Annotated in this window: 44 protein-coding genes and 1 pseudogene (1 of these 45 running past the window's edge); 29 read left to right on the top strand and 16 right to left on the bottom strand. The window is 41.4% G+C overall.

Translation table 11 applies throughout. The features are described 5' to 3' along the window. Both cofG and DLD82_RS00215 read left to right on the top strand, forming a co-directional pair. Nucleotides 1-873, top strand: partial view of a 7,8-didemethyl-8-hydroxy-5-deazariboflavin synthase CofG gene (cofG, locus tag DLD82_RS19645; RefSeq protein WP_394339578.1) — the 3' portion only. Its footprint begins 825 nt before the window's first position; the window shows 873 of its 1698 coding nt (coding positions 826-1698); its start codon lies off the left edge, out of view; the stop codon is at nt 871-873. A gap of 122 nt (nt 874-995) precedes the next feature. Next, nucleotides 996-1277, top strand: a complete 282-nt coding sequence (locus DLD82_RS00215; RefSeq protein WP_109939090.1) for a ferredoxin-thioredoxin reductase catalytic domain-containing protein — start codon at nt 996-998, stop codon at nt 1275-1277. Between the two features lie 241 nt (nt 1278-1518). Here the strand turns inward: DLD82_RS00215 and DLD82_RS00210 are convergent, their stop codons facing one another. After that, nucleotides 1519-1761, bottom strand: coding sequence for a nucleotidyltransferase family protein (locus tag DLD82_RS00210; protein ID WP_245920320.1), 243 nt, complete (start codon nt 1759-1761; stop codon nt 1519-1521). A 595-nt stretch (nt 1762-2356) separates the two neighbouring features. Between DLD82_RS00210 and DLD82_RS00205 the strand changes: the two genes are divergently transcribed. Further along, a complete protein-coding gene (locus tag DLD82_RS00205) occupies nt 2357-3049 on the top strand; it encodes a DUF4013 domain-containing protein (protein WP_109939089.1) in 693 nt (230 codons plus the stop codon). An 18-nt stretch (nt 3050-3067) separates the two neighbouring features. Here DLD82_RS00205 and DLD82_RS00200 read toward each other — a convergent pair whose 3' ends face one another. From DLD82_RS00200 to DLD82_RS00190, 3 genes are all read right to left on the bottom strand, one after another. After that, nucleotides 3068-3529 carry a universal stress protein gene (locus tag DLD82_RS00200; RefSeq protein ID WP_181391159.1) on the bottom strand — a complete coding sequence of 154 codons (462 nt, stop codon included), beginning with the start codon at nt 3527-3529 and terminating at the stop codon, nt 3068-3070. Between the two features lie 63 nt (nt 3530-3592). Further along, nucleotides 3593-3895 carry a YunC family protein gene (locus tag DLD82_RS00195; protein WP_109939087.1) on the bottom strand — a complete coding sequence of 101 codons (303 nt, stop codon included), beginning with the start codon at nt 3893-3895 and terminating at the stop codon, nt 3593-3595. 54 nt (nt 3896-3949) lie between these two features. Then, a complete protein-coding gene (locus DLD82_RS00190; RefSeq protein WP_109939086.1) occupies nt 3950-5074 on the bottom strand; it encodes a glycosyltransferase family 4 protein in 1125 nt (374 codons plus the stop codon). A 51-nt stretch (nt 5075-5125) separates the two neighbouring features. Between DLD82_RS00190 and DLD82_RS00185 the strand changes: the two genes are divergently transcribed. Further along, nucleotides 5126-6355: a TM1812 family CRISPR-associated protein gene (locus DLD82_RS00185; protein WP_109939085.1), complete on the top strand. Its 1230-nt coding sequence runs from the start codon at nt 5126-5128 to the stop codon at nt 6353-6355. On the opposite strand, the gene ilvC is transcribed toward DLD82_RS00185, so the two are convergent. Continuing rightward, nucleotides 6356-7354: a ketol-acid reductoisomerase gene (gene ilvC, locus DLD82_RS00180; protein ID WP_109939169.1), complete on the bottom strand. Its 999-nt coding sequence runs from the start codon at nt 7352-7354 to the stop codon at nt 6356-6358. Nucleotides 7355-7556: 202 nt separating this feature from the next. Here ilvC and DLD82_RS00175 point away from each other — a divergent pair, with 202 nt between their 5' ends. From DLD82_RS00175 to ilvN, 4 genes are all read left to right on the top strand, one after another. Next, nucleotides 7557-8252, top strand: coding sequence for a TIGR00266 family protein (locus DLD82_RS00175; protein ID WP_109939084.1), 696 nt, complete (start codon nt 7557-7559; stop codon nt 8250-8252). A 156-nt stretch (nt 8253-8408) separates the two neighbouring features. After that, on the top strand, nt 8409-9923 hold the full coding sequence (locus tag DLD82_RS00170) for a 2-isopropylmalate synthase (RefSeq protein WP_181391158.1): 1515 nt from the start codon (nt 8409-8411) through the stop codon (nt 9921-9923). Beyond that, nucleotides 9895-11586 (top strand): biosynthetic-type acetolactate synthase large subunit, encoded by a 1692-nt coding sequence (gene ilvB, locus DLD82_RS00165; RefSeq protein ID WP_109939082.1) that lies wholly within the window; start codon nt 9895-9897, stop codon nt 11584-11586. Before DLD82_RS00170 ends, ilvB begins: the two co-directional genes overlap by 29 nt. 1 nt (nt 11587) lies before the next feature. Then, complete coding sequence (ilvN, locus tag DLD82_RS00160) at nt 11588-12091, top strand: acetolactate synthase small subunit (protein WP_109939081.1); 504 nt, start codon at nt 11588-11590, stop codon at nt 12089-12091. A 39-nt stretch (nt 12092-12130) separates the two neighbouring features. On the opposite strand, the gene DLD82_RS00155 is transcribed toward ilvN, so the two are convergent. Continuing rightward, nucleotides 12131-12703 carry a hypothetical protein gene (locus DLD82_RS00155; protein WP_109939080.1) on the bottom strand — a complete coding sequence of 191 codons (573 nt, stop codon included), beginning with the start codon at nt 12701-12703 and terminating at the stop codon, nt 12131-12133. After that, nucleotides 12693-14684: a PKD domain-containing protein gene (locus DLD82_RS00150; protein ID WP_181391157.1), complete on the bottom strand. Its 1992-nt coding sequence runs from the start codon at nt 14682-14684 to the stop codon at nt 12693-12695. Before DLD82_RS00150 ends, DLD82_RS00155 begins: the two co-directional genes overlap by 11 nt. A gap of 545 nt (nt 14685-15229) precedes the next feature. Between DLD82_RS00150 and DLD82_RS00145 the strand changes: the two genes are divergently transcribed. Together DLD82_RS00145 and DLD82_RS00140 are read left to right on the top strand one after the other, a co-directional pair. Then, complete coding sequence (locus tag DLD82_RS00145; protein WP_109939078.1) at nt 15230-15862, top strand: hypothetical protein; 633 nt, start codon at nt 15230-15232, stop codon at nt 15860-15862. Between the two features lie 58 nt (nt 15863-15920). Continuing rightward, the gene (locus DLD82_RS00140; RefSeq protein ID WP_109939077.1) at nt 15921-17108 is read left to right on the top strand and encodes a M28 family metallopeptidase; all 1188 of its coding nucleotides are present in this window, start codon (nt 15921-15923) and stop codon (nt 17106-17108) included. Between the two features lie 86 nt (nt 17109-17194). On the opposite strand, the gene DLD82_RS00135 is transcribed toward DLD82_RS00140, so the two are convergent. From DLD82_RS00135 to DLD82_RS00125, 3 genes are all read right to left on the bottom strand, one after another. Further along, the gene (locus tag DLD82_RS00135) at nt 17195-17707 is read right to left on the bottom strand and encodes an archaellin/type IV pilin N-terminal domain-containing protein (protein WP_109939076.1); all 513 of its coding nucleotides are present in this window, start codon (nt 17705-17707) and stop codon (nt 17195-17197) included. Nucleotides 17708-17850: 143 nt separating this feature from the next. After that, nucleotides 17851-18636: an MBL fold metallo-hydrolase gene (locus DLD82_RS00130; RefSeq protein ID WP_219968270.1), complete on the bottom strand. Its 786-nt coding sequence runs from the start codon at nt 18634-18636 to the stop codon at nt 17851-17853. Between the two features lie 107 nt (nt 18637-18743). Next, nucleotides 18744-20402 carry a sensor histidine kinase gene (locus DLD82_RS00125; protein WP_109939074.1) on the bottom strand — a complete coding sequence of 553 codons (1659 nt, stop codon included), beginning with the start codon at nt 20400-20402 and terminating at the stop codon, nt 18744-18746. Nucleotides 20403-20464: 62 nt separating this feature from the next. On the opposite strand from DLD82_RS00125, the gene DLD82_RS00120 reads away from it, so the two are divergent. Then, nucleotides 20465-21067, top strand: coding sequence for a phospholipid-translocating P-type ATPase (locus DLD82_RS00120; RefSeq protein WP_109939073.1), 603 nt, complete (start codon nt 20465-20467; stop codon nt 21065-21067). A gap of 13 nt (nt 21068-21080) precedes the next feature. Continuing rightward, nucleotides 21081-21983 carry a PHP domain-containing protein gene (locus DLD82_RS00115; protein WP_109939072.1) on the top strand — a complete coding sequence of 301 codons (903 nt, stop codon included), beginning with the start codon at nt 21081-21083 and terminating at the stop codon, nt 21981-21983. Here DLD82_RS00115 and cls read toward each other — a convergent pair. Beyond that, complete coding sequence (gene cls, locus DLD82_RS00110) at nt 21980-23452, bottom strand: cardiolipin synthase (protein ID WP_109939071.1); 1473 nt, start codon at nt 23450-23452, stop codon at nt 21980-21982. The genes DLD82_RS00115 and cls overlap by 4 nt on opposite strands. 252 nt (nt 23453-23704) lie before the next feature. Between cls and DLD82_RS00105 the strand changes: the two genes are divergently transcribed. Further along, on the top strand, nt 23705-24550 hold the full coding sequence (locus DLD82_RS00105) for a GNAT family N-acetyltransferase (RefSeq protein ID WP_109939070.1): 846 nt from the start codon (nt 23705-23707) through the stop codon (nt 24548-24550). Nucleotides 24551-24710: 160 nt separating this feature from the next. Here the strand turns inward: DLD82_RS00105 and DLD82_RS00100 are convergent, their stop codons facing one another. Next, on the bottom strand, nt 24711-25109 hold the full coding sequence (locus DLD82_RS00100) for a type II toxin-antitoxin system VapC family toxin (protein ID WP_109939069.1): 399 nt from the start codon (nt 25107-25109) through the stop codon (nt 24711-24713). Continuing rightward, the gene (locus DLD82_RS00095; RefSeq protein ID WP_109939068.1) at nt 25094-25318 is read right to left on the bottom strand and encodes a hypothetical protein; all 225 of its coding nucleotides are present in this window, start codon (nt 25316-25318) and stop codon (nt 25094-25096) included. The genes DLD82_RS00100 and DLD82_RS00095 overlap by 16 nt, the downstream gene beginning before the upstream one ends. Nucleotides 25319-25605: 287 nt before the next feature. Between DLD82_RS00095 and DLD82_RS00090 the strand changes: the two genes are divergently transcribed. The 6 genes and pseudogenes from DLD82_RS00090 to DLD82_RS00065 all read left to right on the top strand — a co-directional run bounded on the left by DLD82_RS00090 (nt 25606) and on the right by DLD82_RS00065 (nt 30050). Further along, the gene (locus DLD82_RS00090; protein ID WP_181391156.1) at nt 25606-26049 is read left to right on the top strand and encodes a nucleotidyltransferase domain-containing protein; all 444 of its coding nucleotides are present in this window, start codon (nt 25606-25608) and stop codon (nt 26047-26049) included. Continuing rightward, nucleotides 26046-26354 (top strand): DUF86 domain-containing protein, encoded by a 309-nt coding sequence (locus DLD82_RS00085; protein WP_109939066.1) that lies wholly within the window; start codon nt 26046-26048, stop codon nt 26352-26354. Before DLD82_RS00090 ends, DLD82_RS00085 begins: the two co-directional genes overlap by 4 nt. Nucleotides 26355-26560: 206 nt before the next feature. Continuing rightward, nucleotides 26561-27988, top strand: a pseudogene (locus DLD82_RS00080) (IS1634 family transposase). Nucleotides 27989-28092: 104 nt separating this feature from the next. After that, entirely contained in the window at nt 28093-28398 is a 306-nt protein-coding gene (locus DLD82_RS00075; protein ID WP_181391155.1) for a DUF4143 domain-containing protein, read from the top strand. A gap of 96 nt (nt 28399-28494) precedes the next feature. Further along, complete coding sequence (locus DLD82_RS00070; RefSeq protein WP_146199634.1) at nt 28495-29661, top strand: hypothetical protein; 1167 nt, start codon at nt 28495-28497, stop codon at nt 29659-29661. 134 nt (nt 29662-29795) lie between these two features. Continuing rightward, nucleotides 29796-30050 (top strand): hypothetical protein, encoded by a 255-nt coding sequence (locus tag DLD82_RS00065; protein ID WP_109939063.1) that lies wholly within the window; start codon nt 29796-29798, stop codon nt 30048-30050. A 185-nt stretch (nt 30051-30235) separates the two neighbouring features. On the opposite strand, the gene DLD82_RS00060 is transcribed toward DLD82_RS00065, so the two are convergent. Then, on the bottom strand, nt 30236-30607 hold the full coding sequence (locus DLD82_RS00060; protein ID WP_109939062.1) for a nucleotidyltransferase domain-containing protein: 372 nt from the start codon (nt 30605-30607) through the stop codon (nt 30236-30238). Nucleotides 30608-31195: 588 nt separating this feature from the next. Between DLD82_RS00060 and DLD82_RS00055 the strand changes: the two genes are divergently transcribed. The 10 genes from DLD82_RS00055 (at nt 31196) to DLD82_RS00010 (ending at nt 56141) form a co-directional block, all read left to right on the top strand. Beyond that, a complete protein-coding gene (locus tag DLD82_RS00055) occupies nt 31196-31423 on the top strand; it encodes an antitoxin VapB family protein (RefSeq protein WP_109939061.1) in 228 nt (75 codons plus the stop codon). Nucleotides 31424-32003: 580 nt separating this feature from the next. Further along, nucleotides 32004-34001: a PKD domain-containing protein gene (locus DLD82_RS18315; RefSeq protein ID WP_181391154.1), complete on the top strand. Its 1998-nt coding sequence runs from the start codon at nt 32004-32006 to the stop codon at nt 33999-34001. 120 nt (nt 34002-34121) lie between these two features. Next, the gene (locus DLD82_RS19085) at nt 34122-37286 is read left to right on the top strand and encodes an IPT/TIG domain-containing protein (RefSeq protein WP_181391153.1); all 3165 of its coding nucleotides are present in this window, start codon (nt 34122-34124) and stop codon (nt 37284-37286) included. A 111-nt stretch (nt 37287-37397) separates the two neighbouring features. After that, nucleotides 37398-39659 (top strand): 6-bladed beta-propeller, encoded by a 2262-nt coding sequence (locus DLD82_RS00040; protein WP_109939059.1) that lies wholly within the window; start codon nt 37398-37400, stop codon nt 39657-39659. Between the two features lie 292 nt (nt 39660-39951). Further along, the gene (locus DLD82_RS00035; protein WP_109939058.1) at nt 39952-43479 is read left to right on the top strand and encodes a PKD domain-containing protein; all 3528 of its coding nucleotides are present in this window, start codon (nt 39952-39954) and stop codon (nt 43477-43479) included. A gap of 274 nt (nt 43480-43753) precedes the next feature. After that, nucleotides 43754-47515, top strand: coding sequence for a DUF3821 domain-containing protein (locus DLD82_RS00030; RefSeq protein ID WP_109939057.1), 3762 nt, complete (start codon nt 43754-43756; stop codon nt 47513-47515). A 1-nt stretch (nt 47516) separates the two neighbouring features. After that, complete coding sequence (locus DLD82_RS00025; RefSeq protein ID WP_109939056.1) at nt 47517-51185, top strand: DUF3821 domain-containing protein; 3669 nt, start codon at nt 47517-47519, stop codon at nt 51183-51185. A 6-nt stretch (nt 51186-51191) separates the two neighbouring features. Further along, nucleotides 51192-53624 carry a PKD domain-containing protein gene (locus tag DLD82_RS00020; protein ID WP_109939055.1) on the top strand — a complete coding sequence of 811 codons (2433 nt, stop codon included), beginning with the start codon at nt 51192-51194 and terminating at the stop codon, nt 53622-53624. Nucleotides 53625-53662: 38 nt separating this feature from the next. Then, complete coding sequence (locus DLD82_RS00015) at nt 53663-54202, top strand: hypothetical protein (protein WP_146199633.1); 540 nt, start codon at nt 53663-53665, stop codon at nt 54200-54202. A gap of 679 nt (nt 54203-54881) precedes the next feature. Continuing rightward, complete coding sequence (locus DLD82_RS00010) at nt 54882-56141, top strand: ATP-binding protein (RefSeq protein ID WP_219968269.1); 1260 nt, start codon at nt 54882-54884, stop codon at nt 56139-56141. A 479-nt stretch (nt 56142-56620) separates the two neighbouring features. On the opposite strand, the gene DLD82_RS00005 is transcribed toward DLD82_RS00010, so the two are convergent. Further along, nucleotides 56621-57076, bottom strand: a complete 456-nt coding sequence (locus DLD82_RS00005; RefSeq protein ID WP_181391152.1) for a PIN domain-containing protein — start codon at nt 57074-57076, stop codon at nt 56621-56623. Further along, on the bottom strand, nt 57073-57237 hold the full coding sequence (locus DLD82_RS18310; protein ID WP_181391151.1) for a hypothetical protein: 165 nt from the start codon (nt 57235-57237) through the stop codon (nt 57073-57075). Before DLD82_RS18310 ends, DLD82_RS00005 begins: the two co-directional genes overlap by 4 nt. Between the last annotated feature and the right edge of the window lie 434 nt (nt 57238-57671).

The raw sequence follows: 57671 nt of genomic DNA, 5'->3' as shown, positions 1-57671 counted from the left end.
CCTGCTTTTGATGAACTGGTAACGTTAACCGCCGGATATACACTGCGTGAACGTCTGTGTATCTATCCTCAGTATATCCGGAAAGGATGGTTTCATGAAAGACTTGGGGATCGTATCATCTGTCTTGAGAACAAAATACATACGAGAGGTACATTCGTGATACCGGCAGAACCCCTGTACAAGGGGAAAGCAAAATCAGTGTTTGCAAGCGAAAACCCTGATGAATTGATTGTCGTCTTCAGAAATGACATGACTGCATTCAATGGAGTCAAGCACGACCAGTTTACTGATAAGGGAAAACTGAACGCTACCGCATCCGAGTTTTTTATGAAGATGCTTGAGTCGGAGGGTATCCCTACTCATTATATCCGGATGAACTCCCCCGATACCATGATTGTCCGGCGTCTTACGATGATTCCTCTTGAGGTTATCGTCCGGAATGTTGCTGCCGGTTCAATGACAAAGAAATATCCGGTAACTGAAGGGACCGTTCTTGACTGGCCTATAGTGACCACAGATTACAAGGATGATGAACGGGGAGACCCGATGATCAATGATGATCTAATCCAGGTGCTTCATATTCTAAATGCTGATGAACTCAAACAGGTGAAGGAGATGGCACTTCGGGTAAATACTGTGTTATCCCGGTTTTTTGATGAGTGTGGAATCCGTCTTGTAGACTTTAAGCTTGAGTTTGGAAAAGCAGGGGGAAAGATTTTCCTTGGTGATGAGGTAAGCATGGACTCCATGCGGCTCTGGGATAAGAAGACCGGTGAATCATTTGACAAGGATGTGTACCGGTTTGACAAAGGAGATGTTATCACTGCATACCGGAATGTGCTTAACCGAATCATTCCGGGAGCCGGGGTATAACTACGGTATAGGGTGGAGTATCATTCACTCCCGAAAGGTATTCACCAAAATTTTGAATTTTTCTCATCTGCGATCCATTATATTGAAGTGAGTGCGGGTTTAAGAGATAGAAGGGAGATCCTGTGGCAGAAACTGAAGAAGAAATTAAAAACTGGGCTCTCGAGTATTCCCGGTCGAAGGGATGGGTCCTGAATCCTGATGCAAAACAACGAAATGCAGTGATAAAAGGTCTTTCCCGTATGTCAGAAAAGTATGGGGAACGGTACTGCCCGTGTCGTATTCGATCCGGAGATAAAGAAAAAGACAAGGTTCTTGTCTGCCCATGTGCATTTCATGTGCATGAGCTTGAACAGGCCGGACATTGTACGTGTAATTTCTTTTTCGATCCGGAATATATTAAATAATATTTTTGATCCGGAAATATATTGATCGGTAGTAATCTTATATTATTACACAGCCTGGTTGTAGATCCAATCTTTATGTGTCCTTTCTCTTTTTGGGGATTTATGATGAAAACTTGCTCATGAGGATTTTGATATTATTTTTCAGAACAGGAATGTCATGTACCACCATTTCCCAGAGATGTATACTTCTCTATTGCTTCGATTGCATCGAAAATGTCCTGAAGTAGGTCTTTATCATCCCTCATAAAGGAATTGCCTCTTTTAAAACCCGTTCCAGAACCCGTTTTTTAAGACCCTGTTCCATGAGAACATCCACTTTGCATCCGAGAAGATCCTGAAGATCCATGAGAAAAGCACCAAGTGATAATAGGCTTCTTCCCTGCTCCATTTCTACAAGAAGATCAATATCACTCAAAGCAGTATCTTCTCCTCTTGCCACAGAGCCACATACCCTGATATTATATACTCCATATTTTTTTTGCAAGAACCATAATAGCATCCCGTTTTTGCTTTAATAGTAAACAACGGTTTACTGGTATGGTGCCTCCGGGTTGAGATAGAATTCCAAATCCCATATGGTTCACTGTTTCTTATCATCTTTACTTTAAGTGAATATTTTTTTTACTTGAAAAATTGATACGTCCTCATGTACCAGGTAATTCATTGAATACTGAGGTTCTTTCTACTTTCTTCCTTCCATTTCTATACCTCCAGCTGATCTCATGGCATAGCCATTTCATGTGAAGAACATCTGGAAATCGCATTCCCTTCCCTCATCAAAGTCAGGAGGGGCAGGGCATACCACTGAAGAATCTGATTCAATCCCTGGTGGTTTGTCTAGACATCACGGAGAGGAACTTTGTAATGCCAAATTTTTTGATAGAGGATGGAATACAGTAATTTTTTATTACACCCCTTCAATTTATTGGACAAATAATCAATTTCCATTCCTTGACGGGTTCGAGGCATACCCGGAATACCATAGATATAACTTCGCACATGTTTATCCTCAATGATTGAGCATATTTTAAAATTAACCGGATGAATAGCCTTATACTCTCTGAAAATATACTTTTATCATGGCATCGTATTCCCTTATTTTATCAAATGCATCCGATTACGTAAAAACCGGATTGATTGATCACTGGAAACGATGGATTGTCCTGATTGTAATTTCGATAATCCAGCTCATAACCTTAAACCTCGTCCCACTTGCAAGTGGGTACCTGGTAAGAGTATATGGAACTCCGGGAGACACTGCTCCGGAACTTGATGAATATGGCAGACTTTTCATTGACGGCTGGAAGATGAATATCGTCACAATTCTCTATCTGATTCCGGCTATCATCATTGCGGTTGCGTTTGGTGCAATTGGTGTGCTTTCGCTCATTGCTGGATTCCTTGCGGAAGGAAAAATTGTTGAGATCAGTGGGCTTTTAATTGGAAGTCTTGGAATCCTTGTTGCATTCCTGGTTTTTTTATTGATCTCTTTGATCATGAACATGGCATTTATTCATTTTTCAAGGTCCGGAAGACTCCTTGATGCTTTTAGTGTCGGAGCCATTACCAGTCGGATATCTGATGGAATTGGCTGGGGCGGTTATATCGTCATGTGGGTAATCGTCTGGGTTCTGATGTCTGTCCTGTTCCTGATACTATCCGGACTTTCACTAATACCCATTATCGGCTGGCTTGCAGCCTTCATTCTGACACCACTCTGGTCAGTCTTTATCGCAAAGATAAATGCGAATGTCTATGATAATATATCCTGATAATTCAGGAGAAAAGATTTATTTTTCTTCTTCCGGTTTTGTAACCAGGACCGGAACCGGACTTTTATGAACTATTCCGGTGCTGACACTTCCAAGAATGAGCCGGTCAGCCATCCCTTTTCCGGTTGATCCGACAACAATGAGATCTACTTTTGAACCGGTTACATACTCAACCATGGAATCAACAGGGTCTCCGACACGGGTATGAAAACCAATTTCAACCCCTGCTTCTCCTGCAACACCCTGAATTAAATCCCTGATATGGTTCTCTTCCTGCTGTAACATACTGATGAACTTTACATCTCCGGATGGTTCTTCAATTCGAACCTCCCGGTCTGCAAGTTCTGCATATACCCGTGGAGGAATGGAATACATGACATCAACCTTACTGTTATACACTTTAGCCAGGGATAATGCGTAGTTTAAAGCACGAAAACTCTCTTTTGAACCATCGACTCCGGTGAGAATATGGGAAAACATACACTTCATTATCTCATTCTTCCTTAAAAAAGTGCCCGTCCGGACTATCGGATAAAAATTTGTTCAGAGAAGTTTTTTAAGTGCCTCTTCTCCTGAAATATCCTGAACAATTCCTGCTTCTTTTGCAAAAGAATTAGCTAGAGCAACGACGCCTTTTAGCAGGTCATCAATATTTCTGACAGAATCTGCAGTTGTCGGACGGACTTTGACCGCCGGAATTTTAAATTTTTCTAGTGCGATAACATCAATAGCGCCACATCCGACAAGGCCCTTGTTTGTTTGTGCAAATACCAGATTTACCGGGCCGATAGGAATGATATAACCGGTGACTTCTCTTCCATCCAGAGAAAATTTCTTCTCTTCCATACTCCAGATTTGATGCGATGGCATAAGGACATGCAGGATATCTGAAAAGATTCGTTATTTATTACATATCGCAGACTGATAGAACGCTTCAAGCGAGCGGGAAATTATGTCCCAGTCATGTTCCCTGACATAAGTTCGCATACATTCATAATCCGGTTCCTGGGTAAGATAAGTTTTTATTCCTCTGGCAATATCTGCCGGGGAAGGCTCTGCACAGTACCCGCATCCGGAAAGGACATGGTCTGATGCGGCATTGAGCGGGTACCGGGTTGTAATAATGGGAAGACCAGAGGCCATTGCCTCGATACACACAATACCAAATCCCTCCCGTTCACTGGGAAGTACAAACACCCGTGCTGCCTTAAGTATACCCAGGACTTTACGATAATCTGTAATAAATCCTGCAAGTTGAATATTTTTCGAAAGAGCATGGTGATTGATCAACGATTTGGTTTGGGACATCATCGGCCCGTCCCCAATCATGATACATGAAAGGTCCGGATATTCGCGGGTTAGTATCCTGACCGCTTCTACAATCATCTCCGGGTGTTTGTCCGGAATAAACCGTCCGATGAAGATGATGTCGATTGGTTTTCCATCCGGCATGACCTGATTAATTTCTGAGAGGGTAATTCCATTTGGGACAATACTGATTTCTTTGTCATACCCCTCTTCTTTCATTCTTATTGCAGTATGACGGGATACGGCAATGGATGTGTTGGATAGAATAAGAGTCAGTTTCTCTATGATTCTCCCCATAAGCCCTGCTTTTCCAAGATACTGGTACCAGTACTGACCCCAGCATTCATGCCAGGTGATAATACATCGCTCTTTTTTCAGATACCCAATTAATCTGGAGACGAAAACCGGAAAATATGGAAAATTCTGACAATCGATGACATCTACCCTGACCCTGAACAGAACCGGAAAAAGATGAAATGTGTACCAGAGTGCCTGAAATACCGATCGTCTTCCTCCGGTATAAAGGCCCACCGGTCTGCAGACCTGGTGGATGATAAGACCATCCCGAAAAATTGTCCCATTTCCTTCTATTGACATGGGAAAAAGGTGTACTTCATGTCCCCGGAGAGCAAGCCTGGTCCCGATTTCGTAAATACGTTTTTCGACTCCGCCGATGGTCTCCGGATAGAGCACATCATAGACAAATGCAATTTTCATGAATCATGCCGTGAATACTATGTAATTACATATAGGCCTGTGGATAAATGAATGAATCAGATGCGGTGTATCTCTTTTGCTGGTCAGGGCTCATTGAAAAAACGACGATACTGTCGTGATACTACCTGTATTGAGACAGATATCGTGCAGGAGGCAATTTATCATCTCTATCATCCGGAAGATATCACCCTCCTCCTTTCAGATCCAGCTGCAGCAGGATTGGCCTCACTCCTTGAAAGTAGAAATATTCCGGTAAAAAAGACCTGGATTCCGTATGGGACTGATGAAACCCAGCTCTTTGAGATATTCAGCACAATGTGCAATGCAGTACATGAAAAGGAAGAGGTTATGTTTGACATTACTTCAGGATGCCACTCCCTTCCGTTTATGACCTTTCTTGCCGCATCCTACCTTAAATCAGTACACAATGTCCGGATATCCGGTATCATATATGCTCCAGAGGTGCAGGATGATGGGTTTTGCAGGTTTGTTGACCTTAAACCGATGATGGAGATACCTGACTGGATCGCAGGAGTCAGGGCAGTGACCAGTTATGTTGATGCAGAACCGGTGTATACTCTCTTCAACAATCTCCAGGGCACCATTCACCGGTCAGGAACGGAGAAAAATCCTCCGGTCCGGCTGACCGGGTTTGCAACTCTTTTAAAACAATTCAGCGATTCTGTCCGTCTGGCCCGGCCGGTTGAAGCTCTCTATGCTGCATCCGGAATAGTCCGTGACATTGATGAGGTTAACGAAGAGCTCGAGCGGTTTGCTCCGACCTTAATCCCGGTCCTTGCTGCTGCGAGGGATCTGTCCGGTATGGCAGCAGAACCTGAACCTGACCGGTGTTCGTTCGCATACGTTGAAAAACAGATTGTTCTTATCTCGTTTCAGATTGAAAAAGGATTGTATCTGCAGGCCGTAACTCTGGCAAGGGAAGTCCTGATTACGCTTCTTATGATTCTGATGGATCTTGAAACCCTCTGGAGGGATGCAGATATTCGTCACCAGGTATCCCGGACCCTGACTGGTGGCGGACTTCTCATGCAGCAGAAATTATTTGAAAAGACAAAATATTCTGATATCCTCACCAAGTATCCGGACTGGAAAGAGATGGTGCTCATCTGGGTTCGGATCTCTGATTTACGAAATAACCTGGCTCACTGTGGGATGAACCTCAGAAACGACAGTGTTAGATCAATACGAAAACGTGCATCTGATATTCTGCCGGATCTTGAACGGTTTATGGTCCTTTGTAAGGCCTTAAAAAAGATATGATTATTTATTCAGATCTTTAAACTGGGGCATGGTGGCCCGGATCTCTTTTCCTACTTCTTCGATGAGATGCTCTTCGTCAGCACGGGTCAGAGCGGTAAATACCGGGCGGTTTACCATATTCTCAAGCATCCACTCTTTTGCAAATGCTCCGGTCTGGATCTCTTCGAGGATTTCCTGCATGGCAAGGTATGACTCCTGCCCGATAACCCGTGGTCCGCGGGTCAGATCACCAAATTGAGCGGTGTTAGAGATTGCGTTTCTCATTTTGGTAAATCCACCTTCGTAGATGAGATCAACAATAAGTTTTGTCTCATGCAGGACCTCGAGGTATGCCATTTCAGGAGCATATCCTGCTTCAACAAGGGTCTCAAATCCGGCCCTGATAAGTGAGGTCATCCCGCCACACAGGACTGCCTGTTCTCCGAAAAGATCTGTCTCGGTCTCTTCACGGAAACTGGTCTCAAAGACGACCGCACGGGTAGCTCCGATTCCTTTTGCATATGCAAGTGCAATGGCTCTTGCTTTTCCTGTTACATCCTGCTCAATGGCAATGAGTGCCGGTACACCTTTCCCTTCGGTGTAGGTACGGCGTACCATGTGACCGGGTCCTTTTGGTGCAACCATTACCACGTCAACATCGCCGGGAGGGACAATCTGACCAAAATGAATATTGAATCCATGTGAGAACATGAGCGTCTTGCCCTTGGTAAGCCCTTTTGCAATCTGTTCCCGATATACTGCACCCTGGTGTTCATCAGGGATGAGGATCTGGATTACATCAGCCTTCTTTGCAGCATCGGCAACTTCCATCACTTCAAAGCCTTCACTCTTTGCAAGGTCCCAGCTTTTTCCCGGACGAAGACCGATGACGACTTTAAGGCCACTGTCTTTCAGGTTTAACGCCTGACCTCTGCCCTGGGATCCATACCCGATGACTGCAATCGTCTTTGATGAGATGGCAGACATATCGGCATCCTTGTCATAATATTTCTCTAACATGATAGCCTCTTGTCTTGTTATCTTAGCATTCATTGGGGTGGACGTGATATCATTTTTCCCCAGAGTCAGCATAATTTTCCCTTTTCACCACCACTGTCTGTAAATGTGGTGCACCATCGCGCATTCATCGCACCAGGTTTCAATTGACAAAGACCAGAGTGCTTATATTATCTTACATCGTTGAATCTGCTAGGAATCCATTATGGAGTATGAGATTAAGTATAAACCATCATATGCACTTCTTGAAGTAAATCTTAAGCCGGGTGAATCGATTACTGCTGAAGCCGGGTCCATGAGCTGGATGCATCCGACGATTGAAGTGCATACACACATGCGGAAAAAAGGATTGCTTGGAACAATCGGTCTGGCTCTTATCGGAGGGCAGTCTTTTTTTGTGAATGAATTTACCGCAACAAATGCGGCTGGTAAAGCCGGGTTTTCCGCAGCGCCACTCGGAGATGTGGACACTCTTACTGTTGTTCCCGGAAAAGGATTCATCATTCAGAAAGCAGCGTACCTTGCATCTGAAAAAGGAGTGAACCTGGACATAGAATGGCAGGGTTTTACCAAAGGTGTCTTTGGACAGGGTCTTTTTATGATTAAAACGTCCGGAGAAGGTCTTCTTTTTATCAATACATTCGGGGCTATTGACAAACATGTTCTTGGAGCAGGAGAACGGCTTATTGTTGATAATTATCATCTTGTTGCATTCAGTGACAGTTGTCAGTATCAGGTAACAAAGTTTGGCGGATGGAAGGAAACCCTTTTGAGCGGAGAGTTCCTTGTCACTGATATCACCGGTCCTGGAGAAGTATATGTGCAGACTAAGAATATTCGCGAGATGGCAGACTGGCTCTGGACACTTATCGAGCCGCGAGTGCAGGCAAAGGCACGATAATTCACTTTCATTAGTGCCCAATTTTTTATTCGTTGCTCCTGCGTCATGCACCAAAACATTCTCTTCTATGCACCAGCATATAAATAGGATCCTCTTTCCATACAAAATTTATATGCATTGTAAAGACGACATTCTTTTAGGAGTATAATCCTATGAGTGAGTGCTTTATTGCGTAATAAAAAGTTTCGATTCCTGGATACAACGCTTCGTGACGGCGAACAGACTCCGGGGGTTTCCCTGTCACCTTCTGACAAGGTTGAAATCGCCACTGCATTATCAGACATCGGGGTTCATGTCATAGAAGCAGGCTCAGCCGTGGCTTCAGAAGGAGAACGTGAAGCTATCAGGCTTATTACACAGGCTGGTCTTTCTGCAGAATGCTGCACATATGTCCGGGCTTTAGCGCAGGATATTGATTGTGCCGCTGATGCGGGGGCTGATTCAGTTCATCTTGTCGTTCCGGTTTCAGACCTGCACATTGAACGAAAGATGCAGAAGACCCGTGAACAGATCTTTTCAATGGCAATGGAGGCTGTTTCCTATGCCAAAGAAAGGGGCCTTATTGTTGAACTCTCCGGTGAAGATGCTTCACGGGCAGATCCTGAGTTCCTCCGATCTCTTTATGCAGCAGGAATAGAGCATGGTGCAGACCGGCTCTGTTTTTGTGATACGGTTGGAGTTTTGACACCTGAAGTGACAGCAGAGATAATTCCTCCTCTTTGTCTCGCCCCACTCAGTATTCATTGTCACAATGACCTTGGATTGGCCCTTGCAAACACCCTTGCAGCACTAAAAGCTGGTGCATCGTGCTGTCATGTAACGGTCAACGGGCTTGGAGAGCGGGCAGGAAATACCCCGTTTGAAGAGGTAGTCATGGCCCTTGAACACCTGTACAAAATAGACACCGGTATTGCAACAAGGAAGATTTATCCTCTGTCTATTCTGGTTTCTCGTCTGACCGGAGTTCCCTTTGCAATCAACAAACCGATTGTCGGAACGATGGCATTTACCCATGAGAGTGGTATTCATGCCCACGGGCTCTTCCGGGACAGCCGGACATACGAACCGATTGCTCCTGAACTTGTGGGAAGGACACGACGGATAGTTCTTGGAAAGCACTCCGGCTCTGCATCGGTAAAATCTGCCCTTACAGAACTTGGGTATTCACCAAATCCCCGCCAGCTCGAAGAGATTGTCAAACGGATAAAAGCTCTTGGTGATGAAGGAAGGCGGGTTACTGATACCGATGTCATGGCCATCACCGATTCGGTCATGATGCTTGAGTGTAAACCGGTCATCTCGCTTAAACAGTACACCGTGGTCAGCGGCACAAATGTTATTCCGACTGCATCAGTAACGATGCAGGTAAATGGGAAGGATGTAACCGGAGCTGCAACCGGCGATGGACCAGTTGATGCGGCACTCCGGGTATTGCAGGAGTCGGTTTCGATTGCCGGAGATATCAGGCTTGAAGAGTATCATGTGGATGCGGTTACCGGTGGAACCGACGCCATGGTAGAAGTTACCGTAAAACTTAGAAAAGACGGACAAACGATAACATCACGCGGTGCCAGGACTGACATTATCCAGGCCAGTGTGGAGGCGGTCATCACGGGGATGAACCGTCTTCTGAGGGATTATCATGAAAAGCGGAGCACAAATACTGATTGAAGGTTTAAAGGAACAGGGAGTAGACATCATCTTCGGTTATCCGGGCGGTGTTGTTCTCCCGATTTATGACGAACTCTATGATGCAGATATTCGTCATATCCTTGTTCGTCATGAGCAGGCCGCAATTCATGCAGCAGATGGTTATGCACGGGCGAGCGGGAAAACCGGAGTCTGTCTTGCTACCTCGGGTCCGGGCGCCTGCAATCTGGTCACCGGACTTGCAACCGCATATATGGACTCTATTCCGGTGGTTGCAATAACCGGACAGGTTCCTACCTCACTTCTTGGAAATGACGCGTTCCAGGAGTCAGACATTACCGGAATCACCATGCCGGTTACCAAGCATAATTACCTGGTTCAGGATGCCCGTGATCTGAAACGGATCATCAGGGAAGCATTTTATATTGCAGGTACCGGAAGAAAAGGTCCGGTTCTTATTGATATTCCAAAGGATGTCAGCACCGCAATGGTGCCGGATACTGACGGCCCTGATGATCAGCCACGGCTCAGGGGATACAAACCAAGGTGCCAGGGTCATAGCAGAATGATTCAGCGGGCTGTTGATCTGTTACTTCAGGCAAAACGACCGATTATTTATGCCGGAGGCGGGGTTATTTTGTCTGATGCGTCGACAGAACTGGTAACGCTGGCTGAACGACTTTGTATGCCGGTAACAACCACCCTCATGGGACTTGGATGTATTCCGACTGATCATCCGTTAAATCTTGGAATGCTCGGGATGCATGGGACCGAATATGCTAATTATGCCATTACCGAGTCAGACCTGCTCTTTTCCATTGGTGTCAGGTTTGATGACCGGGTGACTGGAAAGATTGAGGCATTTGCTCCACAGGCAAAGGTCATTCATATTGACATTGATCCTGCGGAAATAGGGAAGAATAAGCAGCCTGACGTTCCTATTGTCGGTGATGCAAAAAGTGTTCTGACCGATATTATCAAAAAGATTCCTGAGTCCTGTCCACATCCGGAGTGGTCTGAAACAGTCGCTGGGTGGAAGAAGAATCACCCGCTCAGGTACAATTCTGACGGAAAATTGTACCCGCAGTTTGTAATTAAAACCCTGGCCAAAATTCTTGCTGATAAAGGGGTTATTGTCAGTGAAGTAGGGCAGAACCAGATGTGGACAGCCCAGTGGTTTAAATTCACCAGGCCCCGGCAGTGGATCAGTTCAGGTGGTCTTGGCACGATGGGATATGGATTTCCTGCATCAATGGGTGCTCATTTTGCCTGTCCGGATCAGCCGGTTGTTGTTCTTGCCGGTGATGGATCGTTTCAGATGAATATCCAGGAGCTCGGGACTGTTGCCCAGTATAATATTCCGGTGAAAGTCATCGTGCTTAATAACCAGTTTCTTGGAATGGTCCGGCAATGGCAGCAGCTCTTTTATGAGCACCGGTACTCGTATACAGAGCTTCCGGAAGTTCATTTTGAACGGATTGCAAAGGCATACGGAATAGAAGGTGCGACAGTTACCCGGGCATCGGACGTTGAAGCAGCAATCCGGACAGCTCTTCTCCATCCCGGACCGTATGTTCTTGACATCCGTGTTGAGCGTGAAGAGAATGTATTTCCGATGGTTCCAGCCGGAGCAAATATCAGTGAAATGATCGTCGGGCACCACACTGAACATGAGGAGGGGTGATATGACTGCTCATATATTCAGTGTCCTGGTAGAGGATAGTCCGGGTGTTTTATCCCGGGTGACTGGTCTTTTCTCCCGCCGGGGTTTTAATATTGAGAGCCTTGCAGTAGGGCATTGTGAACAACCGGATACCAGCCGGATTACGATAGTCGTTACCGGAAATGATGTCCAGATTGAACAGGTGAAAAAACAGCTCAATAAACTGATTGAGGTCATCAAGGTTCTTGATGTCTCTGAATATGAACATGTTGAGCGTGAACTGGCTCTTATTAAGATCCGGGCAGAACCTGGAACTGCCAGGTCAGAAATAATGCAGATAGCAGGTATTTTCCGGGCAAAAATTATAGATGTCGGATTGGATACCCTGGTGGTTGAGGTTACCGGTGACAGTGGGAAGATAACCGCAATAGAAGACCTCCTTAAACCCTATGGAATACTCGAACTTGTCAGGACCGGAAAGATTGCCCTTCAAAGGGGATCAGCATTGGTAAGTTCAGGAAAATAATCTTTTTTTTAATCCGTAATTCAAATAGAAAATAAAAATTCAGGATTTTTTGTTATCATCATCGTTTCTGAACTTAATAATATTTGAAAGATCCAATTCGAATATTTTTTCATTTTTGAATAAGATATCCGGATTGTCATTTTCTTTTTTAAGTCCACAATATGCCAGAGTTATATATGCATTGAGCATCCCGGAATCTATAGCCGATATTCTGTTATTTTCCAGGTTAACTTTGAGATCATAAATGACGACCCGAGATGATACCTTAAACCAGAAGGTCTGACAAATGAGATCAATCACTCCGGATTTTATAATAATTTCAACATGTTGGAAGAAATCATCGAGTTGTTTTTCAATTTTCGTGTTGATCTCCATCTTATCATCCAGGTTTTCGATGGTTATCTGAACAATTCCATGACTGATATCATGTGAAATATTTTTAGATAACGATGAAATCAGCAGATTGGTTGCATCATCATCATTCAATCCGCTTTTTATCAACCATTTTAATGTTTCTGCGAGATAATCTGATTTTCCTCCTTCCACAACTTCATGAAGTGCCTGTGTTATGGCACTTGGAATGACTGGTTGAAAATCAATACTATAACTCATTATTTTCACCTTTTTTTAATATTCCTGTATTTATTTCCATTTTAATGTCTGTATGTCTGATTTCATTGGGATTTGTGCATTCGATCCCACTCTTGAATTCGTAACTTAAATCCGGGTATTGAGCTGGTTTTTTAGGGGAGGTGTTTTTTTCTGATGTTTCCTTGTTTTCTTCGGATGTTCTATTAATATTTGATTTTTGAATATGGCGATAAAACATCAATGCTGCTCCGGTCCCTGTCAGGAAAATTAGAATTAAAAGGAGCGGGAATGGTAAATTAACAATTATAGTTACTGTTGTACTGTTAGTCAGGCCTCCAGTATCTGTAACTGTGAGGGTAAGTGGATATTCTTCTGCATTTTTATAGATATGATGAACTATCTTTCCTGTCCCGATTTGTCCGTCTCCAAATTTCCATGAATATGTCAGATTATCATTATCTGGATCATAAGATTCAGAACCATCGCTGGTAATATTAAATGGGGCATCTCCTTTTTCCAGGTCAATTGTGATAATGGCTACGGGAGGTCTGTTTACGGTTCTTACGGTAAGAGTATCGTCTATTGAACTTCCTAGTTCATCAGTTACAGTAAGGATTACGTGATATGATCCCTGGATTTTGAATGTATGAAGAACAGTTTGTCCATTTTCGGTATTACCATCACCAAAATCCCAGTGATATGATGTGATCTTTCCATCCGGATCACAGGATCTGGATCCATCAAACCTGAAGGTAAGAGTTCCTGCTCCTTCCATGGGTTCTGCCATTGCGTAAGCAATCGGAGGGGTATTGAATACCTGTATCTGTGTAGTATCAGTTCCGGATAATCCGATATTGCCCGTGATAGTAAGTTTTACAAGATATTTTCCGGGAATATGATAGGTATGATTAACTATTTTTTGAATGTCGCGTGTATTGTCTCCAAAATCCCATTCGATTGATTTTATTTCATCATCCGGATGCATTGAATATTCTGCAGAAAATTGAACCTCAAGTGGTGTTTTACCGGAAGATGGATTTGCACTGATACTTACTTCGGGAGGAATGTTTGTGACAGTAAATGTTGCATGTACCTCTTCATTCCCATAAGATACCGTTATCTCGTGTGGACCGGATTTTACTCCGTCAGGGATTATGAGGGGAATGGAAAATGACCCATCATCAGAAATTGGATTGTCATCAATGAGTTTTAGATCATCAAAAAACACATCTGCAACATAAACCTTCCTGGAGAGCATGGTCAATCTTTCCCCTTGTGATATTATGGAAAAACTTCCATCGGCATTAACTTTTATTCCCGTTTTTCCAGACGATGGTGATATTTTAAGTATCGGTTGGTTTTGTGCATAAATTCTTTTCTCAACGGCTGTACTTCCAACTTCATTAGATGCCGTAAAGATTACCGTATAAATTCCTGGATTGGTATAGGTGTGTTTTGGGTCCTGTAACGAAGAAGTAGTGCCATCACCAAAATTCCATTCTCTTGATGTAGGATTTCCTTTTGATATATCAGAAAATTGTATAGTCAGAGGTGTGGTTCCTATTCCAGATGAAGGATTCATATCAAAGACTGCAGTCGGCGGAAAAAGGATCCAAAAATTATTATTCTCAAATAATGTCTTTGAATTGTGAAAGGGAAGTACAATAGATGTTGGACTGGATATTATTCCTGATGAAGAACGAGCAGTCACTGCTTTTGAATCATCAGGTGGATACAGTATTATATGGTAGTATTTGGGGATTATCTGTTCAATAATGTCAATATAACCTGGGATGAAATTAAACTGGTAATAACCAGAATTGTCACTGTATTTTTCCTGGAAAATATCCTTTTCGTTGAATTTATCCGGGTATAACGATGGAGCAATAATTAGTCTGACTGAAGAAGCGGGGTTTAATGAATCATTATTATCTCCAGTATATACATGACCTGATATTGTTATAGTTTTTTCATCAGATGTCTGAATGACTTGGTAATCCAATGAATTATCCTGAGATGAAATATTGTTCAAAACGATTGAATGAGTTAATTGTGAGAAATTTCCTATTGGGTTAGCCGTTGCCGGAATGGATAATAAATTGGGTATTATCAAAAGAAAAAAAACTATGAGGAATAGTTTATCAATAGAAAAGGGTTTTTTATTTTTTGACAATTTAAAATAAAATCTGGATATCCAGAATAAAATCATGTGGTGTTTTAAAAAAACAGTTCTTTTTGTAAAAAAAAAATTTGTTTTAATGAAAGAATTGATCCGGTTATTTTTTTTTGGATCATACATAATTTCCTGAAAATTTTTTAATTTTAGTAACTATGTATAGATTTCATATCAATTTTTGCCTAGCAACGTTGCTTGGCATTCATTGTGACTATTTTCAGTGAAAATGGTATTATTATTTTTTTTATATTTTTACCTATAGAATTTTGATAAGATAAGAAACCACTTATGGGAACAAAACGTAAAAGATAGAAGTACATTAATGATTTAAAACTCTTCTATTGAGTTTTTATAATTCAGAAGGTTGGAAAATGTTCTTTAAAAGAATTATCCTGATTGTAGTTCTTATAGCCGGAATTGTAATTGGTGTCCAGGCAAATCAAACGATTTCCATTGATCCGATCGGAAATCTCCAGATTGGAGAAAAATTTAACATTACGGGAACGACGACGATTGAAAACTGCAAGAAAATCGGTGTTGAAATATTCCCGAAAAAGATCTGGGATACAACGTCTGCTTATGCAAAGGAAGATGAATCCGGAAGAGTAAAATTTTTGGAACTTTCAAATTCAGCCGATAGTTCTCAGTCAGCAGGATATAATTTAATCAGGTATAACGTGGATGGAACGAAGACCTATCAGCCGGTAAACATCTCATCAGATTATTTACTCATATCAGTACCGGTAACAAAAACTGATGACGGTCAGATGTCCTGGTCTGCTGAGATTTCAGAGAAGGTTAAAGAAGTGCCTTTTGCACCCGGAACTTATCATGTCAATGTGTATGATGCATCACATGAAGTTGTCAGGGAAGGCGTCAGTATGCCAAATGGATGGGATTTAATCAAACAGAAGATCTATCCCAGCACAACCATGACAAATATCTGGGATCCGAAAAATGAAAAAGACATGGAATATGCCGAATTTACTGTCCGGAAAAGTTAACCTGGTAATGCTCTGCATTCGAGGAAAATCATTTCAGTAACTATACCCTTTTTTTATCATGAATCCGGCCATACTCTTTGGGCATCTGAAAACACTCTGTAATACCATCGGGGAGAGGCCGGTTGGTACACTATCAAATCGTCAGGCAATGGAGTATATCGGAAAACACCTGGAATGTATCGGATATCCGGTAAACTATCAGTTGTTTGACTGCATGAACTGGAATTATTATGCTGCATCATGTAATCTGCAGGAGGAGAGTATCCCGATTACCGTAAATCCACATTCTCCTTCATGTTCCCTGAATGCTCCGGCAATTGTAATAAAAAGTCTTAACGAACTAAAAAGCAGTGATTTATCCGGAAAAATCGCTGTTCTTTCTGGCGAACTGGCAATAGAACCCCTGATGCCGAAGAATTTTCCATTCTATCAGCCGGAGAGTCATCAGGAGATAATCCGGTTACTTGAGGAGAAAAATCCTGAAGCAATCTTGTTCATCAGTCCTGATAACAATGCAATCCCGGTAATCATTGATGGTGATTTTCATATTCCCTCCGGGACCGTGCCTGCAGGATATGGAAACATTCTCCTGGAAAATTCAGGCCACACGATAGATTTGATGATGAATACTGCGTCATATCAGGCACGTGCGGCTAATGTAATCTGCAGGACTCCGGGAGAAGGGAAAAAAATAATTCTTTGTGCTCATTTAGACACGAAATATTATACTCCGGGAGCACTTGACAATGCATCAGGGGTTAGTGCACTTATGATACTTGCTGATAGGCTCCGGAGAGGAGCACCACAAAATCCCCTCGAATTTGTCTTCTTTAATGGTGAGGAATGTTACAATATTCCTGGAGAAATGACCTATTTCTCTTCACCCTCCTTTGATCCAAAAAACGTGCTTCTTGCAGTAAATATTGATGGAATAGGGCTTGCGGGTCATCTTTCCAGTGTTGCATACTTTTCCTGTCCTCCGGATATGGTGGAGATATCAGAAAAGGTCAGGGGCAGGTATCCGGGTGTCATCCAAAAAGATCCCTGGCCTCAGGGTGATCATATGTTATTTAGTCTAAAATATATTCCTGCAATGGCATTTACTACTGCTGCAGAATGGGATATTACTCAAAAGATTATTCATACTCAAAAAGATACCATGGATTGTCTTGACGTCGGAAAAATCATGCATGGTATGGATGCAATTGAAAAGATTGTCCGGACGATAAGTAAAAAATATTCGTGATCATCATCTTTGGGATTATTGCATAAAGTTTCGCAATTACAAAAAAAAGGATTCCCAGTATTTTATTATCGTGATGATGAAACCGGTTATGATATATATCCTCCATCAAATCCGGATGGCAGTGTTCTCTGGATGAGGGTTGATGCTCCGGTCGGTGGCTTTATCTCAAGTGAAAATGACCCTCCCGCTTTTGGTCCTGAAAGTCCTGATAGTCTGACCCTGGTACTATCCCCGGCCCGTAAAATTCCTGAGTTTGGTGATATAGATGAGAGGGGTATCTCACTTCCCATATCACTATTTTTGGCATAAAAATATATCATCTTTGAAAGATCAATCGGCTCTCCGGTCTCCGGAATCGAAAGACTAAAAGTGAGTGATGTTAAGCCGTTCGTTTCATCGTACTGACCCCGGATGAGTCCGTCGGTAATCGCAACTGATGCACTCTGTTTTATTCCGGCATAGGTAACTTCCTGAACTTTCTGGGTTGCAAAAAAACCCATACTAATCATGCTATATCCAAATACCGCTGCAACAACCACAAAAGCTATCATAACAATTGCTGCTTCAAGTCCGGAGAATGCATTATTTTTTTCCATCATTGACACCTGGGTTTTGTTGTATATACTCGATCAGGAGGATTCAGATAACGTTTAAGGTATTGAGTTATTGATTCATCATCAATTAAAAGTTCTCCGGAGAAAACCTACCGGAAAATTTCTCTGCTGAATTATTTGTATAGCACTTAAATCCCCAGGTGTTTACTGCCTGGATTTTTGAGGTAGTTCTTCATTAATTCTTCCAGTTCATCCAGAGAGATGTTATCCAGATTTGAAGGAACTGACCAGAACGATGAAAAATCATATGCATTCTTAAGCATTTTTTTCGCAAGTTTTTCATACCTGAGCATAAGCAGGGTATTGAGGTTTATCCGGTGTACTGCTTCGTATTGACCGAAAGTTCTCGTATCTATCTTATTTCCTTTGATGACCTCTCTGATATACTCCATGTTCCTGATTATCAAATCCTTTGTAACAATTCCTGAATGGGCGGAAATCATAATATCGGCGGGAAATATAAGAAGCATCTCCAAAGTCTCAAGATAGATATCCAGCCGGTCATAATCAAGATACGGAATAGGACCTTCTACAAGGTCACCGACATACAAAATCCGCTCTTTCCGGTCATAACAGATGGATGAATCAATGGTATGACCGGGTGCATAGATGAATTCGATGTCATCATCTTCAAAGCATATTTCTTCTTTAAAGGTCAGGCCAGGAGGTATGAGGGTCACGTGCCCCCTGGTCAGAGATGACTGTCGGTTTAAGTCAAAAGCTCCCCGCTCTTGCATTCTTTCTCTGCATGTAACATGGCCGATTATTATTGAATCCAAAAAAGCACAATTTCCCCAGATATGGTCCCAGTCAGAATGTGAATTAAAGATAACCAGGTCACAAAAGGCCGGATCCTGATTCAGATAGGGGATGACTTCTTTCATCGATTCCGGACCTAAGTGGGTATCACACAAAAACGTGTGATGGGGGCCAAAGAAGATAACAAGTGAAATGCCGTCATCAAAGGTAAGAATCCGGACCCTGTCAGAAAGCCGGTTAATGATAATGTCTGTGATGATTATCAGGACTCCGTCTTTGCTTCCTTTGTTACTGTTCGAAATGTTCCGGATGGAATTTTCATATCAAATCTGACCCCGGTGTCTTTTTCTCCATGTTCGGTTATGGTAATATTGGTAAGACTTAAAATTTCCCTGATAAGAAATAATCCAAGGCCGGTATTCTTCCCAAAACCCTTGGTAAAGATATTTTTTTTGTCTTTTTCATCAATTCCGATCCCATTATCTTCATACCTGAGAACCAGGTTATCTCCATTTTTCTTATACGAAAGGGTGATATCAGTTACCCGTTCTCCATGCCGGACTGAATTATCCACGAGGTTGTACAGGACTTTTTCAAGCATGGGATCTGCATAAATTTCTATGGATTCATCAGGCAGGTGGAGCGAGATGTCTGATAGAAGTGAACGAATACCTGATTTCTGCATGATCTCTGATACATCCTGCCATTTTGGTTCATGTAATCCAAGATCCTGGTATTGACGGGTAAAATCTATCAGGGTATGAATGTCTTCTGCCGATTGCAGGATTATTGATATCCAGCGTTTTTCCGGTTCATCAGAGATTTTTTTCTCTAATAATTGCCCAAATGAAGTTATTATCATAATCCTGTTCAGGATATCATGACGGGTTATACTATTCAGAATGGAAAGCTGGTTATTTGCCTGGCTGATAGCATTCTGAACCCTTTTTATCTCGTCTATATCCTGAATCAAAAGGAGAGTATGGGTAATATTCCTGATACTGATCAATCGGATATGAAGTATAACATATCTCTTCTGTCCATCCGGAAGTTCAATGAGTGTTTCAATGGAAGATAATTTAGTTTCTTTCAGCTGAGTAATTGAGTCCTGATTGAACTCTGAAAAAATAATTAATTCATCCAGTTTTTTTGTTATTATGTCTTCTTTTTTCAATCCAAAGTATTGTTCACATCCGGAATTTACTTCGAGTATGTGTCCGGTATCTGAGAGTATCAGAAGGGGATTTGGAACTTCATGGAAAAATGTGGAAAATTTTTCTTCTCTTCGTAAGATCTCCCGCTCAAGGGCTATTCGGTCGGTAATATCCACAAAAGCGGTAAAAATTGCTCTCTCTCCAAGAAAATCGATAACATTCGCTGACAGGGATGTGTATATGGTCCCCCTGGTTTTTGTATCAAAAGAAATTTCATAGCCAAAAACCTGTTTTTTTCCGGGCAAGGTATCTGAAAAATGTTCGGTTTTAATGATGCTTAAAAATTCTTCACTGATTTTTTTCTCTACGTTATCCTCAGGATTCTCTAAAAATAATATCTTTGCTTCCTTATTCATCACGAGGATTGAATTATCAAGATATTTTGTAACAATTATGGGAAATGGGGCATTTTCTACCATGGCCCTGCAATTTTCTGCATTTTCACATATCTCATTCATTGCATGCGCAAGTTTATTCTTCTGTAATATCTGGTAGTAGCGAATGAGAAAAGTGCTGTCAATAATGGCCAGAACAACGATGAATGTGGTTGAAGTAAAGGTAAATTGGGTTACATGATCGATAAAGAACGTTCGCGACCACTGGTCTAAAAGCCACCAGTACGGAAAAAGGATTAGTGCAAACAGGATAGATATGAGAAATGCACCTGAAACTGGTTCTTTTCTCCAGGTGTTCCATCTCTCTTTCATGATACTGATACCTCTGGTTTTCAGGTAACAGTTAATATTCTTTTCTTACATATCTACTGTTTGTGGAACAGGATTTTTCATGTTGTAGTTCTCCAGTATTAGCCCGTCCTCCTTTCATAATTTACCTGTCACTTTTCTTTCTTCTTGTCTGTATACAAACACTTGGGGCCAGATATTTCGTTTTTTCATATCCGGTAGTGCCAGGAGTATCTGCATTTTACCTGATTGTAGCAATAATGATTGTTTGTGCGTTATGGTTTGGAGTAATTGGCATTTGCGCAGCGTATTTCGGGTGTGTGATCGGTGCAGGAATGTTAAGTGGTCTTCCATTCAGTGTTTCATTATATTGGTCCTTTGCAGATTTATGGCAGGTTCTTATCCCGTACCTGGCATTCAGACACTTCCATGTTCATACCGCTCTCATCAGTCGGCGTGATATCGGTATTTTTATCATCTCATGTGTAATCATCAACAATCTTATCGGAGCAGTCTGGGGAGCATACACTCTTGAAATCGGAGGTATTATCAGTCATGCCCAGGTAGCAGGCACAATATTCAGATGGTTCGTAACAAATAGCGTAGTTTGTGGAATACTTGTCCCGGTCCTGTTAGTATTTGTTACTCCGTGGATGAAAACCCATGAATTGTATCTGGGAGTCGAATAAAGGGTACTAAAAAATGCCGGATCACCAGGGTAATATCAGGTACATTAAACCCGATTTCAGATTGCTTCGAGAAGAAGGTTACTATCCGGTTGATATGCATCTGCATACGACTCATTCGGATGGATTAACAAGAATTCCGGAGCTTATAAAGTATGCCTCCAGACATGACATCGGTTTTTCTATTACCGATCATAACGAGATTAGCGGTTCACTCTGTGCAATATCCAATCGATCTGACCGCCTGATTATTCCCGGCACTGAACTTGAAACACTGGAAGGGCCACATCTGCTTTTTTATTTCTATACTCCGGAGGATATGCAGGAATTTTTTAAGGATTTTTCCCGGGAAAGGAGTAAAAAAAGACCTGGTCTTATGGAAAACCTTCCGGTTATGGAGTGTCTGGATCTTGCCAAACCATTTTCCGGTCTTCGGATTGCTGCTCATCCGTTCGGATATTTTGGAATTAACCGGGGAGTCCTGAAGTGTGCTGAAAAACAGATGCTTCCCGGAGTTCTTGATAATATAGATGGTATCGAGGTTATATGCGGGGGGATGATAAAAAGTCTTAATGAGCGGGCGATTTCTTATGCAGGAGAACACGATATTCCCTTCACAGGCGGTTCTGATGCACACATTCTTTCAGATGTTGGGAATGTGATAACAGCGGTTCAGGCAGAAACGGTTGAAGAATTTTTGGATGGAATAAAGAAGAGAAAAAATCTCGTAATTGGAAAACCTGGTGGATACATGTCCAGGGGGGCTACTGCCGGTGTAATTGCCTGGAGTTTTGTCCCGTACTCTTTATCGATGCTGGGTGCTCATTATTCGGTTCAAAAAAGAAGGACTTCCCATCTGGTGTCTTTGTATCGGCACAAGGTAGCAGGTTTTCAAAAAAAGAAAGAGAAGTGGCCTTAAAGAAGGGGAGAGAAGAGCCGTGATATTGACTGTTTTATTTTTATTTTTCGGGGCAATGCTGCAAACCGCTCTGGTGTCAGTTCGGTGCATACACGTAAATCCTCAATAAAATATTGCTTGAGTTCCCGTGCAACCTCGTGATCATATATGATTGCATTTGTCTCAAAGTTCAGCCGGAAACTTCTGACATCCCAGTTAGCACTCCCGACAGATGCAGCAACCTCATCAACGACGATTGTTTTTGCATGAATAAAACCGGTGTCATAGGTGTATGCCCTGACACCTGCATCCAGGAGTTGTTCGATATAGGAATATCCGGCCCAGTATACGAACCAGTGATCCGGTTTTGCCGGCATCATGATCCTGACATCAATTCCGGAAAGAGCAGCTATTCGGAGAGCATCCATGATACTTTCATCCGGAATAAAATACGGGGTCTGAAGATATACTGAATCGGTCGCAAGTGAGATGAGTTTGAGATATGATTCCTTGACCGGGTTCCAGTAGGTATCCGGACCGCCAGAAACAATCTGCACCGGGACTTGTGATGAGACCGGTTGAATCTGTTCCGGATAATACCTTGATTCGTAATGGATTTTATCATCCTTTGAAGCATAGTTCCAGTCCAGGAAGAAACGGATCTGCATCGCAAGAACTGCATGTCCGGTTATCTGAACGGCTGTGTCTCTCCATGGTGCCCATTCGGGAACACGGCTTAGATAATCATCCCCAATATTAAATCCGCCAATAAACCCGGTTTTACCGTCGATAACTGCAATCTTCCGGTGATTACGGTAATTCAGGCGGGGATGTGAGATATTCATAAGCGATGGGAAGAATAATGCAAGTTTTCCGCCCGCTTTCAGGTAGGGTTCAAAAAAAGATTTCCGGGGCCCTGCTGCACCAAGACCGTCACCAAGAAACCTGACCGTAACACCTGCCTTTGCCCGTTCGGTTAATGCTGCAAAGATCTCATTTCCGATTTCATCATCTTTCAGGATATAGTATTCCAGGTGAATATGATCCTCTGCATTCCGGATGGCCTCTAAAAGAGCTTTGAATTTTTCATTTCCATCAACAAAGACCCTAACCGAATTACATAATGTGACCGGTGCTTTGTTGCTTTCCATCAGCATGTACATCATACGCTTATACTGATAGGAAATCCGGGTTAATGCAGTGAGATCCTGGGAGAATAATTCATTTTTCTGAGATTCTATGATGTCTGTAAGCGTTTCGTCATCTTCCTTCTTGACTCTGAACATCCGGTCCCGGTAAAAACTCTGGCCTACAAAGAGATAGAGAATAAATCCTATAATCGGAAGGAGGAACAGAGCCATAAGCCATGCAATGGTTGCAGTCGGGTTTTTTCGTTCGATAAAAACAACCGTTATTGCAAAAAGGATGTTTATGATAAATATAACCGGGAAGATAAAATCATTGAGGAATAGAAAAATATCGGAGATCATAGAATGTAGTATCTATCATTCTCTTTGGATAGAAGGTTATGCTTCAAGCAAATGATATGATCATTATCAGTAGATTACCTGCTGAATAATAATTATAAATATAATGATTATGAATGTAATTATTGTTGAATTATAAGTAGTCTACTTTACTCTCAACTAAATATGAATCCTTTGGTTATACAATAATCTTTTTAATAACTGATTATTCCATTATCTATATTATCCCGGGTAATCCATGTATTCTTTAGATTTATGAATCAGAACTATCATATTCGAAATCTTACTCCGGATGAGGTAATTATTCCGATTGAATGGGCTCGTGATGAAGGCTGGAACCCTGGTCTTCATGATGCACAGTCTCATTACCCGGTGGATCCTTCAGGCTGGTTCTGTGCTGAACTGGATGAAGAGATAATCGGGACTGCGGTTGCTGTCAATTATGACGCCGAATTTTCGTTTGCTGGGTTTTATATCGTAAAGGAACAGTTCAGGGATTATGGGGTGGGCTGGGATCTGGTCCGGGCAATCAATACCCATATCGGAGAGAGAAATCTTGGAATTGACGGGGTGTTTGAGATGCAGGAGAAATACCGGGAGAAGATGGGAATGCTATTTGCATACCGGAATATCCGGTGGCAGGGTATTGCATCCGGGATAGAGCAGCCGGATCTGGTCTTGGCAACCAAGGTTCCCTTTGATTCACTGCTCCGGTATGATACCGCTCATTTTCCGGCTGAAAGAAAAATATTTCTCGAAAACTGGATACGTCAGCCTGAAGGAACAGCACTGGTAAAATTAGGAAAGGATGAGGATATTCATGGGTACGGGGTTATCCGTAAATGTTATGAGGGTTATAAGATTGGTCCAATATTTGCCGATAATCCTCTTAGCGCAGACGAGATTTTTGAAGGGTTGACCACAATGGTGCCCGGGGAGCTAATATTTTTCGACACCCCTGAACCGAATACTGCAGCAGTCCTGATGGCACAAAAACGAAAGATGACAGAGGTTTTTGGCACTGCACGGATGTATACAAAAATGATTCCAAGTCTTCCGGTTCATGAGATATTCGGAGTTACTACGTTTGAACTGGGATAATGTCTGATTGCTTTCTTATTTCTTAAATTTCGTATTTTTTCCATATTTCTTTAACCAGATAAAATCTATCCATTGATATTCTGAAAAATCTTATCTTTTCGTCATATTCTCTGAGTAAATATAGATCATTTTCGGTAATTTATTAACAGATTATATTGTTTTATTGGGAATTAAAGGGATTAATAATTTCTATTCCTGTAATTGAGTTAAAATCTTTGCAATTTCTTGTCACCAAGGTCGCTGATAGATTGATAGCCGTGGCAGCAATAACCGCATCAGGAAGTTTAATATTTGTTTTTCGTCGAAGACGAATGGTGTGAGCAGCTACTGCTTCATCAACAGGAATTATTGTTCCATATTTCAGGAGATCATTGGTCATTCTATAACTTTCTTGGGTGTGTTTATTCCATCCTAATACTTCTATTTTGGTTATTATTGAGATAAAAAATGAGGAGATAAGTATTTTTTTAATATTTATGAGCACGTCATCAGAGGCAGATGCAGTGATAAAATAAATAAGAATATTTGAATCAATAAGATATCTCATATCCTTTCCCATTCATCTCTCATGTTTTTGATCTCTCTGTCAAGTTCTTCAAAAGTTCCAGTATAATGAATAATCCCCATGTATTTTGTTGGGTCAAATTTTTCCTTTTCGGAAATTTTCCCTTTAATAATTAATTCAATATCCTCACTCCATGCAGATATTGGAATAATAACATCAGTCCGATTTCCATTTTGATCATAAAGATATCGAATCTCAATCATTTGACTCAGGTTCTCTCCTTTGATGTTTGATAAATAATAAGATTATTCATATTATCTATTTATCTCTCTACCTTACTTTTTTATTAGTCTTCCTTCTATCGAGGAAAGGTTTTTATGAATAATTATTTTGGGTATACTGGTGAATACTCAGGTCGAAAATTACTATTCGATGTAATTTTAGTCGTTCCGGGTTAATGTTTAAACTATTTGAAAATAATATTAACTCATTGGAAAACCGATTCAATGTAAAACATCATCTTGAATTTTCATATGGAGATCTTTGGTATATGCAGAATGGATTAATCGAGTCTAATATAAATCTAATAAGATCAAAAACTCCTGAAATTGCTGTTAAGATAGATACTGGTATTGAATGGCTGTTTTCAAGGCCCTGGTCGCAAAAAATTGATTTTATTATTTTCTATGGATCTGTAGCCCTGGGACATTTTAGACCTGATTCTGACATAGATCTGGTAATTGGAATACAGGGAAGTCAGGAAAATCTTATTAGCATTAATAAGGAGATTGCTTTATCAGGACCTTTTGATGATCTGGATATCCGGATTTTTGAAAATCTTCCGGTTTATATCCAAAAAGATGCACTTCGTGGAATCATTCTGTTTTGTAAAGATTTTACATACCTTTCAGATCTTGCATACAAAACAATAAAAAATTACGATGCCTTTAGGCCATATCTTGATGATTATACCGGAGCGGTTCCACTTTCATGAAGACCGGAAAGTTGCGATCAGAAGCAATGAGAATTATACTTGCAATAATTGCTGATAGTATCGACCTCGTTACTTCTCATCTCCCGCCAGATCTGAAAATATTTAAAAATCTCGGATTGGTGAAGGATGGTATCTATAAACGGGTGGAGTATTCAATTGAGAATGTTCTTGATATTTGTGCAATGATTAATGCAGATTTAAAATTCGGGATCCCTGAATCTGAAGATGACATCCTCTCTACCTTGATACAACATCATGTCCTTGATAAGTCTCTTGGTGAAGAAGTCAGGCAGATGAAGGTTTAGAAATATTGTTGTTTACTGATATGGAAATATTGATGATCAGATTGCATATAATTCTTACTCAAAATCTCACCTCGTTTGAGAGATTCAGGATTCGGGTATTAGAATTTATACGCGAATGTGATTAGGCTGGTTATTTTTTAATTATAACCCAAGTTTGCCATTAACTAAAAATATATGTGTTCTTAGTGATGTTTGAATCGACCAAAATGCAAACAAAACTAAGAACCAATGAAATTGAGCCGAATGAAAATATATCCTTTCCTATCGGCACCATATTCCTCGTTGATAAGCTATATGAAGTCCTGAACTTTCGCGAAATTTTCGGGAAACACAAGACAAGGGGTATCGATATCAACGATTTACTTCGAGCCCTCATCAGCTACAAATTAACTGATAACTTCAGCATAAAACGGTCTCACGACTGGATCAACCGACCTGAAGTGCTTGACGAATTTTCCCTCCCCCCCTTCAGCGAAAGAACGCTTTACCGTGTCCTTGAAATCCTTGGTTCTACCCGTGAAGAAATCATCTCTGACATCCAGGATGTACTTTTTTCCAGGTACGATTTTGAGCATACCAACATCAACATGGACTGGACCAGCCTAGTCCTTCATGGCAAGGAGGCCCGGCTTGGAAAGTATGGATACAGCCGTGATCATCGGCCCGATAAAAAACAGATCACGGTTGGCGTTACAGAACTTTCAGACCCGATAAATATCCCAATTGGGATGACAATCGAACCTGGCAATCTCAATGATCAGAGCCACTTCAAGAAGACATATCAGCAGTCAAATAACCGGCTAAGAGAGGGATCTCTGGTGATATTCGATAAAGGAGCGAACAGTGTCGATAATATCCAGTTGATCCGGGCAGATAATCTCCAGTACATCACCGGAAAGAAACTCAACAAGAGCGATGACAAGATAATCGCGAAGTTTGAAACCTATAATCCTCAGATAATTGATGAGGAATCAGGTATTCGCGGAATTAAAATCGAGAAGCCGAACAGTACAAACTATCTTTACTTCTCGAAAAAACTGCAGAAAGAGCAGCTGGAATCCAGAGCTCGAAAAGTTGTTCGAGAGATAAAAGAAGCAAAGGCCATTCAGGAGAGTATTGACAAGAATAAAGCCCTTCCAAAGCGATTCAGAATAAACAATCTTCTTGTGGATGTAGATTACTCTATCCAGACAAAGCTAATGGAACTCTCCGAAGATGATGCCGTCAAGTTTCTTGAAGAAAAGTTCATCAATGGTAGAGAGGGATTTTTCTGCCTGAAATCGAGTAAGAATTAGACACTTACTGAAGCCCTTCTGACCTATCGGAAGAAGGACTCGATTGAGAAGATATTCAACTCTCTCAAGAACGAGATCGAGATCAAACCATTACGCGTATGGACCGATAACAGTATTTACGGAGCATTAATCATTGGGTTTATCGTACAGGTATTTGTCTCACTAATCCGATTTGAGATCCCAGACCTGAAGCATACGTCAACGAAATTCATCAAAACGACGCTATCGAATTTGACAGTTACGATTGATTCGTGGATGAGGAAGACAAAAAAGTTCATTCACTCCAATTTTGATGCCATCAACACCATAATTTTAGACCATAATTGGGTTGTTACATGAAATTTTGGTCGAAAAACGCCACCTGTCAAATATCATTTCCCGATGAAATTCTGAAAAATTTTGATCATGATAGTGAACGATCTCATTGACTGTATGAAGTCAAAGTGGCAAAGTTAGGTTATAGATTTAATCATGGGAGGGATAGTAATCTCTACTTCTGGTGCAACAAGGGAGGAAAGGAAATTGACTGTCTTATTGATAGATCCGGAATTGAATTAATTCCTGTGGAGATTAAGGCGGGAAGGACGATATTTATGGAATATTTTAAGAATATAAAGTATAGGAATAAGTTGTCAGGGCAGGTTCCTGAACGTTCGTTTGTAGTTTATGGCGGAGACCAGGATCAACAGAGAACTCAAGGCCGGATAATATCGTTTTCCTTCCTTGATCCGGTGACGGAATTGCTATAATAAAAGATGGCTCCTTCATGAGTCTTTTTCTATCTTTTTTCAAGATAAAACCGCTTAATTCATATCATTATTTATCCAATCGTTCTGGTTCATCTCATGCATGACTTCTTTCCATATCTCCTGATAGCTGGGTTATCAGTATTTTTTTCCATGTTTATCCTCCCGGTGTCTGCAGTTATGATCATTGATTCTATCTCTCCTGATTATGGGTATAATAATGGGCAGGTTACGGTGACTGTAACCGGATCCGGGTTTGAAACCGAAGGAATTTGGACATCAATTTTGGAACACCCGGGGATAGTTCCAATTCAGTCATCATTGGTGAATATAATTTCTGACTCCCTGATAACCATAAAATTTGACCTGACTGGCCAGGTATATGCAGAGTATTCTCTTGTCATAATCACCGGTTTACATAATAGATATTCATGTCCAACTCCTTTCATCGTATATTATCCCTATCTTCCCGTTGTTGCAGAAATAATTCCGTCATCCGGCAGAATTGATGAAGAACCCTTTACATGTACAATTAATGGGGATAATTTCATCTATGGATCGTATGTACGGATGGTAAATTCCTCGGGAGAAATTGTGACAACGAGCAGCACAAACATCGATAATAATCAGTTTACATCTGTTTTCTCACCCGGAATGAAGAAAGGCGACCAATACCTTGTGCAGGTAGTAAATCCTGATACCCAGTGTTCAGTTGATACCGTATATTTTACCGTGTATGATCTTCCTCCTGCTATATCAGATGTCAATCCCCGGACGTTGTATACTTCGGATTCTTTGTGTGAGATTTCTATCCGGGGTAATGGTTTTCTTTCAGGTTCGGTTGTGTCTCTTCTTGGTAATTCTGGTGGGATGAGGATCTCAAACAAAACTCCAACGATTGTCTCTGCTGATGGAAAGATAATTACTGCTTCTTTTGATCTCTCCGGATTCATGACCGGAGAATATCATGTTATCGTGGAGAATCCTGATGGGCAGTGTTCAACAGATACGGTGTTTTTACAGGTTAAGGAGCCAGAAAAAAGATCGTTCAAGGTGACAGTCGCTCCAGGTCCGGGCGGAAATACTATTCCATATGGGGTGGTCACGGTTTTAGAATCTTCTACTCTTGCAGTATCCTGGACTCCGGATTCCGGGTATGAAGTATGTGAGGTATATCTTGACGGGCTTATACAGAAAAACCATAATTCTTGTATAATCGAGGATATCCGGGGAGATCATGAGATCTATGTGGAGTTTAAAAAGTAATAATCGAGCAGATACCCTTCGGTTTTTGTTGTAGTTGTGCTGAAAGGGCATCCACTTTTGATTTTGAGTATTCAGTTCGGGTTCATGAAAAATTTTATCCTTTACAACACTGATACCCATGTTGTTGTATTATTATGGCTGATTGTGAAAAACTTGAAAAGTGTCCTTTTTTTAATGCTTATAAGGATGATGAGAAGATTTGGCCTTTGATTAAAGGATTCACTGTTCTGTACTGTAAAGGTAGCAAGCAGGATGATTGTATCCGGAAACAAATCAGCAGTAAATTTGGTGCAGATAAAGTGCCTGTTAATATGATGCCAAATGGAAAAGCACTTCCGGGAACCGGGAAAGAGGAATGGGATCAAAAAGTAATCGAATTTCTCTCATAAATTATTTATATTATAAATGGTGTATCTGGTTAATTCCGGGAATCAGGATAGATCTGATTGGCTTTTTTTAAGTGTGAAGTAACTCTATATGGATTTTTTTATCAACCACCTAATAACAGACCGGAATAAATCATTAATGACCTTTTATGAGGGTTATATTTAAAAGGAGCGTAATTTCTGTATTATCAGACAACTGCAATTCCGTCCTGTGAAACCTGTTGAATAAATAAAAATTTTTTCATCATTCTGAATTGTTCTTCAGTCATTACTTTTGCAGAGATCATAATCCCAAATTCCGGATAGATATCATATCCCATGGCCATAATCGTTTTTTTGATATTCCATGAGTCGTCAGTGGTAAAAATCAGGATATCAACATCAGATCCCTGATGAAAATCCCCCCGGGCATATGAGCCATATAAAATGATTTTAACAATTTTTTCGGGAAATTCAGATAAAATTTTATGAGTGAATTGTATTATTACTTTTTTTACATCCGGAGGGATTAAAAATCCCTGATCGTCATCAAAGAATTTGTTATTAAATTGATTTGTCATATCATCGGTTTATGATTAGTGCCATAATGTGATACTCATTATCATTAAATTTGTTTATACTTGTCATGAGGATGATTGAGGGTACTTCAAGGATTAATTAATATGGATGAAAATAATTTATAAATTATAACTATCAGAGATATCATCCATATTGTTCCTTCTTGTTTTGTAATAATTTAGTGTTTTTGTTAATTTAAAAGAACCACTTGGCTTATCTGTAATTATCATTTTCCTATTGATAATTTCTCAAGGTTCAATTCCATCGTATACTTTCACAATATCCCACATGAAAATAATATCACAGCATCAGGGATTCTCCGCTACGGAAAAGTTCTATCTCTGTTTTAATTCAATCATACCTTCGTAGAAGATTTGTTATGATTATACTGGCAGTTTGGCGAAGGGGAAGACTCAATCGAGCAGAATTCGGTCTATTTAATTGCCTGTTATTGGGAATTAGCATAAATCCAAAATAAATTAGGTTTTTTATGATTATACCCGGATAATAAGAAGATATTCAATGTTTTCTCCTGTTATATTATCATATGTTCATGATAGATTTTTATGTCCATGTGTAATCATGTATGTATGGCAACAAAAACAATTACCATTACTTTAGAGGCATATACTCGGTTAAAACAATTAAAAAAAGATGACGGTGAAAGTTTTTCTGATCTAATTATTAGGATTATTCCGGAAAGAAGAAAACTCTCCGATATTCTCTCCAATTATGAACCAAATGATGACCTTGCGATGAGTATTAAAAGTGCTTCAGAAGAAAATCGGTCCAGTACATTGGGAGAAATATCATTCTGATGGTTGTGCTGGAAGTGTGATTTCTTATAGATCTAATCAAAAAAGCTAAAAAGGAAATGATTACGCTAGTTGGCATTAGAAGAAGATAATGGTATGATATATACCACAATTGTTAAGGTTCCGTTAATCTACCACGGCTGATGATAGTGGTAGAAAGATGTAATTAAAATATCTATTGATTAGATCAAAAAAACTAGAATAATAACTGCTTTCATAGCGGCTCGCTATTGACTCAAAAAAAGTTTTTCGATATAATATAAGGATCAGATCTATAGTTTAATAGCGAGCCTTGAGTGAATCAGGTTTAACCCTTTTTATGTCAAATAGAGCATGAATAGTCTATTTTTTTACCGGAATGGAATTAGTGGTTATAAAAAAGCGAAAATTACTCTTTATTTTTAAATTTATGGTTGAATAATCATATTAAACCGCGAGAGTTTTTTATTAGATGATTATGTCTTAAATTTGAGATGAAATGAATTTATATATGCTTTCTAAATTATGATATTCATATAATTATCAATATAATAAGTTTTTTATTCTTTTAAAATAATATTTTGCACAATAGTTGGGTGTGACAATGAATAAGTTATGGGGATGGGTTCTAGTTATCTTGACAATCATATCGATGGTTATTACGCTTTCAGCCGCTGATTCTCTTACGATATATCCGGATGTGCTTTATCAGGATATGCCGGTAGTGATTGAATACACCGGATTTACTGATGGGGAGAGTATTGTTGCTGATTTTGATTTATCTTTTATTACAGAATCAGATACGAAATCCGGGATTACTGATGGATTTATTCTGTATCCTTTCACTACTGATGATGGTAAGATTTCTGCATTTTCGGGAGATCTAGTAGTGAATGGAGCTGCAGTTCCATCAAATGTATATTCAGATTTTTCTAACGGTCTTCTTTCCCTCTCACTTGCACAGGAGAGTAATGCAGCTGGAGAGTCTGGTAATGTTGCTTTCCGCTTTTCAGGCGTTAAAACTACAGGAGTAGATTCAGGCTCGATTAATTTTATTCCGGAATTATCCCCTGGGCAGGGAGTAATGAATGTAACGGTAACAATTGGAGATAAAACGGTAAGTAAACAGATCCCATATGAAACGGATATGTCTAATCCGGAGATTTCAAGCCAGGATTTAACTGATGATCAACAATTCACAGAATATGGAATTATGCATCAGACTCCTGAACAGATGCGGGAAGAACTTATGGAAATGCTTAATTCAGAGGCTCTTCCAAATGCACCGGTTACCCAGGATAAAGATTCAAAAAGTCTTCTTGTGAATGTTCCCTATGTACCTTCTGAACGAAATCAGGGGACCTGTGGTAATTGCTGGGCTTGGGCCTCTACCGGAGTAATTGAGACTGCTCATACTGTCCAGAATGGTGTAAAAGATCGTCTTTCGATACAATATGTGAATTCAAATCTGAATAACGGCGTTGGTGATAATTGGGCATGTGAAGGAGGAAGTGCCTCGAAATTTGTTGATTTCTACAGCAATCCCTTATATGATCAGGTTATCCCCTGGTCAAATACGAATGCTTCCTATCATGATGCAAATGCCTGTCCTGGTGGGGATTGTTCAGCCGGAACAAAAATGCCTGCACAGTATATCGCAACCAATCCGAATTATCCAATTACTTCTATCTCTTCTTACTTGGTCCCTACCTATACTGTTACTCAGGATCAGGCGATTGCGAATTTAAAGGCACAGATTGATGCAAACAAGGCTCTTTATTATGGATTCCGGCTTCCAACAATTGAGGCATGGAGTGAATTCTCTGATTTCTGGAGAGATCAGGCTGAATCAGTTATCTGGGATCCGGATCCCTATAATGGTGCAGCAACCGATGCAGGCGGTCATGGAGTCCTTCTTGTAGGGTACAATGATACCAGTTCGAATCCTGATGAGCGGTACTGGGAGGTCCTGAACAGCTGGGGCAGCAATGCAAACCGTCCAAATGGGATATTCCGGTTAAAAATGAATATGAATTATGCTGGAAGTGGGATATACTGGAATAATTATTTTTACGCTATTGAAGTAGCATATACGCCCGGTGAAGGATATACTCTTGATGTACAGTCTGATGAAATTGGCTGGATTAATCCATCCGGGACGGTAGAAGTAGCAAAAGGAGCATCTCAAACGTTTACCTTTAATCCCACTGCAGGAGCAAGGGTAAAGAACCTGACCGTCGATGGGACTCCTGTTACATATAATTCTGATCTGACCTATACTTTACAGAATGTTCAAAAGGATTATACTATCCGGCTCAATAATGAACCGCTTCCGGGTGTTGTAATTGCAGCGTTTGCTGCAGAGTCTGGTGGAGGTAATTCTGTGAAATTCAGTGATAAGTCCTTGGGCGATGCAAATAAATGGAAATGGGACTTTGGGGATGGTACAACCTCTAGTGAACAATCTCCCTTACACCCCTATGCACAGGCTGGAACATACACGGTATCGTTATGGGCAAGGAGTGATCTTTCCCAGAGCCAGGTTGTTAAGGGTAGTATCGAAGTACCTATGAAAGAAGGTTACACGTTTTCGAATGTGTAATTTTCCAAAATTTTTTTTTGGACTAAAAATTCTTGATAATACATTTAATTAAACAGTATCTTTTTTAATCAGTCCTTATAATTTAAAAAGTAATATATATAATACAAAATAATATGGATTATGTTTTGGTGTTTCTCTCCGTCGATGGTCAGGGGGATCATTGTTCTCTTTATTCTGGTCTCTTGTTTATGCATCCCTTGTGTTTATGCTGATCTGGATGCTAATGATTCGACGCTAAAATCGCAATTTTATGATAATGGCAATCTCATTGATGAACGTGAGATAGGTCCGGGTCTCCCCCCCGAAGGGTGGATAAGAGATGCAAATGTTCCGATTCTTGCTGAAATATCAGCCATAATGGTGAACAAAACCGATGTTCCTGCATTGGACTGGTCATATGGCTGTTCGGCTACTTCTGCAGCGATGTATTTTGGTTATTTTGATCGGAACGGGTATCCTAATTTTTATGTTGGTCCGACTAATGGAGGAGTTTTCCCCTTGAACAATTCGGTATGGGGTCCTTCGTTTGAAAGTCAGGGACAATGTCCACTGAGTGCCTCACAACTGGGTCTTGATGGGCGTGTTTCCAAAGGGCATAAAAATGACTATTATTCTGCATATGGATCTACGACTGATCCTTATTACAGTGCCTGGTCAGAACATACTCCTTTAGATTGCATCGGTGATTATATGGGAACCAATCAGTATCAGAACTGGAGGAATTCTGATGGAAGCACTACTTTTTATTATAACAAAGATGGCTCTCCTTTGTATGATTATACCGGTAATGAATCTGTAAAAGGACGAGATGGTATTCATGGGATGAAACTGTTTGCTGAGTCTCGTGGGTATTCAGTGCTTACAAATTATAATCAGTATATTTATGGGTACGGAGGGAATACCAAAGGATTTACCTACGATCAGTATAAGGCAGAAATAGATGCTGGTTATCCAGTCCTTATTCAAGTACAAGGACATACCATGCTAGGTGTGGGGTATTCCACACCTAATACTGTCATCCTCCATGATACCTGGGATTATACCTATCATACCATGACATGGGGTGGGACTTATGGCTCTAGTCCTGCCATGCAACATTATGCGGTGGGTGTCTTACACCTTTCACCTGCTCCGGTTGTTACATCCATTAATCCTGTTTCTGGTCATATTGGTTCAGATGTTCATTTCAATATGACTGGAAGCAACTTTGCAAACGGAGCACGGGTAAACCTTACCAGCACTGGTAAGGCGACCATTACTACAACGGGAAGTTTGTCCGGAACTAATCTTACCGGTTCTTTTACAATACCTTCAACCGCCGTTGCAGGCATGCGAAATGTCAGTGTAAACCAGGGTGGAAAATTTAGTAATGATAACATTCAGTTTGAAATAAAAACACCAATAACTCCGTATGTATTGGGTATTATTCCTGGTACTGGCTCTGCCGGTTCAATAATACCAGTAAAACTGATCGGGGATAATTTTACGAATGGGGCAAAAATTGACCTGAGTCGGAATGATGCGACTAACATTTCTACAACAGGCACCCTATCCGGAACTAATCTTACCAGTTCTCTTGACTTACCTGTAAGTTCAAAACAGGGTCTCTGGAACGTGACAGTAAGTCAGGGTGGCAGGTATAGTAATAATAATGTCCAGTTTAATGTAACTGCCCCTGTTCCTCCGGTTGTCAACGGAATAAATCCTGACCATGGAAGTGTCGGAAGAAATGTTCCTTTCATTGTAACCGGCAGTAATTTTGGAAATGGTTCAATCATTAATCTTACCAGTGGTATTGAGAAAAATATCACATCACTCGGAATATTAATTGGGCCAAATCTAACCGGTTCCTTTGATTTACCGTTACTTGCACAAAAAGGCCTGTGGAATGTGACTGTTAATCACGGTGGATTATATAGCAATAATAATATTCAATTCAATGTAACTGCCCCTGTTCCTCCGGTGGTATCCGGAATTTTTCCAGATACAGGTAAAGCAGGGACTGATGTATCTTTCAATATTACTGGCAGTTACTTTAAGGACGGTGCACAGATCAATTTAAGCCGTTTAAACCGGTCAAATCTGACATTTCCCAGTATGCTTTCAGGAAGCAACCTTACTGTTTCTTTTAACCTACCTATAAGTGCAGAAAGAGGTCTGTGGAATGTTACAGTCAAACAGGATGGTTTATTCAGTAATAATAACATTCAGTTTAACATTACTGCCCCACTCAAACCGGAAGTAACCGGGATTTATCCAAATTCAGGTCTGGCTGGCAGCACTTTTCCAGTCAATCTTACCGGGAATAATTTTGCAACCGGGGCAATCATTAACTTGACAAAGATTGGTCAGTCGAATCTGACATTTACAGGTATCCTGTCCGGTAATAACCTGACAACACCTCTTTACCTTCCTCCCACTTCCAGTATCGGTTATTGGAATGTCAGTGTAAACCAGGGAGGTCAGTTTAGTAATAACAATATCCAGTTCACCATTAATCCGGCTCTTCCGGTGATAACAAATCTGAATCCTGGGGGCTGTCTACAGAACAACCACACTACTTCTTTCCCGGTAACTATTACCGGAACAGGTTTTGACACAGTTCCAGCATTAAATAATGTGACAGTTGATGGTTCAGTTGTCTCCTATGTGGTCGAATCAGCTACTATAATCAATGCAACATTCCCGGAGACTGTTGACAATACTCTTGGCAATCATCCGGTTATCGTTAAAGGAATAAGCGGGTCATCTGCTCCATCAAATTTTGTTGTATCTGCAAATGGCTTTACAATTAACGCATCATCTGATGGAATTGGTTGGATCAATCCTTCAGGAGTTTTTTCAGCAGATCCAGGCAGTTCACTTTCATTCACGTTCAACCCGACTGCAGGAGCCAGAGTAAAGAATCTTACCGTAAATAATGAAGAGAAATCAACTGATTCACCATTTGTGATATCTTCAGTTGATAAAGATTATACTATCCGGCTCAATAATGAACCCCTTCCTGGTGTTGTAATTTCTGGATTTTCTGTTAAGTCAGGTGATGGTAATACTGTAACATTTTATGATGAATCCTTAGGTGGTGCAAATAAGTGGAAATGGGACTTTGGGGATGGTGCAACCTCTAGTGAACAGTATCCTCCTCCACATATCTATGCCCAGTCAGGAACATACACGGTATCATTATGGTCCAGGAATGATCTTTCCCAGAGTCAGGTTGTTATGGGTGACATTACCGTTCCGATGAGTACAGGAGCAGATTCGGTATTGTTCTTTGGTCCCTGAATCTTTATTCCTGTTTCAATTTTTTTAATTTGATAATTATCAAAAAATTACACATAATCGAAACATTTATCTATTTTTATATATCATTTTCTATATTTATTGGTGGGTGTAATGAAGAAAATAGTACTGATAAGTCTATTAATTTTCTGCATTTTTATAACCTGTAATGGGGAGCAGATAAACAATTCTGATAATAATTGGAATTATAGTAGTCCGGATGAAATCGAAAACATCTCAATGGTAATATTTGTTCCAGGAGATATAGAATCCCTCTTTTGTCTTGACAAAAATTTATCCAGACATCACATATTGGATGACAGGAGATTTCCGGAACAGGGAGTAACTGTAGAAAATATGTGGGTAGATGAGGTACTGGAAAACAATTCTGCAATAACTGCACAGACATTACCCAGACTTGTTATTCCAAAGATTGACTCAGTTTCTCCAAATTTTGGGCTTAATAGTTCCTCATCTCAATCAGTGAGTATTGTTGGATCTAATTTTAAACGCGGTGTCACAACAAACCTGACCAATGGTGTATACCGTCAGAAAAATATCAATCCGATTACATATGTCAATTCCAGGAATATCACCACTTCATTCAATCTGACTGGGTTGGATCCGGGCCGATACTCGATTGAAGTTTCAAATCCTGATGGAGTCATTTCTGCCAAGTATTTTAATTCAACCTGGGGTTCAGGATCTGTGCTGATGTATCCAGCCAAATCCTGTGTTGATGGATCTGGAAATATTTATGTTACAGATACCGACAATTGCCGTATCCAGAAATTCAGTCCTACAGGTACGTATTTGACCGGATGGGGAACCTATGGTAAAAATCAGGGTAACTTTATGTATCCTGTCGGAATTGATGCTGACAGTAAGGGGAATATCTATGTTACAGAAATAGGAAACAACCGTGTTCAAAAATTTGACTCCAATGGAAAATTCCTGAATGAATGGGGATCAATAGGTTCTGAACCTGGGCAGTTTAATTCGCCATTTGGAATTAGCGTTGATGGGTCCGGGAATGTGTATGTAGCAGATACTGGGAATTCCAGGATTCAGAAGTTTAATTCTAACGGCGTTTTCCTGAATGAATGGGGATCATATGGATCGGAACCTGGTCAGTTTTTTTATCCCTATGGAGTAAGTGCTGATAACCCTGGATATGTCTACGTGATGGATACCGGTAATAGTCGCGTTCAGAAGTTTGATTTATCCGGGAATTATCTTTCAAGCTGGGGGACTAAGGGTTCAGGTTCTGGTGAGTTTTATTATCCCTATGATATAAGTGTAGATAATTCTGGTATTGTATATGTGATGGATACCGGTAATAGTCGTGTTCAGAAATTTGATTTAAATGGAAAATTTTTGGATGAGTGGGGTTCAACAGGAAATGGACTGGTTGAATTTAATTATCCGGTTGGAATTTGTGTAGACGGTGTAGGAAATGTATATGTTACAGATACTGAAAACAGCAGAGTATCGAAATTTAGTTCGGTTGGCATCTTCCAAATGATGGTTGGTGTTCCCGGACCATATAACTATTATAATCCATATGCATTGTCGATTGATAATGTTGGGAATATTTACATCGCTGATAGTGGCAATAACCGGATCCTGAAATACACATCTGATGGAATATGTGTAACTGAATGGGGATCTTATGGGGAAAAAACCGGACAGTTCAACAGACCCTATGGGGTATGTGCTGATGGTTTTGGCAATGTGTATGTTGCAGATATGAGAAATGACCGGATTCAGAAGTTTAATTCTGAAGGAATATTCCTTGATTCATGGGGTACGTCAGGTACCGGACCTGGAGAATTTGATTATCCCTCTGATGTCGGTGTTGACAGTTTGGGAAATGTCTATGTTCTTGATACGTATAACAATCGTATTCAGAAATTTTCACCAGATGGTGTCTACCTGGGATCATGGGGCTTTGAAGGAAGTGATCCTGGACAATTTAATGATCCCCGGGGTCTCTTCGTGGACGAATCAGATAATGTATATGTAGCTGATTCATACAATGAACGAATCCAGAAATTTAATTCCGGGGGTGTGTTCCTGACTTCCTTTGTAACAAAATATTCAGATTCGGTAGGATATTCCTATCCATTCAGGGTGACCGTAGATGTAGCCGGAAATATTTATGTAACTGATACGGGCAATGAGAAAGTTATCAAATTCAATTCGGATGGAAAATATCTGACCGAGTGGGGTTCTTATGGTTCTGGTCCTGGTGAATTTGATACTCCCCGTGGCATTGGGGTGGACAAAGAAGGAAATGTATATGTGTTAGATGCCCGGAATTCACGAGTGCAGAAGTTTAGTGACAGAACGTTTACCGTTACTGGTGCGGTTTAAACCTTCTAATTTTTTTGTATTTTTTGGATTTTTATTGAATAAATAAGTGAATGAAAAGCGCACGATTCGTTTTAAAAAATAAAATTTGATGTACACTTTAATATTTTCCCTTTTAGGGGCTAAAAAAGTTAAATTTTTCTTTCTTTTTGATAATTAGAATAATTCAGAATATTAAATACAGATTTTCGATTATATCTTTTCAACTATATTCCATAATCTATATATCATATCCAATAATTACTATAATTATCCTGATCAAGAGAAGGATCGTATTTATAATGGGGATTATGCAATGAAATCGGATGATAGGAGATTTCTTTTCAGAAAAGAAATCCTAAACGGGGCAATTGTAATACTCGGGGTGCTTCTTCTCCTGGTATTATTTTTCCAGCCAGGTACTGCGGCAGTATCAGCTAATTTCACGGTAAAGAATCAGGCTGGTATGACGCTTTTTAGTGGAAATCATTCAGGAGCTTTATCAGCAAATTACTCCTGTAATGATATTCTGTATTGTAATGATATTTCATCATGGAATGGTACGGATACAATAGGTTCATGGAATTGGACGATTGGTGGAGTAGTACGATCTCCAATATTTGATCCAAGTAAGCGTAATGTTACTTATGATACCACTCTATCCGCTGGAGATCCCATTACAGTTCAGCTTATTGCAGCAAATCAAACCGGCCTTAACAGTTCTAGTTTGACGGTTGATTTCTATAAGTATGGTCCATGTGGTAATATTACTGCTCGTATGATGCCAAAAGCCGCCTATGATGACAGGGCTCTGGATCCAAATGGTACAGTGACATTCTATGATCTTTCATACTCGAAGATTGATCCTGAATTGAATGTTACCGAATGGTGGTGGAAAGGAACAAATAAAAAGACTGGCGAAGAAAAAAATTTAACCGGAAAAAGTCAGTTCACCATGAATATGTCGAAGGAGGTTGTTTATTATGATATTAACCTCACGGTGGGAGCGAATGGTAATTATACGACCATTAGTAAGACATTTAAAATCCCTCCGGACAATGTAATGCCTATTGCGAATTTCTCGGCAGTTCCAATGGCTGGAGTCGGGCCTTTGAATGTGAGTGTAATTGACCAGTCCAAGAGTATGGTTAATTATACGATGTCAAATGTGTCCCTCAGTTATGAATATGATGTATATGATTCTACTGGAACACACGTTGCCAGCAGTACGGAAAAAAATCCTGTATTCCTCCTCTCCGATCCCGGTATATACAATATTACTTCATACGTTGAAAACTGGTACGGAGAAAGCGATGAAACTTCGGTAGAAAATATTCAGGTCTATCCTGGTGGGTTGGTAGCGAACTTCAGTTCATCTGTCCGGGAAGGTCTTGCTCCCCTCAACTTTACTCTTATTGATCAGAGTATTGGAGAGGGTCCGTTAGCATATAACTGGACTATAGGTAACAGTACTTGGACTAGTGAACGAAGAACTGAGCATAATCCACAGTTTAAGATTCCATATACTGGTAAATACTGGGTAAACCTGAGTATCATTGATCAACATGGTGAAACAGACTATGAAAATAAGACTGATTTCATAAATGTAGGTGTACAGCGGTATCCAACAGCTGATTTCGCTGCAGTTCCAGAAAATGGTACCGTACCTCTTAATGTCTCCTTTATTGATCAATCAGTGCTGGATCCTGATCTCCTAGCCAATCTGGTAATTCCAAATTATACCTGGTCGTTTGGTGATGGAGGTTCTTCACATGAGAAGAATCCAACTCATTTGTATACTGAAGCAGGAGATTATACTGTCAGGTTATTTGTGCAACATGGCGAACAGGAATACTCGTCTGAAAATGTACAACCAAATGCAGTTGACAGTAAAGAGCATATGGTTCATGCATATGAACCATCAAATGAAGGAATAAATTTCACCTGGATACAGGATTATGGCAAATCTCCATATAGTATTGTGCTTATACCCCTAGGAATTACTGCAGATTGGGATGTTACGTGGACTATTGAAGGTGGAGAGCCTGCAACTTCAAATGATTTTACTCCTCGTGTTGTTTACCCGGGAACCGGCAAATACACAGTAACTCTGGCAGCTTCTAAAGATGGATTAAATCCAGATCCAATAGAAAGAGAACTGGAAGTATTCCCTGATGATATTCCTCATCCGGATATGAAAATGATGAATAAAAATCCGTTTGATGAATATTTTGCAGGAGTAAACACCTGGGCTTATGGCTTTGTTGGTGATCCCATTCAATTCTGGAGTAATGAATCAGATTCATGGGAAGACTCTTGGGAATGGGATTTCGGAGATAATTCTTCATCTTCACTCAGAAGTCCTGTTCACAAATTTACTGCACCGGGTCTTTACACAGTCCATCTGAAAAGTTCGAACGTACATGGAGTAAATGAATCTTTGATCAAACCAGATTCGGATCAATATGATTCGTATAATGTATGGATTCTAAATACTGCTGTACTGTCAAATGTCTGGGCAAAACCAGCTTCTGGAGATGCCCCTCTTGATGTGCAATTCAATGCAGATCTATCTGTAAATGGAAAATCTGATAAAGAGTCACAGGATTACGTGGCCCAGTGGTTGTGGTTCTTTGGCGATGGTATGTATTATCCAGGAACATCTCTTGAACAAAGACCAAATCACACATACCAGTATCCGGGAACGTATTCTCCATGGGTAATGGTAATTCTCAAAGATGGTATGGGGTGGACCGAAAACTCCAATGACGTAACAGTTTACCCGCCATCAGGTTCAGAAGTTACACCTGGATTTACCTATGATATGATTGACCGGAATGGAACATACGGGTACTCGTATAAGTTCATGGATACATCAATAGCATATGATTCCTTAGGTGAACCCTGTGTTATTGACAAATGGCTTTGGGACTTTGGAGATGGATCACCTGCCGGAGTAGAACGAGCTCCAACTCATATGTTCAAAGAACCAGGGAATTACACTATCACTTTAACAGTACAATCTACCGCCTGTGAAATTTCCGGGACAATCTCAAAAGAGATTTATATTCCCTACTTTGGAACATTCGCATCAGATCAGATCTTCTTTGATCCGGTAGCCGGGTTTACCTATGCAAAAGTTGACAATGAACCTCTGGCGCTTCAATTCATTGACCAGAGTTATGGTGCAACTCCACTGGGCTATGCATGGTCTTTTGGCGATACTCTTGGATCATCTGAAAAGAGTCCAAAACATACCTATTCCTCAGTCGGAACGTATGAAGTAAGTCTTACCGTCACAGATGAATTTAATAAGACAAACACAATTGCCCAGTCGATTGCTGTTCCTCCGGTTAATCCTCCGGCGGCTGCATTCACCTATGAACTGAATGACGTTAATCCGCTTCAGGTCCAGTTCACTGATACCTCAAAGGGTGAGATCTACTCATGGCAGTGGTCCTTTGATGATGGTCTTGGATCATCTACCCAGAGTCCGGAACATCTCTTCAGTGATTATGGCACCTATGAGGTCACTTTAACTGCCGGAAACAGTGCGGGATCAGATTCAGTTACCCAGGAAATTACCATTGAAAATCCGACCGCAAAAGCAGGTTTTACAACTGAAAACCTCGCTGACCGGAAAGTAAAATTCACGGATACATCATCCGGATCAATTCTTTCCTGGGTGATGGAATATGGTGATGGAGATATTGATACTTTCACTTCAGGTGACTGGAGTCCGGTGGAACATCAGTACTCTCAAAAAGGAATTTATCCGGCCCGGCTTACGGTAAAGAACTCGTATATGAGTGATTCATATTCGGCTCGCATTACTGTAACTTAATCAACTTTTCTTTCTTTTTACATCCTGTATAACAGGATGAGTTCCATTTTTTTTTTATTTTTTCGAGAAATAATGGAAATATTTATATTGACAATAATATATATGATGTATATTATCATGGAACGGGGGCTCAAAACGCAAACAGTTCTTTGTGAGATGGGTAAAATCAGGATAAGCGGTTCCCAAGGGGGGTTCTGACTCCCGCTCGCTATGAGTCCGGGTTTTAGAAAAAACCGTCCTTTAGGGCATATCCGTTGGGATGGAGTGGTGAAACATGGAAAGAGATGGAAAAAAATCTGAACGAAACAGTAAGATTTGGCTTTTGGTTCTGATGAGCGTCAGTTTGATGCTCATAAGTCCGGGATCAGCAGCCGGGATGAATATTCCGGTTCCTCTTGTAGATCAAGGGACGCATATATTCATCGGAGAGACTGGTCTGGACATTTCGAATGCGCTTATTAATCCGAACACCGGTCTTCCGGTAAACTATGTCGGATGGTGGAAGAGTGTTGCTGAAGTAGGATCAACTCCTGCGGATCGATATCTTACGATTGCAGCAGGCAGTGAAACTGACTACTTTGTAAACCAGGTAGATTACACCCTGAATGATGCAATCATGGAGGGTGCTTTTTACCTCTGTGATCAGGCAAGTGGTATGCCTATCATGAATGGCGGTCAGCCTGTAGTAGCATATTACGTTGCAATTCCACACATCGAACTTGTTCCGGCTGATACTATCTGTCCGGAAGTCAACAGAACCGGTCAGGTCTTCCTTGGAACGGATCTGGTTTTTAACATCAAGACTAATTTGTACCACATCCAGGAACGTACCAATGGTGCAAACGCTGGTATCTTTGATATTAATGTCGTAGGTTCGAATGGGAAAGATTACAAGTCTCTTCTCGGTCCGGATGCAGGAGGATGTAATTGTCCTGATTGTAATCCGAATTATCCGGTGATCTCTGTTAAGGATATCAATATCCTGACAAATACTCATCAGTGGCAGACCTGGGACACGGATGCAATTGATCCAACAACGGGACTTTTGTATACTCCTGATGGGACATATGCAGTTTCAGTCACCTGCTGGGCTAACAACATTATTGACAATTATGCAGTTGTTGGTGGAGCAAAGTCAACCACAACAAATCTGGGATTAGTTCCGGAGAGTGTGGTAGTTACGGTAAACCCGGGTGCAATTAAAAGAACGGAGACGGCAACTGCAACAGTTGTTGGAAAACCCGAAACCGAGTATATCATTGGTATCATTGAATGTCCACGGAAAATGACTGGGGAAGTGTGTGATCGTCCGCCGTGGTTTGTCAATGATACCCTGAATGTCGCATTAAAATTTGATCCGGTTGGTGGTCCGTATACGATTGGAAGTGAAATTGTATACCCTTCCTGTTGTGAAGGAAAGACCTTCAGGGAAGTAGTCCCGACCGAGTTTAATGATGGCGTACTCTATTATGCAAGCATCACAACCGATTGTAGTGGGCAGGCAACAATAGATATTGATGTTGACAATACAGTCTGGAAAGCAGATGACAATCCTGTCTTTACTGTACACATTCAGAAACGTGCTCCTGAATGTAATGGAGTTCACATCTTTGATGAAACCGAATTAACTGTTCAGAAGGGTGATATATCAGTTCAGATTTCACAGTCCTCTGATGCAACAAACACTCCGATTACAGAAGCATTCCTTGGTGATACTCTCAAAATTGCCGGATTGAATTCAGACAGTCTTACGACGTATCTATATATGACCGGACCATGTCAGCCGGAGTGTGGTGGTGGTCTTACTCCTGACCTGACAAAAGCACGAATGATTGGAATGGGTCCGGAAGTAGTTCCAGTAAGTGTTCCACAGATTGAAGGTTTTGATTGGATATTTGTGAATAAGGATGCATCTGGAAATCCACTGTATTGGCAGACAAAGTATCTTGCAATGAATCCGGGTACCTATACAATCTGGGCTTTGAGTAATCAGGCCTGGTGTCCGACCTGTGTTTCCTGTGGTGGAGCAGTTTGTACAATTGAGGATTGTCCAAATTGTGATGTCGTTGCAGTAGCAGAGATAACATTGAAAGGTCCTGAACTCACGGCTCTGGCAGATGATGTTCTACGATGTTGTTGTCCGGGTTATCCCTGTGGTACCACTCTTGATGCCCATCCAATACTTGTAAATGGAACATCTCTTGGTAATGCAGATAAGGAATTAAGTCTCTGGATGTTTGGAAAGGGCAAGATAGGCAGTGCAAAATATATCAATACTCAAATTCCGGTCAACTGTGATGGTACGTACTCCTATAATCTTGCAAAAGCGATGGAAGAAGCCGGAGTATTGCTCTGTGAAATTGATCCTGGTGTTTATGATATTGTCGTACAGGATCCCGGATACAACCATCAGTTTGATGTTATCTTAGAAACACAGCTGGATCCAAAAATCTGGGCAAACCCAGTTGAACAACAAAAGAGGTGGATTCTATCTGGCTTCCCTGACATCGGACCTGTTGAAAATTTCAATGAGACCGTAAATGGCAATGGAGTAGGTAATCCAAATGATGATTTCCTTACTCATGTGGGGGCAAGTTCGATAACAAAAACTCCGGATCCGGAATCTCAGTACTTCTATGATGATGACTGGAGGAAACTCGTTCAGGTAGAAGGTCCGGGATACAAACTTGGAACTGAAGTATTAACTGCCCTTCTTCGAGGACTTGACGATCCGGATGTTGATGATAACTATGTTCATCTCCAGATTAACATAACTGACAGGCCTTGTGGTGGTGCGGACTTTGAAGCAGACCGGACTTATGGTAATAAACCATTAACCGTCCGTTTCACTGACATCAGTACTATTGAAGCAACTTCATGGGCTTGGGACTTTGGTGACGGTGCAACTTCTACTGAACAGAATCCAGCACATACTTATGAAAATACTGGAAGGTATGCAGTATCACTCACCCTGAATGGGGATGAACTGTATAAGACTGTTAAGAATGATTATATCAGGGTTGCAGATGGTCCAGCTGCAAAATTCTCCTATACTCCTGCAAAGGTTTTTGCAAATGATGTAGTGAATTTCACAGATCTGTCTAATGGAAATCCATCAGCATGGATGTGGAACTTTGGTGATAATGCAAGTTCATCACTGCAAAGCCCTTCACATGCATATGCTGAACCTGGAAATTACACGGTAACTCTCAATATTGGTAATGAAATTGGTTCGGTATTACCTGCAGAACAGATTATTACTGTCTTAAACGATGCACCGGTAGCAGGATTCTCTGCAGAACCGACATCCTCTGACTCCTTCCCGGTGCAGGTTCAGTTCACCGATGAATCCACCGGAGTTGTAGACTCCTGGCTCTGGGAACTTATCCGTGAAGGAAAAGTTGTCGGTTCCTCATCAGAACAGAACCCGGTAATCACTTTTACCGTTCCGGGAATTTACACCGTTTCACTTACGGTAACGAACAACGGAGGTTCTGACACCCTGGTAATTGATAATTTCATTACCATCGGAACCGGAAGTCAGTTTGAAGTTACCCAGGGCTGGAACCATGTTTCAGTTCCAAAAGCGGTAACTGAAGATTATAATACAGTCAGTGAACTCTTCGCCGGAATAGAATCCGGAGAAGTTCCATATGCGGCATTTGACAATGAGCGTAACGAATGGGTACCGGTAATGGATGATTATCCGGTAGTTCCGCTCGAAGCACTCAGAGTCTGGAAGGCTGATGCCGGCACGGTCATAATCACTCCGACGTACATTGACGGAGGAGCATTCACCCGGAATCTTGGAGTTGGTTGGAACGGTATTGGTATCATGGCCATGCAGCCGACACCAGCCAATGTTGCCCTTGCATCCCTGGGAGAAACCTGGAACAAGACACTTTCATTCAATCCGGTAACCCAGCGGTGGGAGTACCCGATTATCAGGGGAGTGGATGATGACAAGATGATGGATCCAACGGTTGGGTATCTTATTGAGATGAATACCGAAGGAATCCTACTCGGAGGGGAGTAAGATGAATATCACGATGAAAGGAATAGGATTCAGTCTGTTAATCCTTCTCCTCTTTTCCTGTATGTCTCTGACTGCAGCTGAAGATGTAGAGATCAAACAACTGGTTCCGATGTTCCTTACTGGAACGCTCTACATTGATGACGATCCGGCATCTCCCGGATTAGTTGTAACTGCAATGCTGAACGAAACCGTCGCCGGAACTGCTACCGTGATTTCTGATGGTGTCTACGGGAGCGACTCACAGCCGATGATGGTTCAGGCAGGAGCTGATGAGACTCTTGAAGGTGAACCGGTTTCGTTTTACGTGAACGGAGTTCAGTGTGAAGAAACTATCCTCTATGAACGGGGAGTTAACCGTGCACTTGACCTTCATGTATCCGGTGCAGCCTTAAATATGCTCACAGTCGTGCCAAAAGGCGGGGATGTATTCCTTGGTGAGCAGGGACTTGACATCTCCAAGACCTTAGGTTCAGGCAACATGGTGGCCTGGAAATCAGGTACTGGAAGTTACAGTGCGATTTCAATCACCAGTGCTCATTCATATTATATCAACCCGGCAACCTTTGACGGGAAGTTAGGAAACTGGTACCAGTGGGATGGAGCGAATGCAGGCGATCTTGCATTTGTAGTAAACGATCCCTCAATTGCATTCCGTGTCTGGAACCAGAATGAAAAACAGTATATCGCATCCGGAGGAAAAATCTCATCCGGAGACTTTGCAAATTTCAGAATTGATACAAATCTTGACTCTGTAATTCAACAGCGTGGAGAAGGACTTCCTGTAGAAGATCTGGGAATCATCGATATCAATGGATATTCTAACGTTTCCAGTGAAAATTATTTAAATCTCAGAGGTACTCTCAGCGGAATTCCTGATGTTGACATTTCAATCAAGGATCTGGCCGTAGATGCAGACAGCTGGTATTGGCCGGAGAATGATGACAACTCATCCGGATGGAATACCGGAGCGTTGAATTCCGATGGAAAACGCCGGTATATCAATGGTGAGTATGGATTTTCCGCAGTAGTTGATCTGAACAATCTGAAAGAAAATTACGACAATTTTTACGGTGTTATAGTTGGAAAAACAGAAACCAGTACATCTTCTCTGAATATTGTTGACGAATCTGTTGATGTTATCGTCAATCCGGGCGATGTTACCCGAAATTCATCATTCTACGTAACAGTTGGTGGAAAGCCGAACAAGGATTACATCATTGTCATCATGCAGTGCGACCCGGGTGTAACAGATCCGACAATGTGCTGTGCAGAAAAGATGAGTGGTGCACCCTGTGACCGCCCGCCAAAGATCCGTGAAGATCAGAGTGGTGTTTCAGCCGGAACAATAACATTTGACGATCCTGCCGGAACCACATTCCCGATTGGTGACACAAAATTATCACCAGACTGTTGTGAGAAGACCGGAAACATCAGGGATGTTGTCCCAACCGATGACAAACCATGGGCATCAAATGTCTATGCAAACGGTGTATATTACTACGCAAAGGTTCTGACAAATACAACCGGTTACCAGGTAGTTGAATTCACGGTAGGCTCCGACGTTGCACCTGACCGTTCATACCGTATACATGTTCAGAGTGTTGAAGAGACTCCTGAATCAGTAATTGACGGAGATGGAATGGTTAAGGTTAACAAGGGAGTTGTAACCATGGACATCAAGGAGGAAGCTCCGTATTACCTTGGTAATGATGTCACGCTCTCCGGTACAAACACCGACAGCGATAAAGTTTACCTCTTCATGACCGGACCATGTCAGAACGGTTGCGGTAATGATCTCCTCGGCTGGAAGACTCCGGATGCAGAAGAAAACATCATACAGCCGGGTCTTGACATGGTTGAGCTTGGTTGCAAGGAAGAATCCGACCAGTTCACAGCAATTGAAGTTCCGGTAAAGAGTGACGGCACCTGGTCATACACCTGGAAGACTGAAAAGGCACCAATTAATCCGGCAACTTACACAATCTTCGCAGCAAGCCAGCCAATCAATGCATGTTGTCTGGATTGTGCCTGTGCAGCAACTACATCACGTACAATCATCTTCGAAGAACCCTGCTTTGATGCAGTCCTCGATCCGCAAATCGTGGAACTTCCGGTAGGATGCTGTCCGAACGGATGCAGCTGGACCGACCAGGATGCAATCATGCTGACCGGAACTGCTTGTGGATTCCCACACACCGGTGATGGTGAGAATGTAACCAAAGAGATCAACATGTGGATCTTCGGAAAGGAGAAAGTAGGTAATGACAAGTATGTCAATGCCAGAATTCCGGTCTACTGTGATGATACCTTTGAGATAAACCTGCTCAATTACATAAGCCTCTGTGACCTCAAGCCAGGTGAATACAGCATCATACTCCAGCACCCGATGTACAACCACAAGTTTGACATGGTAAAGGAGACTGATGTCCGGACACCGATTGAAGGAAACCGTATCTGGATGGTAACTTCTTATCCTGATGAGTGGAGCAAGCTCTTCCCACTTGAAGGACAGGGTTACTATGAAGGTGAAAAGGCTGTTAAAGCCATAACTGACTTCCTTGATGAGCGTCTTGTGGATGACAAGTACATTGTCCTTCCGCTCACGATTGTAAATGACGGTGTTCCGACTGCAGACTTTAGTGGAACCCCGACCCAGGGTGGAAAACCCCTGGAAGTCCAATTTACTGACAAGTCTGTCGGAAAGGATCTGAATCAGTGGTCCTGGAGCTTTGGTGATGGAACAATCTCAACCGAAGTCAATCCAAAACACACCTATTCAGATGACGGTGTATACACCGTTTCCCTCACGGTGATGAACAAAGAAGGTCTTGAGGATACGGTTACAAAGACCGATTACATCACGGTAAGAGAGCCAAAAATTTCCGCAGACTTCATCGGAAGCCCGACTTCAGGGGCTTCCCCTCTCAATGTTAAGTTTACTGACAAGTCAACCGGAGAACCAACGAACTGGTTCTGGGACTTTGGTGACGGCTATACCTCCGCAGGAGTTCAGAACCCGTCACATACGTACACCTTTGGTGGAAAGTACACGGTTACTCTGACAGTCACCCTCGGAGATGAAATGGATCGTGAAACCAAGACCGATTATATCACGGTTATTGGTGGTCCACAACCGACTCCGACCATCGGACCATATGATCCGACGAAAGTTCAGCTCTTCAGTGGCTGGAACTTTATTTCAGTGGCACGGACACTCTCTGATGCCACCAGCAATGCCAGTGTGGTCTTCAAGGATGTCCCAACCGGAGGACATGCAATCTGGGCATATGATCCATACAAGCAGTACTGGGACCAGGTCCTGACCGGAACTGAAATCACACCGCTGTATGGATACTGGATCTATTCAGTAACTCCATATACCATTAATCTGCAATTCAAGAACGATCCGGTCAGTGCTCCACCGACCCGAAGCCTTCCAAGCGGATGGGCAGCAATCGGATTTACCGGTGGCACTCCGGCAACAGCAAAGGACACCCTGAAATCTGTGAAGGATGGATGGATTTACACTCGTGGATATGATGCACAGCATCAGCAGTGGGAGTCTACCATCGTGAACGGTGGACAAGGTGAAAACACCTATCTCTTCCCATCGAAGGGATACTGGTTGTACATGGAGACGCCAGGAACACTGGCAGCCATTGGTGTGTGAGGTATCATGAATACAGGAACAGTAGCCGCCCTGACGGCACTGGCTACACTCCTCCTGTTTTCTTCAGTACTTGTCTGTTCTGCCGGGGCTCCGGCACTTCCCTGTGAGTTTTACGGAACTGTAACCATTGACGGCTCCCCTGCACCGGTAGGGACTATTTTATCAGCAAAGATCAATGATGCAGAACGAGGCCGGTATGTGCTTGAAGAAGCAGGAAAGTATGGAGGGCCGGGAACTTTTGATCAACGACTCAAGATTGTCGCAGAAGACAGTGATTTATCTGGAGGAAGTCCGAAGGTAACCTTTTGGATAGATGGTCAGAAAGCCTGGCAGGAAACAACTTTCCAGCCTGGAATTAGTCTTAATCTCGATCTTTCAATTGGAGGAGAAGCGCCTTCAGTCACATCCATTCCTGCTGAAACGACAGAAATTGTCCCAGAAGAAAGCACAGAAAAAACCGGAGAAGAGATTGTTTCTGATCCGGTTATTGTGGATGACAAAACTGAATCCAAAATTTCAGAGCCGGCAATTAGTGACATGCCTCCCCAGCTTCCGGAGATGATGAATCCTGTGGTAACTGAACCACCGGTATCTTCAGTGTCACCGCTGGTAGCTGATTTTATCGCTGATCCATTATCCGGAATGGTGCCACTCACGGTAACCTTCACTGATCTTTCCATCGGCGGGCCAACCCTCTGGTCATGGGACTTTGGTGATGGAACAACTGATACCATCTCTAACCCGGTTCATCAGTATATGCTGCCTGGAACGTATTCCGTCACTCTTACTGTTTCAAACACTGATGGCAGTGCATCTATCATCAAAGAACAGTACATTACGGCATCCGGTTCCGGGGGAATACTCAAGGCAGATTTCACTGCAACTCCTGTGACCGGGCAGGCACCTTTGAAAGTTCAGTTTACCGATAAATCTTCAGGCAGTCCTACGTTATTTGCCTGGAGCTTTGGAGATGGCACTGGAGATTCCGCACAAAACCCTGTTCATACGTATGATAAGGATGGGAAATATTCGGTTAATCTGACGGTTGCTGATGCAGTTGGTCTGGATTCAACCGAATCCAAAGAAGATTATATCGTAGTCGGGCCGATAACTCCGAAACCAACAATGACTCCGATTGCAGTTCCATCAGTTCCACAGACCTTTGTAGGGACGATTGAGATTTATGGAACTCCGATTCAAAGTGGAGGCACGGTAGAAGCAAGAGCTCCGGGATATGAATTATCCGGACAATTCAATCCAATCAAGACTGCAAAAGGAGTTTTTGGAAAGATTGGTACATTCTCTCCAAAATTACAGGTTCAGGGAATTCCGGAAGGCACTGAAATTGAGTTTTATGTAGCTGATCAGTATAACCGGATGAGCAGGGCTTACATTCTTCAGGATGACGGGTCTTATCTCTGGACGGTTCCTTATCAGCCAGGACAGGAAACAATTCTTCGTCTGGCAGTACTGAAAAATTCGCCAGAAGAAATTCCACCCATTCCGGTAACTCCTTCTCCGACTGAGTGTGCCGGTATTCCCTCAATTCCGATGAGCATCCAGGGAGATGTCAGAATTACTGATGGCACAGAATTCCTGGATGCTGAAGGAGTCTGCCACAATTGCCAGCCAAACATCAGAGTTGGTGGGCAGATTGAGGCACGGATTGATGGATATGATGTATCAGGTCCGGAAAATCCATTTACAATGGTTTCTGCAGCTTACTTTGGTAGTGGGAACAGCAGCTGGGCAGATAAACTGACCATCCAGGGAAAATGCCTTCCAGATGATGCAAAGATAACCTTCTGGGTAAAGGATGATGGATGGCCGCAGTATACTCAGGCCTGGCTCATCAATGAGAATACCGATGACAATGAAACGATTACGTATCTGAACGAAACACGGGAAATTCCCTACGAAGGTGGAATATCCCGGACCGTTCATCTCTGGGCCGGACCACTTCCGACAGTTCCACAAACCCCGACACCAACTCCGACTCCTGCAGCATGGGAACCCCAGCATTTCTATGGAAAGGCTGAGTTTAATGGGTATCCACTCCGGGTCGGTGACCGGGTCATGGCTACCCGTGAAGGCATTGATCTTTCAAACCCGACAAATCCTGTTTCTGTTCTCACCTTTGGCGAATATGGAAACCCGGTTGAAAAAGATATGCTGACGGTTGATGTACCATACGGGTCTATCGAGCAGCGTGATCCGATTTCATTCTGGATAAAGCCTCAGGAATATGAATACTGGTACAAAGCGGAAGTGAAAAACCCATTATCCAGTGCTCCCTGGAGTGATACGTATCCGTTTACTCCCGGATCAATTACGAACCTGGATTTAATGTCTTCAGACCGTGCTGATTTCATGTATTTCGATGATATCGTGGAATCTATAAGTAACGTAATCCTGCCGGATGATTACTCCGGCTGGTAAAACCAGAAATGGGAAATATCCCTTTTTTTCATGATATTATGACAACCAAATATTCTCTCTGGATACCGGCTCTTCTCGCTGCCGGTGTATGTATCGCATTATGTGGCCTTGTATCTGCATCTTCACCCCAGCTTCCGTGTGAATTTTATGGGACAGTTGCTATTCAGGGTTCTCCTGCTCCGGCAGGATCAGTAATTACTGCCTATGTCAACGGAACCCTTCAGGGATCAATTACCATGACTCAGGCAGGTAGTTTTGGAGGTATGGGAACCTTTGATGAACGGTTGATAGTGATGACCGGAGAAAATGATTTTGCAAATGGTGTTCCGGCAATTACTTTCAAAATTAATGATAAAACCGCTGACCAGACTGCTACATATCAGCCTGGTGCAAGTTCTGCGATAAACCTTACTGTAGGAGGACCGGCTGTTACTGCTCCGGTAACTAACACCACAACTCCGGTTATTGTATCACAGGTTCCGGCAACTCCGGCTCCTGCTCCGGTTCAAAGCCAGAGTGTGCAGACGGTAAATGTAACACCCACACAGCCGTTGGTCCAGCAGGTTCAGGCCCAATAAATCTAATTTTTTAAGTTATTCTTCTTCAGGTTTTTTTTAAAAGCACCAAATCACCCGGCAAACACATCACTTCTGAAATCTTTATTTATTTCAAATACTACAAGGGTGAAATGTACATTAACTTCAATATGTAAAAAGAGATAAATTCTGGAGAAATTTAACTAACCCTTCCATTATGATTTTCGATATCCTTTTTTATTTGTGGTCGGATATTACATTTGTAAGTTTGTCCTATATGGATCTTGAACCAATGAGATATCGTTTTAGAAAAAGAATAATCGGTGCGTAATGGATCACCAAACAAGAATTCTCACAATTTATTCAGATATTGACAGATTTTTCCGTGATTTTGAAATAATTACTTCGGAAAGTACCACAGGTGATGGTGACGTTACACGGTTTCATGCAAAATCGATGATATTAAAAATTTTATCGCCAGAATGAAAGATAGTATCCGGTAATAATTATCTTTTTTTGCCAAGTATGTGATTAATTACACATTATTCCTTGATTTATTGTGATCATTATTCACATTATTCATTACTTAATATGTGATCTTTCTTTCAATCATCCTTATGTATATGTGATGTCTCTTAGTACCTAGAGCACATCATGGAGAGATTATTACTACAAAGTCTTCATTCCTGGCGAAACAAAAAAAAACCGTCTCCCATTAATTTTGAAAGGAGCAAGACAGGTAGGAAAAACCTGGATCCTGAAGGAATTAGGAAGGACTGGTTTTAAAGACTTTCTCTATATTAATTTTGAAAATAATCCAACGATGTCTGATTTATTCGAAGGTTCCATTAATCCCCATAGAATTATTGAATATCTCGGAGCACTTCACGGGAAAAAAATTATTCCCGAGGATACCCTCCTGATATTTGATGAAATTCAGGAAGTCCCACGAGCCCTGACATCTCTAAAATATTTTGCAGAAGAAGCACCTGAATATCCAATCTGCTCTGCAGGATCATTACTTGGAATTGCACTTCATGAGGGCACATCATTTCCTGTCGGAAAAGTAGACATTCTGACACTCGAGCCCCTGACATTCCATGAATTTCTTCTTGCTAATGATGAACATGAATTACTTTTATCTCTACAAAATAGCGGATTAGAGCCGCTTCCTCTACCTCTCATAGAGAAATTGGACGATTACCTGAAAAAATATTTTATCATAGGAGGAATGCCCGCAGCGTTGAATACCTGGATTGAACAGCATGATTTTTTCCAGGTTGAAATAACGTTAAAAAGTATTTTAGATACGTACCAACAGGATTTCTCGAAACATGCACCCCGTTCGATGGTCCCAAAGCTTCGGTTTATCTGGAATAGTATTCCTTCACAACTTGCAAGGGAGAATAAAAAATTCCTTTATAGGTTTGTAAGGAGTGGTGCCAGAGCTCGTGAATATGAAGATGCGTTATTATGGCTATTGGATTGTGGGCTCATCAGACGGGTTGGAAGAATCACAAAGGGAGCGATGCCTATGAAAGCATATGAAGATCTTCATGATTTTAAGATTTATCATCTTGATGGTGGTTTGCTCCGGGTCATGAGCCAACTCCCCTTTCAGGTTATTCTGGAACGAAATAAGGTTTTTGAGGAGTTTAACGGTGCATTAACTCAACAGTATGTTCTTCAGCAACTTTCATCGATAATTCCCGATTCAATCTATTACTGGACATCAGAAGCGACAGCTGAAGTTGATTTTATTTTTTCCGATGGTACTGCAATAATTCCTGTCGAAGTGAAAGCTGGAGTGAATGTCAAGGCTAAGAGCCTCAGGGTGTATATGGACCGGTATAAGCCGCAGATTGCCATTAGGACTTCCCTTTCTAATGTTCATCGTGACGGTTCGCTTTTAAACATCCCGCTTTCAATGGTTTTTCACATGGAACGATACCTTGAACTCTGTAAAAAACCCGGTCCATAAACAGCATTCAATCTAGAGGTACCCAACCCTTGTTCAATATTGAAATATGAAATTGCCGTGACTAAAATGAACTATTACTAGATTTGCTCTCCTAACTGAACCCTTCCTGTGGCACCAGGATCTCAAACCGGGTTTTCTTCCCAGATACCTCTGTCTCCATTATGGCAATATCGCGAATCGCGAGTATTTTCCGATAATGAAGAGTTAAAGCCTTAAATTTTTCCCAAATCTATTCATGAATCTATGTTTTCTGGTAATTCGGAATACTTGTTTGTCATCTTTCCATGTGATCAGAATGATCCTGCTTATAGAAGCACAGCGAATAATTACTGTTGTGACCCCTTCACATGACGGATCGTTTTGTCCATCGCATTTTGAAAGACCTTTCCGATTATTGGGCTAATCATTAATTCAAAAAAATCCGGAGTGAACTTATCGGGCAAGTTCTACCAGGAATGCATAATAGGAATTAAACGGAGTTAATTCAAATGCTCCGTAAATTCTTCGAGGGTGAGAGTTTCAGGCTTAAAGAACCCAGCATTTTCAAGTAATTTAGGTATTCGGTATTTAATAAGATTTTTATCAGAAGTTAAAAAATAGGTACAGCCATTCGACATAGCATATCCCATATGTACACGATCTGTTTTTTCCACCCGGAAATCTATCTCATGATTGGCCATACAATTGCAGATACGTGCCACAACTTGATCAGGATAAAGGGTGGCAACATTCCATTCTTCATAAAGATTGATGAAGGAAAGGATGAGCTCCGATCTAACTGAACGCTTTCTCATTTGGTCCACTGCTTCCCCCATAACGGTAATTGAGGTTACTAGAGGAAACCCAAGATGAATTGCATGGCTGATTATGGTCTTTTTCTTCGAATCCTTAATACATTCAAAAAAAATGCAGGTATCGAGGAAAACAGGTTTCAACAAACACCTGCCTCATCTAATCGACGCATCTTGTCATCGAACTCTTTTTTTGTAACAACAAAGGCGATAAGTCCACCCTTACCAACACCTCCTCCGTATGGTAGCATACCCCGTTCATATGGCTTACCGATATTCTCCTGTGGGTCACCCTCATATTCCATATAAAATAATTGGCAGAGTAAAAGTATGAATGTTTCTTCAAAGAAGGTTTAATTAAAAGCCGTAGTCTGTTTAGTATAATAGAATTTTACTCTCCGGAATGTGAATGATGTATTGTGATATGGAAGATAGTTTTATACTGATTGTGTATGGAGATTGGAATTATCAGAATGAATTCAAAGGGGGAAATCGTTACCCAGTATTAATGTGAAGAGATCTGGATACTGGATAACAACTTGTCAGAAACCAGGATGGAAGTGGTTTCATCTTGAAAATTTATAAAGATCTTGACTAATTATTGGAGGATGAGAAAAAATAGTAAGAAAACCGCATACCTCATCTCCTTTTTCCATGAAAAACCGGATCCATTAAGACCTTGATTCCCGCTGACGCATAACGATAAATCCCCTCATTCTCTTTTAATTCTTCTAACTCC

It is taken from the genome of Methanospirillum stamsii, assembly GCF_003173335.1.
In the GTDB taxonomy this organism is placed as follows: domain Archaea; phylum Halobacteriota; class Methanomicrobia; order Methanomicrobiales; family Methanospirillaceae; genus Methanospirillum; species Methanospirillum stamsii.
The sequence above is the reverse complement of the archived record's forward strand: the minus strand, read 5'-3'. Positions and strand labels throughout refer to the sequence as shown.

What these genes read in the sequence shown, in the direction of transcription:
- DLD82_RS00195 (WP_109939087.1), bottom strand. Translation starts at nt 3,895, where the DNA reads ATGGAAGAGAAGAAATTTTCTCTGGATGGAAGAGAAGTCACCGGTTAT.
- DLD82_RS18315 (WP_181391154.1), top strand. Translation starts at nt 32,004, where the DNA reads ATGAATAAGTTATGGGGATGGGTTCTAGTTATCTTGACAATCATATCG.
- DLD82_RS00035 (WP_109939058.1), top strand. Translation starts at nt 39,952, where the DNA reads ATGAAATCGGATGATAGGAGATTTCTTTTCAGAAAAGAAATCCTAAAC.
- DLD82_RS00100 (WP_109939069.1), bottom strand. Translation starts at nt 25,109, where the DNA reads ATGGGAAAGGATATGAGATATCTTATTGATTCAAATATTCTTATTTAT.
- DLD82_RS00145 (WP_109939078.1), top strand. Translation starts at nt 15,230, where the DNA reads ATGTTCTTTAAAAGAATTATCCTGATTGTAGTTCTTATAGCCGGAATT.
- DLD82_RS00140 (WP_109939077.1), top strand. Translation starts at nt 15,921, where the DNA reads ATGAATCCGGCCATACTCTTTGGGCATCTGAAAACACTCTGTAATACC.
- DLD82_RS00085 (WP_109939066.1), top strand. Translation starts at nt 26,046, where the DNA reads ATGAAGACCGGAAAGTTGCGATCAGAAGCAATGAGAATTATACTTGCA.
- ilvN (WP_109939081.1), top strand. Translation starts at nt 11,588, where the DNA reads ATGACTGCTCATATATTCAGTGTCCTGGTAGAGGATAGTCCGGGTGTT.
- DLD82_RS00135 (WP_109939076.1), bottom strand. Translation starts at nt 17,707, where the DNA reads ATGATGGAAAAAAATAATGCATTCTCCGGACTTGAAGCAGCAATTGTT.
- DLD82_RS00190 (WP_109939086.1), bottom strand. Translation starts at nt 5,074, where the DNA reads ATGAAAATTGCATTTGTCTATGATGTGCTCTATCCGGAGACCATCGGC.
- DLD82_RS00020 (WP_109939055.1), top strand. Translation starts at nt 51,192, where the DNA reads ATGAATACAGGAACAGTAGCCGCCCTGACGGCACTGGCTACACTCCTC.
- DLD82_RS18310 (WP_181391151.1), bottom strand. Translation starts at nt 57,237, where the DNA reads ATGGAATATGAGGGTGACCCACAGGAGAATATCGGTAAGCCATATGAA.
- DLD82_RS00200 (WP_181391159.1), bottom strand. Translation starts at nt 3,529, where the DNA reads ATGTTTTCCCATATTCTCACCGGAGTCGATGGTTCAAAAGAGAGTTTT.
- DLD82_RS00125 (WP_109939074.1), bottom strand. Translation starts at nt 20,402, where the DNA reads ATGAAAGAGAGATGGAACACCTGGAGAAAAGAACCAGTTTCAGGTGCA.
- DLD82_RS00060 (WP_109939062.1), bottom strand. Translation starts at nt 30,607, where the DNA reads ATGACAAATCAATTTAATAACAAATTCTTTGATGACGATCAGGGATTT.
- DLD82_RS00030 (WP_109939057.1), top strand. Translation starts at nt 43,754, where the DNA reads ATGGAAAGAGATGGAAAAAAATCTGAACGAAACAGTAAGATTTGGCTT.
- DLD82_RS00025 (WP_109939056.1), top strand. Translation starts at nt 47,517, where the DNA reads ATGAATATCACGATGAAAGGAATAGGATTCAGTCTGTTAATCCTTCTC.
- DLD82_RS00105 (WP_109939070.1), top strand. Translation starts at nt 23,705, where the DNA reads ATGAATCAGAACTATCATATTCGAAATCTTACTCCGGATGAGGTAATT.
- DLD82_RS00205 (WP_109939089.1), top strand. Translation starts at nt 2,357, where the DNA reads ATGGCATCGTATTCCCTTATTTTATCAAATGCATCCGATTACGTAAAA.
- DLD82_RS00185 (WP_109939085.1), top strand. Translation starts at nt 5,126, where the DNA reads ATGAATCAGATGCGGTGTATCTCTTTTGCTGGTCAGGGCTCATTGAAA.
- DLD82_RS00090 (WP_181391156.1), top strand. Translation starts at nt 25,606, where the DNA reads ATGCAGAATGGATTAATCGAGTCTAATATAAATCTAATAAGATCAAAA.
- cls (WP_109939071.1), bottom strand. Translation starts at nt 23,452, where the DNA reads ATGATCTCCGATATTTTTCTATTCCTCAATGATTTTATCTTCCCGGTT.
- ilvC (WP_109939169.1), bottom strand. Translation starts at nt 7,354, where the DNA reads ATGTTAGAGAAATATTATGACAAGGATGCCGATATGTCTGCCATCTCA.
- DLD82_RS00015 (WP_146199633.1), top strand. Translation starts at nt 53,663, where the DNA reads ATGACAACCAAATATTCTCTCTGGATACCGGCTCTTCTCGCTGCCGGT.
- ilvB (WP_109939082.1), top strand. Translation starts at nt 9,895, where the DNA reads ATGAAAAGCGGAGCACAAATACTGATTGAAGGTTTAAAGGAACAGGGA.
- DLD82_RS00155 (WP_109939080.1), bottom strand. Translation starts at nt 12,703, where the DNA reads ATGAGTTATAGTATTGATTTTCAACCAGTCATTCCAAGTGCCATAACA.
- DLD82_RS00175 (WP_109939084.1), top strand. Translation starts at nt 7,557, where the DNA reads ATGGAGTATGAGATTAAGTATAAACCATCATATGCACTTCTTGAAGTA.
- DLD82_RS00115 (WP_109939072.1), top strand. Translation starts at nt 21,081, where the DNA reads ATGCCGGATCACCAGGGTAATATCAGGTACATTAAACCCGATTTCAGA.
- DLD82_RS00065 (WP_109939063.1), top strand. Translation starts at nt 29,796, where the DNA reads ATGGCTGATTGTGAAAAACTTGAAAAGTGTCCTTTTTTTAATGCTTAT.
- DLD82_RS00055 (WP_109939061.1), top strand. Translation starts at nt 31,196, where the DNA reads ATGGCAACAAAAACAATTACCATTACTTTAGAGGCATATACTCGGTTA.
- DLD82_RS19085 (WP_181391153.1), top strand. Translation starts at nt 34,122, where the DNA reads ATGTTTTGGTGTTTCTCTCCGTCGATGGTCAGGGGGATCATTGTTCTC.
- DLD82_RS00070 (WP_146199634.1), top strand. Translation starts at nt 28,495, where the DNA reads ATGCATGACTTCTTTCCATATCTCCTGATAGCTGGGTTATCAGTATTT.
- DLD82_RS00040 (WP_109939059.1), top strand. Translation starts at nt 37,398, where the DNA reads ATGAAGAAAATAGTACTGATAAGTCTATTAATTTTCTGCATTTTTATA.
- DLD82_RS00095 (WP_109939068.1), bottom strand. Translation starts at nt 25,318, where the DNA reads ATGATTGAGATTCGATATCTTTATGATCAAAATGGAAATCGGACTGAT.